53 protein-coding genes (2 of these 53 only partly in view) are annotated in these 57,671 nt (G+C 68.7%); 51 read left to right on the plus strand and 2 right to left on the minus strand.

What is annotated here, in order from left to right:
• On the minus strand, positions 1 to 642 hold the 5' portion of the coding sequence (locus ACLQ2Q_RS19730) for an ATP-binding protein (RefSeq protein ID WP_425823095.1). It extends 1,983 nt beyond the left edge of the window; only the first 642 of its 2,625 coding nucleotides appear in the window; it begins with the start codon at positions 640 to 642; its stop codon lies beyond the left edge, outside the window.
• A gap of 306 nt (positions 643 to 948) precedes the next feature.
• Between ACLQ2Q_RS19730 and rpoB the strand changes: the two genes are divergently transcribed.
• The 3 genes from rpoB to ACLQ2Q_RS19745 all read left to right on the plus strand — a co-directional run bounded on the left by rpoB (position 949) and on the right by ACLQ2Q_RS19745 (position 8,631).
• Entirely contained in the window at positions 949 to 4,437 is a 3,489-nt protein-coding gene (gene rpoB / locus ACLQ2Q_RS19735) for a DNA-directed RNA polymerase subunit beta (protein WP_425823097.1), read from the plus strand.
• Positions 4,438 to 4,475: 38 nt separating this feature from the next.
• Positions 4,476 to 8,351: a DNA-directed RNA polymerase subunit beta' gene (gene rpoC, locus ACLQ2Q_RS19740; protein ID WP_425823099.1), complete on the plus strand. Its 3,876-nt coding sequence runs from the start codon at positions 4,476 to 4,478 to the stop codon at positions 8,349 to 8,351.
• Between the two features lie 121 nt (positions 8,352 to 8,472).
• Complete coding sequence (locus ACLQ2Q_RS19745; RefSeq protein ID WP_425823101.1) at positions 8,473 to 8,631, plus strand: hypothetical protein; 159 nt, start codon at positions 8,473 to 8,475, stop codon at positions 8,629 to 8,631.
• 17 nt (positions 8,632 to 8,648) lie between these two features.
• Here the strand turns inward: ACLQ2Q_RS19745 and ACLQ2Q_RS19750 are convergent, their stop codons facing one another.
• Positions 8,649 to 9,284: a hypothetical protein gene (locus ACLQ2Q_RS19750; RefSeq protein ID WP_425823103.1), complete on the minus strand. Its 636-nt coding sequence runs from the start codon at positions 9,282 to 9,284 to the stop codon at positions 8,649 to 8,651.
• A gap of 138 nt (positions 9,285 to 9,422) precedes the next feature.
• Here ACLQ2Q_RS19750 and ACLQ2Q_RS19755 point away from each other — a divergent pair, with 138 nt between their 5' ends.
• The 48 genes from ACLQ2Q_RS19755 to ACLQ2Q_RS19990 form a co-directional block, all read left to right on the plus strand.
• Positions 9,423 to 10,505: an ABC transporter gene (locus ACLQ2Q_RS19755; RefSeq protein WP_425823105.1), complete on the plus strand. Its 1,083-nt coding sequence runs from the start codon at positions 9,423 to 9,425 to the stop codon at positions 10,503 to 10,505.
• An 85-nt stretch (positions 10,506 to 10,590) separates the two neighbouring features.
• Positions 10,591 to 11,013, plus strand: coding sequence for a hypothetical protein (locus ACLQ2Q_RS19760; RefSeq protein ID WP_425823107.1), 423 nt, complete (start codon positions 10,591 to 10,593; stop codon positions 11,011 to 11,013).
• A 59-nt stretch (positions 11,014 to 11,072) separates the two neighbouring features.
• A complete protein-coding gene (locus ACLQ2Q_RS19765; RefSeq protein ID WP_425823109.1) occupies positions 11,073 to 11,732 on the plus strand; it encodes a spermidine/putrescine ABC transporter substrate-binding protein in 660 nt (219 codons plus the stop codon).
• 133 nt (positions 11,733 to 11,865) lie between these two features.
• Positions 11,866 to 13,008 carry a serine/threonine-protein kinase gene (locus ACLQ2Q_RS19770; RefSeq protein WP_425823111.1) on the plus strand — a complete coding sequence of 381 codons (1,143 nt, stop codon included), beginning with the start codon at positions 11,866 to 11,868 and terminating at the stop codon, positions 13,006 to 13,008.
• 1 nt (position 13,009) lies between these two features.
• Positions 13,010 to 18,976 (plus strand): Ig-like domain-containing protein, encoded by a 5,967-nt coding sequence (locus ACLQ2Q_RS19775; protein WP_425823113.1) that lies wholly within the window; start codon positions 13,010 to 13,012, stop codon positions 18,974 to 18,976.
• Positions 18,977 to 19,029: 53 nt separating this feature from the next.
• A complete protein-coding gene (locus tag ACLQ2Q_RS19780) occupies positions 19,030 to 19,995 on the plus strand; it encodes an AAA family ATPase (protein ID WP_425823115.1) in 966 nt (321 codons plus the stop codon).
• Complete coding sequence (locus ACLQ2Q_RS19785; protein ID WP_425823117.1) at positions 19,992 to 21,350, plus strand: DUF58 domain-containing protein; 1,359 nt, start codon at positions 19,992 to 19,994, stop codon at positions 21,348 to 21,350. Before ACLQ2Q_RS19780 ends, ACLQ2Q_RS19785 begins: the two co-directional genes overlap by 4 nt.
• Complete coding sequence (locus ACLQ2Q_RS19790; protein WP_425823119.1) at positions 21,347 to 23,851, plus strand: transglutaminase domain-containing protein; 2,505 nt, start codon at positions 21,347 to 21,349, stop codon at positions 23,849 to 23,851. Before ACLQ2Q_RS19785 ends, ACLQ2Q_RS19790 begins: the two co-directional genes overlap by 4 nt.
• Positions 23,848 to 25,341, plus strand: coding sequence for a DUF5684 domain-containing protein (locus ACLQ2Q_RS19795; protein ID WP_425823121.1), 1,494 nt, complete (start codon positions 23,848 to 23,850; stop codon positions 25,339 to 25,341). Before ACLQ2Q_RS19790 ends, ACLQ2Q_RS19795 begins: the two co-directional genes overlap by 4 nt.
• Positions 25,338 to 25,856, plus strand: a complete 519-nt coding sequence (locus tag ACLQ2Q_RS19800; RefSeq protein WP_425823123.1) for a hypothetical protein — start codon at positions 25,338 to 25,340, stop codon at positions 25,854 to 25,856. The genes ACLQ2Q_RS19795 and ACLQ2Q_RS19800 overlap by 4 nt, the downstream gene beginning before the upstream one ends.
• Before the next feature lie 299 nt (positions 25,857 to 26,155).
• On the plus strand, positions 26,156 to 26,524 hold the full coding sequence (gene rpsL / locus ACLQ2Q_RS19805; RefSeq protein WP_029145644.1) for a 30S ribosomal protein S12: 369 nt from the start codon (positions 26,156 to 26,158) through the stop codon (positions 26,522 to 26,524).
• Positions 26,525 to 26,529: 5 nt separating this feature from the next.
• Positions 26,530 to 27,000 carry a 30S ribosomal protein S7 gene (rpsG, locus tag ACLQ2Q_RS19810; protein WP_425823125.1) on the plus strand — a complete coding sequence of 157 codons (471 nt, stop codon included), beginning with the start codon at positions 26,530 to 26,532 and terminating at the stop codon, positions 26,998 to 27,000.
• 154 nt (positions 27,001 to 27,154) lie between these two features.
• On the plus strand, positions 27,155 to 29,269 hold the full coding sequence (fusA, locus tag ACLQ2Q_RS19815; RefSeq protein WP_425823127.1) for an elongation factor G: 2,115 nt from the start codon (positions 27,155 to 27,157) through the stop codon (positions 29,267 to 29,269).
• A 155-nt stretch (positions 29,270 to 29,424) separates the two neighbouring features.
• Positions 29,425 to 30,618: an elongation factor Tu gene (gene tuf, locus ACLQ2Q_RS19820; RefSeq protein WP_425823129.1), complete on the plus strand. Its 1,194-nt coding sequence runs from the start codon at positions 29,425 to 29,427 to the stop codon at positions 30,616 to 30,618.
• 207 nt (positions 30,619 to 30,825) lie between these two features.
• Positions 30,826 to 35,496 (plus strand): hypothetical protein, encoded by a 4,671-nt coding sequence (locus ACLQ2Q_RS19825; RefSeq protein ID WP_425823131.1) that lies wholly within the window; start codon positions 30,826 to 30,828, stop codon positions 35,494 to 35,496.
• A gap of 467 nt (positions 35,497 to 35,963) precedes the next feature.
• Positions 35,964 to 36,272 carry a 30S ribosomal protein S10 gene (gene rpsJ / locus ACLQ2Q_RS19830; protein ID WP_030147986.1) on the plus strand — a complete coding sequence of 103 codons (309 nt, stop codon included), beginning with the start codon at positions 35,964 to 35,966 and terminating at the stop codon, positions 36,270 to 36,272.
• Between the two features lie 8 nt (positions 36,273 to 36,280).
• Entirely contained in the window at positions 36,281 to 36,940 is a 660-nt protein-coding gene (rplC, locus tag ACLQ2Q_RS19835) for a 50S ribosomal protein L3 (RefSeq protein ID WP_425823133.1), read from the plus strand.
• A gap of 3 nt (positions 36,941 to 36,943) precedes the next feature.
• Positions 36,944 to 37,606 (plus strand): 50S ribosomal protein L4, encoded by a 663-nt coding sequence (gene rplD, locus ACLQ2Q_RS19840; protein WP_425823135.1) that lies wholly within the window; start codon positions 36,944 to 36,946, stop codon positions 37,604 to 37,606.
• Positions 37,603 to 37,923, plus strand: coding sequence for a 50S ribosomal protein L23 (gene rplW / locus ACLQ2Q_RS19845; protein WP_425823137.1), 321 nt, complete (start codon positions 37,603 to 37,605; stop codon positions 37,921 to 37,923). Before rplD ends, rplW begins: the two co-directional genes overlap by 4 nt.
• Before the next feature lie 23 nt (positions 37,924 to 37,946).
• Entirely contained in the window at positions 37,947 to 38,786 is an 840-nt protein-coding gene (gene rplB, locus ACLQ2Q_RS19850) for a 50S ribosomal protein L2 (protein ID WP_425823139.1), read from the plus strand.
• Positions 38,787 to 38,798: 12 nt separating this feature from the next.
• Positions 38,799 to 39,080 carry a 30S ribosomal protein S19 gene (gene rpsS / locus ACLQ2Q_RS19855; RefSeq protein WP_325484763.1) on the plus strand — a complete coding sequence of 94 codons (282 nt, stop codon included), beginning with the start codon at positions 38,799 to 38,801 and terminating at the stop codon, positions 39,078 to 39,080.
• Between the two features lie 21 nt (positions 39,081 to 39,101).
• On the plus strand, positions 39,102 to 39,524 hold the full coding sequence (rplV, locus tag ACLQ2Q_RS19860) for a 50S ribosomal protein L22 (RefSeq protein ID WP_425823142.1): 423 nt from the start codon (positions 39,102 to 39,104) through the stop codon (positions 39,522 to 39,524).
• Positions 39,524 to 40,294 carry a 30S ribosomal protein S3 gene (gene rpsC / locus ACLQ2Q_RS19865; RefSeq protein WP_425823144.1) on the plus strand — a complete coding sequence of 257 codons (771 nt, stop codon included), beginning with the start codon at positions 39,524 to 39,526 and terminating at the stop codon, positions 40,292 to 40,294. The genes rplV and rpsC overlap by 1 nt, the downstream gene beginning before the upstream one ends.
• Positions 40,294 to 40,713 carry a 50S ribosomal protein L16 gene (gene rplP, locus ACLQ2Q_RS19870; RefSeq protein WP_425823146.1) on the plus strand — a complete coding sequence of 140 codons (420 nt, stop codon included), beginning with the start codon at positions 40,294 to 40,296 and terminating at the stop codon, positions 40,711 to 40,713. The genes rpsC and rplP overlap by 1 nt, the downstream gene beginning before the upstream one ends.
• Positions 40,713 to 41,024 carry a 50S ribosomal protein L29 gene (rpmC, locus tag ACLQ2Q_RS19875; protein ID WP_425823148.1) on the plus strand — a complete coding sequence of 104 codons (312 nt, stop codon included), beginning with the start codon at positions 40,713 to 40,715 and terminating at the stop codon, positions 41,022 to 41,024. The genes rplP and rpmC overlap by 1 nt, the downstream gene beginning before the upstream one ends.
• Complete coding sequence (gene rpsQ, locus ACLQ2Q_RS19880) at positions 41,024 to 41,380, plus strand: 30S ribosomal protein S17 (protein ID WP_425823150.1); 357 nt, start codon at positions 41,024 to 41,026, stop codon at positions 41,378 to 41,380. The genes rpmC and rpsQ overlap by 1 nt, the downstream gene beginning before the upstream one ends.
• Before the next feature lie 31 nt (positions 41,381 to 41,411).
• Complete coding sequence (rplN, locus tag ACLQ2Q_RS19885) at positions 41,412 to 41,780, plus strand: 50S ribosomal protein L14 (RefSeq protein ID WP_325484769.1); 369 nt, start codon at positions 41,412 to 41,414, stop codon at positions 41,778 to 41,780.
• A gap of 2 nt (positions 41,781 to 41,782) precedes the next feature.
• The gene (rplX, locus tag ACLQ2Q_RS19890) at positions 41,783 to 42,142 is read left to right on the plus strand and encodes a 50S ribosomal protein L24 (protein WP_425823152.1); all 360 of its coding nucleotides are present in this window, start codon (positions 41,783 to 41,785) and stop codon (positions 42,140 to 42,142) included.
• The gene (gene rplE / locus ACLQ2Q_RS19895) at positions 42,142 to 42,732 is read left to right on the plus strand and encodes a 50S ribosomal protein L5 (protein WP_425823154.1); all 591 of its coding nucleotides are present in this window, start codon (positions 42,142 to 42,144) and stop codon (positions 42,730 to 42,732) included. Before rplX ends, rplE begins: the two co-directional genes overlap by 1 nt.
• An 85-nt stretch (positions 42,733 to 42,817) precedes the next feature.
• Complete coding sequence (gene rpsH, locus ACLQ2Q_RS19900; protein WP_325484772.1) at positions 42,818 to 43,216, plus strand: 30S ribosomal protein S8; 399 nt, start codon at positions 42,818 to 42,820, stop codon at positions 43,214 to 43,216.
• Positions 43,217 to 43,222: 6 nt separating this feature from the next.
• On the plus strand, positions 43,223 to 43,759 hold the full coding sequence (gene rplF, locus ACLQ2Q_RS19905) for a 50S ribosomal protein L6 (protein WP_425823157.1): 537 nt from the start codon (positions 43,223 to 43,225) through the stop codon (positions 43,757 to 43,759).
• A 2-nt stretch (positions 43,760 to 43,761) separates the two neighbouring features.
• A complete protein-coding gene (gene rplR, locus ACLQ2Q_RS19910; protein WP_425823159.1) occupies positions 43,762 to 44,121 on the plus strand; it encodes a 50S ribosomal protein L18 in 360 nt (119 codons plus the stop codon).
• Between the two features lie 38 nt (positions 44,122 to 44,159).
• A complete protein-coding gene (rpsE, locus tag ACLQ2Q_RS19915) occupies positions 44,160 to 44,828 on the plus strand; it encodes a 30S ribosomal protein S5 (protein WP_425823161.1) in 669 nt (222 codons plus the stop codon).
• On the plus strand, positions 44,828 to 45,013 hold the full coding sequence (gene rpmD, locus ACLQ2Q_RS19920; protein ID WP_325484776.1) for a 50S ribosomal protein L30: 186 nt from the start codon (positions 44,828 to 44,830) through the stop codon (positions 45,011 to 45,013). The genes rpsE and rpmD overlap by 1 nt, the downstream gene beginning before the upstream one ends.
• A complete protein-coding gene (gene rplO / locus ACLQ2Q_RS19925; protein WP_425823163.1) occupies positions 45,013 to 45,651 on the plus strand; it encodes a 50S ribosomal protein L15 in 639 nt (212 codons plus the stop codon). The genes rpmD and rplO overlap by 1 nt, the downstream gene beginning before the upstream one ends.
• Before the next feature lie 96 nt (positions 45,652 to 45,747).
• Positions 45,748 to 47,070 (plus strand): preprotein translocase subunit SecY, encoded by a 1,323-nt coding sequence (gene secY / locus ACLQ2Q_RS19930; protein WP_425823165.1) that lies wholly within the window; start codon positions 45,748 to 45,750, stop codon positions 47,068 to 47,070.
• Entirely contained in the window at positions 47,067 to 47,708 is a 642-nt protein-coding gene (locus ACLQ2Q_RS19935; protein WP_425823167.1) for an adenylate kinase, read from the plus strand. The genes secY and ACLQ2Q_RS19935 overlap by 4 nt, the downstream gene beginning before the upstream one ends.
• A 1-nt stretch (position 47,709) precedes the next feature.
• On the plus strand, positions 47,710 to 48,540 hold the full coding sequence (gene map / locus ACLQ2Q_RS19940) for a type I methionyl aminopeptidase (protein ID WP_425823169.1): 831 nt from the start codon (positions 47,710 to 47,712) through the stop codon (positions 48,538 to 48,540).
• Between the two features lie 61 nt (positions 48,541 to 48,601).
• Positions 48,602 to 49,285, plus strand: coding sequence for a DsbA family protein (locus tag ACLQ2Q_RS19945; RefSeq protein ID WP_425823171.1), 684 nt, complete (start codon positions 48,602 to 48,604; stop codon positions 49,283 to 49,285).
• Positions 49,286 to 49,486: 201 nt separating this feature from the next.
• Entirely contained in the window at positions 49,487 to 49,708 is a 222-nt protein-coding gene (gene infA / locus ACLQ2Q_RS19950) for a translation initiation factor IF-1 (RefSeq protein WP_047544504.1), read from the plus strand.
• A 90-nt stretch (positions 49,709 to 49,798) separates the two neighbouring features.
• On the plus strand, positions 49,799 to 49,915 hold the full coding sequence (rpmJ, locus tag ACLQ2Q_RS19955) for a 50S ribosomal protein L36 (protein WP_005050492.1): 117 nt from the start codon (positions 49,799 to 49,801) through the stop codon (positions 49,913 to 49,915).
• A gap of 232 nt (positions 49,916 to 50,147) precedes the next feature.
• Positions 50,148 to 50,519: a 30S ribosomal protein S13 gene (gene rpsM / locus ACLQ2Q_RS19960; RefSeq protein WP_425823175.1), complete on the plus strand. Its 372-nt coding sequence runs from the start codon at positions 50,148 to 50,150 to the stop codon at positions 50,517 to 50,519.
• Between the two features lie 37 nt (positions 50,520 to 50,556).
• A complete protein-coding gene (rpsK, locus tag ACLQ2Q_RS19965; protein WP_325484782.1) occupies positions 50,557 to 50,955 on the plus strand; it encodes a 30S ribosomal protein S11 in 399 nt (132 codons plus the stop codon).
• A gap of 187 nt (positions 50,956 to 51,142) precedes the next feature.
• Positions 51,143 to 52,132: a DNA-directed RNA polymerase subunit alpha gene (locus ACLQ2Q_RS19970; RefSeq protein WP_425823178.1), complete on the plus strand. Its 990-nt coding sequence runs from the start codon at positions 51,143 to 51,145 to the stop codon at positions 52,130 to 52,132.
• A gap of 37 nt (positions 52,133 to 52,169) precedes the next feature.
• Positions 52,170 to 52,727 carry a 50S ribosomal protein L17 gene (gene rplQ, locus ACLQ2Q_RS19975; protein WP_425823180.1) on the plus strand — a complete coding sequence of 186 codons (558 nt, stop codon included), beginning with the start codon at positions 52,170 to 52,172 and terminating at the stop codon, positions 52,725 to 52,727.
• A gap of 498 nt (positions 52,728 to 53,225) precedes the next feature.
• The gene (locus ACLQ2Q_RS19980; protein WP_425823182.1) at positions 53,226 to 54,302 is read left to right on the plus strand and encodes a GNAT family N-acetyltransferase; all 1,077 of its coding nucleotides are present in this window, start codon (positions 53,226 to 53,228) and stop codon (positions 54,300 to 54,302) included.
• A 269-nt stretch (positions 54,303 to 54,571) separates the two neighbouring features.
• The gene (locus tag ACLQ2Q_RS19985) at positions 54,572 to 56,746 is read left to right on the plus strand and encodes an adenylate/guanylate cyclase domain-containing protein (RefSeq protein WP_425823184.1); all 2,175 of its coding nucleotides are present in this window, start codon (positions 54,572 to 54,574) and stop codon (positions 56,744 to 56,746) included.
• Positions 56,747 to 56,776: 30 nt separating this feature from the next.
• On the plus strand, positions 56,777 to 57,671 hold the 5' portion of the coding sequence (locus ACLQ2Q_RS19990; RefSeq protein ID WP_425823186.1) for a mechanosensitive ion channel domain-containing protein. 551 nt of this gene lie beyond the right edge of the window; 895 of the gene's 1,446 nt are visible here — the first part of the coding sequence; its start codon is at positions 56,777 to 56,779; the stop codon falls past the right edge of the window.

Below are 57,671 nucleotides of genomic sequence, written 5' to 3' on the forward strand. Positions count from 1 at the left end.
GCCGGGGCCGATGAGGCTGATCACGCGGTCCTCGCCGCGGGCGAGCATCTCGCGCACCTGAGCCAGCTCCGCTTCGCGACCGATGGTCGTGGTGTACAGCGAGGGGACGCGGGCGACCAGGGATGCCGCCGACTCGACGCCGTCGGCGCCGGCCGACCGCGAATCGTCGAAGCGCTCGGCGAGCAGGGTCGCGAGGTCGGCGGCGACCTGTCGCTCGAGGTCCTCGGCGTTGCGGAAAGGGAGGTACGCGGCCGTGTCGTCGGAGCGGATCCGGTCGATCAGTTCCGCGAGGCGTGGATCACGCCCGTCGGAGGCCTTGATGTAGATCAGCTTCGGCATCGAGGCGGGCGCGAGGCGGTATTCGTCCTCGAGGCCCGAGATCTCCTCACCGGGAGCGACCCACCCGTAGCTGTCGGCGTAGATCCCTATGAACACGTCGCTCTGCGCCAGGTAGGAGCGGTAGAGCTCTCGAGGCGGGTGCGGGCGTGCGCCCAGCTCGAACATGACGGGAGCGAGTCCCATCCGCTCCACGGCGGCACGAACGGCCAGCCGTTCGTCTGCCAGCTCGCGCAGGGTGGAACTGATGAACACCCGGATCCGCTGATCGGGAGTGCGGATCGCAGGGTATGGGCCCCCGGTCATGACGACATCATTGCGCGCAGGACCGGATCTCTGCCACAGTATCGGCGGATTTCGCCGTTTCGGTCGCGGTTATACAGCAGGATCCAAAACTCGTCAAGAACCGGACTGGACACGGCGCGTCATCCGGCATATAGTTGATGTTTGCGCTCCTAGATTCCCCCTGCCCTCATATGGTGGTCGGCTGTGCCCGCGCGCCCCCGTTCGAAAGAACGGCGTGTGACACGTAGGCAACCGGGGAAGAATCGAGCATCCCACCCCGACGACAAGGAATCACGAGCCCTGCACGGGCTCATGGAGGTTATTCCCTTGGCTGCTGCGCGCAACGCATCCACCACCATCAAGAACGGCCGCGGAGCTTCCCGCCTCTCGTTCGCCAAGATCTCCGACACGCTGACGGTCCCCGACCTGCTGGCGCTTCAGACCGAGTCCTTCGACTGGCTGGTCGGCAACGAGGCCTGGAAGGCCCGCGTCGCCGACGCGAAGGCGATCGGCCGCACCGACGTGCCCGAGATCAGCGGTCTGGAGGAGATCTTCGAGGAGATCTCCCCGATCGAAGACCTCAGCGAGACGATGCAGCTCTCGTTCACCAACCCCTACCTCGAGCCGGAGAAGTACTCGATCGAGGAGTGCAAGGAGCGCGGCAAGACGTACGCCGCCCCCCTGTACGTCGAGGCCGAGTTCATGAACCACCAGACCGGTGAGATCAAGACTCAGACGGTCTTCATGGGCGACTTCCCGCTGCAGACCGGCAAGGGCACGTTCATCATCAACGGCACCGAGCGTGTCGTCGTGTCGCAACTGGTCCGCTCGCCGGGCGTCTACTTCGACAAGACCCCCGACAAGACGTCCGACAAGGACATCGTCTCCGCTCGCATCATCCCGAGCCGTGGCGCATGGCTCGAGTTCGAGATCGACAAGCGCGACCAGGTCGGCGTCCGCATCGACCGCAAGCGCAAGCAGTCGGTCACCGTGTTCCTCAAGGCCCTCGGCCTGACGAGCGAGGAGATCCTTTCCGAGTTCGCCGGCTTCGTCTCCATCGAGGAGACCCTCGCCAAGGACACGATCCTCTCCAAGGAAGACGCGCTCCGCGACATCTACCGCAAGCTCCGTCCGGGCGAGCAGGTCGCCGCCGAGGCCGCCCGTGCGCTGCTGGACAACTTCTACTTCAACTCGAAGCGGTACGACCTGGCCAAGGTGGGTCGCTACAAGATCAACCAGAAGCTCGGCCTCGACGCACCCCTGTCGGCTTCGGTCCTGACGACCGAGGACATCGTCGCGACGATCAAGTACCTCGTGCGCCTGCACCGCGGCGACACGACCTTCGACGGCATCCGCGCCGGCAAGCCGGCCGAGATCCGCCTCGACACCGACGACATCGACAACTTCGGCAACCGCCGCATCCGCGCGGTCGGCGAGCTCATCCAGAACCAGGTGCGCACCGGCCTCAGCCGCATGGAGCGCGTCGTCCGCGAGCGCATGACGACCCAGGACATCGAGGCCATCACGCCGCAGACCCTGATCAACGTGCGCCCCGTCGTCGCCGCGATCAAGGAGTTCTTCGGAACCAGCCAGCTGTCGCAGTTCATGGATCAGAACAACCCGCTCGCGGGCCTGACCCACAAGCGCCGCCTCTCCGCGCTCGGCCCCGGCGGCCTCTCGCGTGAGCGCGCCGGCGTCGAGGTCCGTGACGTCCACCCCTCGCACTACGGCCGCATGTGCCCGATCGAGACCCCGGAAGGCCCGAACATCGGCCTCATCGGATCGCTCGCATCGTTCGCCCGCATCAACGCCTTCGGCTTCATCGAGACCCCGTACCGCCGTGTCGTCGCCGGTCGCGTGACCGAGGACATCGACTACCTGACGGCGTCCGAGGAGGACGACTTCATCGTCGCCCAGGCCAACGCGCCGCTCAAGGCCGACGGTCACTTCCAGGAGGCCCGCGTCCTCGCCCGCAAGAAGGGCGGCGAGGTCGACCTCTTCCACGCCGACGAGATCGGGTACATGGACGTCTCGCCGCGCCAGATGGTGTCGGTCGCGACCTCGCTCATCCCCTTCCTCGAGCACGACGATGCGAACCGCGCCCTCATGGGTGCGAACATGCAGCGCCAGGCCGTCCCGCTGCTGCGCAGCGAGTCGCCGGTCGTCGGCACGGGCATGGAGGGCTACGCCGCCATCGACGCGGGTGACGTCGTCACCGCAGAGAAGGCCGGCGTCGTCGCATCCGTCTCGGCGGATGTCGTCACCATCCAGCTCGACGAGGGTGGCACCCAGGAGTACTTCCTGCGCAAGTTCGACCGCTCCAACCAGGGCACGAGCTACAACCAGCGCGTCATCGTGAGCGAAGGCGAGCGCATCGAGGCGGGCGAGGTCATCGCCGATGGCCCGGCCACCGAGAACGGTGAGCTGGCGCTGGGCAAGAACCTCCTCGTGGCGTTCATGACGTGGGAGGGTCACAACTTCGAAGATGCGATCATCCTGAGCCAGGAGCTCGTGAAGGGCGACACGCTCTCCTCGATCCACATCGAGGAGTACGAGGTCGACGCGCGCGACACCAAGCTGGGCAAGGAGGAGATCACCCGTGACCTCCCCAACGTCAGCCCTGAGCTGCTGAAGGACCTCGACGAGCGAGGCATCGTCCGCATCGGCGCCGAGGTGCGCCCCGGCGACATCCTCGTCGGCAAGGTCACGCCCAAGGGCGAGACCGAGCTGTCGGCCGAGGAGCGCCTGCTGCGCGCGATCTTCAACGAGAAGAGCCGCGAGGTCCGCGACACGTCGCTGAAGGTGCCCCACGGCGAGCAGGGCACGATCATCGCCGTCAAGGAGTTCAACGCCGAGGACGGCGACGACGAGCTCGGCTCGGGCGTCAACCGCCGCGTCGTGGTCTACATCGCCCAGAAGCGCAAGATCACCGAGGGCGACAAGCTCGCCGGCCGCCACGGCAACAAGGGCGTCATCGCGAAGATCCTCCCCGTCGAGGACATGCCGTTCCTCGCGGACGGCACGCCGGTCGATGTCATCCTGAACCCGCTCGGCATCCCGGGTCGAATGAACTTCGGCCAGGTGCTCGAGACCCACCTCGGGTGGATCGCGAAGCAGGGCTGGAAGGTCGATGGCAAGCCGGCGTGGGCCAAGGGCCTGCCGCAGGAGGCCCTCGAGGCCGCCCCCGGCACGAAGGTCGCCACCCCGGTGTTCGACGGCGCGGCCGAGGCCGAGATCGAGGGACTCCTCGACTCGACCAACGTCACCCGCGACGGCGAGCGCCTGATCGGCTCGAGCGGAAAGGCCCTCCTGTTCGACGGCCGCTCCGGTGAGCCCTTCCCGGCTCCCGTCTCGGTCGGCTACATGTACATCCTGAAGCTGCACCACCTCGTCGACGACAAGATCCACGCGCGTTCGACGGGCCCGTACTCGATGATCACGCAGCAGCCGCTGGGTGGTAAGGCGCAGTTCGGTGGCCAGCGCTTCGGCGAGATGGAGGTGTGGGCCCTCGAGGCCTACGGCGCGGCATACGCGCTCCAGGAGCTCCTCACGATCAAGTCCGACGACATCCTCGGCCGCGTCAAGGTGTACGAGGCCATCGTCAAGGGCGAGAACATCCAGGAGCCCGGCATCCCCGAGTCGTTCAAGGTGCTCATGAAGGAGATGCAGTCGCTCTGCCTGAACGTCGAGGTCCTCTCGGCCGACGGCACGGCTGTCAACCTCCGCGACACCGACGACGACGCCTTCCGCGCCGCGGAGGAGCTCGGCATCAACATCTCCACCCGGTTCGAGTCGTCGTCCATCGACGAGATCTAAGCCCGGCCCAGACACAAAGATTCGACACAGGAGAACACGTGCTCGACGTAACAACTTTTGACGAGCTTCGCATTGGTCTGGCCACCGCCGACGACATCCGTCGTTGGTCGTATGGCGAGGTCAAGAAGCCCGAGACAATCAACTACCGCACGCTCAAGCCCGAGAAGGACGGCCTCTTCGGAGAGCAGATCTTCGGGCCGAGCCGTGACTGGGAGTGCGCCTGCGGCAAGTACAAGCGCGTCCGCTTCAAGGGCATCGTCTGCGAGCGCTGCGGCGTGGAGGTCACCAAGTCCTCCGTCCGCCGCGAGCGCATGGGCCACATCGAGCTGGCGGCGCCCGTCACTCATATCTGGTACTTCAAGGGCGTCCCGTCGCGCCTCGGATACCTGCTCGACATGGCGCCGAAGGACCTCGAGAAGGTCATCTACTTCGCCGCGTACATGGTCATCTCGGTCGATGAGGATGCGCGTCACCGCGACCTCGCGACCCAGGAGAACAACATCCGTCTCGAGCTGAAGACGCTCGGCGACCGGCGCGACTCGCGCATCGCCGCCCGCCTGCAGAAGCTCGAGGAGGAGCTCGCCGTCCTCGAGGAGGAAGGCGCCAAGGCCGACCAGAAGAAGAAGGTCAAGGACGCCGCCGAGAAGGACATGTCCCTCATCCGCAAGCAGGCGGACGAGCAGATCGGCAAGCTCGAGCGCGTGTGGGAGGACTTCCGCACCCTCGAGGTCGGCGCCCTCAAGCCCGAGGACGACGTCTTCCACGAGCTGCAGGACCGCTTCGGTCAGTACTTCGAGGCCCACATGGGTGCGGAGTCGATCAAGCGTCGCCTCGAGGCGTTCGACCTGCAGGCCGAGTCCGACTCGCTGCGCCTGCAGATCTCCGAGGGCAAGGGCCAGCGCAAGATCCGCGCGATCAAGCGACTGAAGGTCGTCAACTCGTTCCTCACGACGGGCATGTCGCCCGCCGCGATGGTGCTGGATGTCGTCCCGGTGATCCCGCCGGAGCTCCGCCCGATGGTGCAGCTCGACGGTGGCCGCTTCGCGACCTCCGACCTGAACGACCTGTACCGCCGGGTCATCAACCGCAACAATCGCCTCCGTCGCCTGATCGACCTCGGTGCCCCCGAGATCATCGTCAACAACGAGAAGCGGATGCTGCAGGAGGCCGTCGACGCGCTGTTCGACAACGGCCGCCGCGGTCGTCCCGTCACCGGAACAGGCAACCGTGCCCTCAAGTCCCTGAGCGACATGCTCAAGGGCAAGCAGGGTCGCTTCCGCCAGAACCTGCTCGGCAAGCGCGTCGACTACTCCGGCCGTTCGGTCATCGTGGTCGGCCCGCAGCTGAAGCTGCACCAGTGCGGTCTGCCCAAGCAGATGGCCCTGGAGCTCTTCAAGCCGTTCGTGATCAAGCGTCTGATCGACCTCGGTCACTCGCAGAACATCAAGGCCGCCAAGCGGGCCGTCGAGCGCACCCGTCCCGAGGTCTGGGACGTGCTCGAGGAGATCATCCGCGAGCGCCCCGTGCTGCTCAACCGTGCGCCCACGCTGCACCGCCTCGGCATCCAGGCCTTCGAGCCTCAGCTCGTCGAGGGCAAGGCCATCCAGCTGCACCCGCTCGTCTGCGCCGCGTTCAACGCGGACTTCGACGGTGACCAGATGGCCGTGCACCTGCCCCTGTCGGTCGAGGCCCAGGCGGAGGCCCGCGTGCTGATGCTCGCGTCGAACAACATCCTGAAGCCGTCCGACGGCCGTCCGGTCACCCTGCCGTCGCAGGACATGATCATCGGCCTGCACCACCTGACCACGGTCAAGGACGGTGCGATCGGCGAGGGCCGCGCGTTCGGCTCGGTGTCGGAGGCCATCATGGCCAAGGACGAGGGCACGCTCGACCTGCAGGCCAAGGCGCGGATCCGCGTACCGGGGCTCACGTTCCTCGAGGGCGAAGCGCCCGACGGGTACGAGCGCCACGGCCTTCTCGACGCCTCGCTCGGTCAGGCCCTCTTCAACGACACGCTCCCGAAGGGCTACCCCTTCGTGCGCGAGGTCGCCGACAAGGGCAAGCTGTCGCAGATCGTCAACAAGCTGGCCGAGGAGTACCCCAAGGTCGAGGTCGCGGCGACGCTGGACCGCATCAAGGACGCCGGGTTCCACTGGGCCACGCGCTCCGGTGTCACCGTCGCCCTGAGCGATGTCCTGACCCCGCCGAACAAGGCCGAGATCGTCGCGGGCTACGAGAAGCAGGCCGCGAAGGTCCAGTCGCAGTACGAGAAGGGTCTGACGACCGACTCCGAGCGTCGCCAGGAGCTCATCAAGATCTGGACCGAGGCGACAGACGAGGTCCAGGCCGCGATGCGCGCCAACTTCCCCGAGGACAACACCATCAACCGCATGGTGTCGTCGGGTGCACGTGGTAACTGGCTGCAGATCCGGAACATCGCCGGTATGCGAGGCCTGGTGAACAACCCCAAGGGTGAGATCATCCCGCGTCCGATCATCTCCTCGTACCGCGAGGGTCTGTCGGTGGCGGAGTACTTCATCGCGACGCACGGTGCCCGCAAGGGTCTGGCCGACACGGCACTCCGTACGGCCGACTCGGGTTACCTCACGCGTCGTCTCGTGGACGTCTCTCAGGATGTCATCATCCGCGAGGATGACTGCGGCACGACCAAGGGTCTCGAGCTGCCGATCGCCGCACCCGCGGCCGACGGCTCGCTCCGCAAGGACGACAACGTCGAGAACTCGGTGTTCGCCCGCACGCTCGCGGCGGATGTCGTGGATGCCTCAGGCGCCGTGCTCGCGGTCGCCGGCGACGACGTGGGAGATGTGCTCATCAACCGCCTCGTCGAGGGTGGAATCGAGACGATCAAGGTGCGCTCCGTGCTCACCTGCGACTCGGCCGTCGGCGTCTGCGCGCAGTGCTACGGCCGTTCGCTCGCGACCGGCAAGCTCGTCGACATCGGCGAGGCCGTCGGCATCATCGCGGCGCAGTCGATCGGTGAGCCCGGCACGCAGCTGACGATGCGCACCTTCCACACCGGTGGCTCGGCCTCGGCCGATGACATCACGCAGGGTCTTCCCCGCGTGCAGGAGCTCTTCGAGGCCCGCACCCCCAAGGGCGCGTCGCCGATCGCGGAGTCGGACGGTCGCATCACGATCGATGAGACCGACCGCGCGAAGAAGGTCATCCTGACGCCCGACAACGGCGACGAGCCGCACGTCTATCCGGTGCTGAAGCGCGCGACGCTTCTCGTCGAGGACGGCCAGCACGTCACCGTCGGTCAGCCGCTGCTCGTCGGCACGCTCGACCCCAAGGAGGTCATGCGCGTCATGGGTGCTCGTGAGGTGCAGCGCTACCTCGTGGGCGGCGTCCAGGGCGTCTACCGTTCGCAGGGCGTGCCGATCCACGACAAGCACATCGAGGTCATCGTCCGTCAGATGCTGCGCAAGGTCACCGTCGTCGACCACGCCGACACCGACCTGCTCCCCGGTGAGCTGGTGGACTTCAAGCGCTACCAGGCCATCAACCGCGAGACGGTCGCCGAGGGCAAGCGTCCCGCGTCGGGCCGCCCGGAGCTGATGGGTATCACCAAGGCGTCGCTTGCGACCGAGTCGTGGCTCTCCGCCGCCTCGTTCCAGGAGACGACCCGCGTGCTGACCCAGGCGGCGATGGACGGCAAGAGCGACCCGCTGGTCGGCCTCAAGGAGAACGTCATCATCGGAAAGCTGATCCCCGCCGGCACGGGCCTTGCGAAGTACCGCAACGTCACGGTCGAGGCGACGGAAGAGGCGAAGAGCGAGCGGTACCCCAACCGCATCTTCGCGTCGGACGGCGCCTACAGCGAGGCGGACCTGAGCTACGTCGACTTCGACAGCTTCTCGACCGACGACTTCACGCCGGGCACGTACAACTGATCCGCGGGTCCTCGGCGAGGACCCGTGGAACCGAAGGGCCCTGGGAGCAATCCCGGGGCCCTTCGGCGTTCCGGGAGGGCGCCCGCTCGGACCGGCTCTACCGTGGTGGGAGGAGGCTCCCATGGCCCGCATCGGCGGACGCAACACCGGAATCGCGCTCGTCGCGGGGCTGATGTGCGTGAGCGTGCTCGCGGGGCTGGCCTACCTGGCCGCGCCCCTGGCACCCGCGACCCTGGAGTGGATCAGCGTCAACGTCGACCGCGCCATCTGGCGGGAGTGACGGCACCCGCACTCATCTCACGGCCAGATGTGGTCCACGATGCTGCCCGTATAGCCCGTCGGAGCCAGGTTCGAGTAAGTCGTGTCGATCAGCACGTCGTCCCTGAAGTAGAGCGTGCGCCCGTCGGTGACGGGATACTGCGGATTCGGGAACTCCTTTTCGCACCGGGTGCCGTCATCGGGCGTGTAGCAGATGAACCCCTCGTCATCGGCGAGGGCGTTCAGCATCTCGAGTGCCGGACCGCTGTTCATCCGCGTGATCTCCGTCTTCAGTCCCGCGGTGCCGGCCGCGGGGTCGGCCCAGATGCAGATCATCTCGCCGTCGGCCTGCGGCCCGGAGTTCCCGGCCGCGGGATCGTTGAGCGGCGTGGCGCCGAGCTGCGCCAGCACCTCCGCCGCCAGCATCGCCCGGCAGTCGGTGGGGATGACCACCAGCGGCTTCGGCGTGGTCGATGGCGCCGGCGTCGGCATCGGCGTCGCTGTAGGCGAACCAGCGGCACCCGGCGCCTGCGAGTCGACCGGCGACGGCGATCCGCTCCGACTGCCTCCACCATCCGAGGCGCATGCCGTGGCGGCGGTGAGGACGAGGGTGAGGCCCGCGAGGGCGAGCACGAAGCGGACGGGACGTCGTCGTCCGGAGGGGGTGCCGATCATGGGCTCACAGTAGCGCCGGGGGATGGCGGCATCCGGAAGAACCGCGGCGACACACGGCGGCACGCCTCCCGGAACGGCGCCGGAGCGCGGGGTACCCTCGCAGGGCGGGGACGTTCCCCGCGTGAGGAGTGCGCCCCGATGAGTGATCCCCAGGCTTCGAAGCAAGAGGCCCCGGTCGGCGAGCCCGTCGCAGAGCCGACGCACACAGACGACGTGGTCGACCGCGCGAACGGCAGCCTCGCAGAGGCCGAGGCCGCACGCGACGGCGTCCCCGGAGACGCCTCACGCGATGACACCCCCGTGAGCGCTGTACCGGCCGAGCCCCTGCACGAGAGCTCCGAAGAGCCGGTGACCGAGGCCTCCTACGGGCCCGCTGACGGGGCAGACGAGCGCGATTCCGTTCCTGGGCACGACGCCGACACGGCCGTCGTCGCGCCCGCATCCACCAGCTCGACGAGTGGCGATCAGGACGACGTCCCCTGGTACGACCGGCCCGAGCACCTGCAGCCGGCCGGCGCCACGGCTCCGATCGCCGACGACACACCGACGACCGTCGCTCCGATGGCGGGCGCCGCGGCGGCCGGCGCCGCAGCGGGCGGCGCGACCGCCGGCGAGCCCGTGTACGGGGAGTCCCCGTACGCCACGCCCGCCCCGCAGCCGATCTTCGTGCAGGCGCCCGAGGCTCCGCTGCCGCGGGGCAACCGCGCCGCTGCCGGCGCGATCGGTCTGCTCGCCGCTCTGTCGTTCGCGGTGCTGCTGCTGCTCGCCTGGATCGGCTTCGGCCTCATCAACGGCGATGTCTCCACCGAGGGGCTGGTCGACGCCACCCTCGCCGCCCTCACCACGTGGGCCTTCTGGGTTCCGGTCGTCGTCTTCTTCATCGCCTTCTGGCTGCTGGGCGCCATCATCAATCGCGGTCGATGGGGCCATTGGGTGGTCTGGGGCCTCCTCGTCGGCGTCGCCTCGTACGTGGGATACATCCTCGGTCAGCTCTTCCAGGCGCCGTTCTGGATGCTGAGCGCTCGAGAGGGCGCCGAGCTCGTCGAGGACCGGCTGCTCGCCCCCTTGGCGATCGCGGCCTTCGTGATCGGGCGCGAGCTGACCATCTGGTTCGGGGCTTGGGTCGCGGCGCGGGGCAAGCGCGTGACGGAACTCAACATCGAGGCTCAGCGCGAGTACGAGCGCACGCTCGAGGCCGGCCCGAAGCTCGTTCGCCAGTAGTTCGCGGGAAGGCACGCACACGTCCGAGCAGCCTCCTCAGCCGAGCGGCGGGCTCGGATGGCCGGCGCTGCTGGCCCTCTCCGCCGTGGGGTACGTCGCGCTGGTCATCTTCGGCCTGGGGATGACGAGCCTTGCCACGAACACCGACGTCATCGACACCCCCGGCCTGAGCGCGGTGCCGGGCGTCGCCGGCATCGTCGTATCGGCCGCCGGCTTCTCCGCCGTGCTCGGCGCGGGACTGAGGGTGCCGCATCCGTCGTTCTACACTGCGCTCTGGGCCGCCCTTGCCGCCGCCGTCGCCTACCTCGCCGGTGTCTGGATCGCCGCCGTGACGTCCGGAGTCGATACCGCCATGGCCGCGTCGGTGGTCGGCCGCCTGGCGGTGGGCTGGGCGGCGCCCGTCGTGGCCGTCGCCGCCTTCGTCACCGCCTGGGCGGCGATCGCGGTTCTGCGCACGCGAGCCCGCCCGCCTCGGTGGCCGTGGGAGCGCAACGACACCGAGGGCTGAGCACCGTCAATACGTCCGGATGCCGCGGAATTCCGCGTCGGCGGCACTACGGTAGGGGGATGGAGCGGTCGCTCGAGACCCAAGTCAGCCAGGCCGTGGACGCCTGGCTGAAGTGGCTCCCCCGCTGGGAGCCGGCGACTCACCGCGGACGCATCGCCCCCTGCCGTCGCTGCTTCGGGTCGCCCGTTCTCTCGGCGGCCGGTCTCGGCGCCGACGTTCCGCACGGGGTGCAGCACGGGCTCTCGACGCGCATCAAGACGATCGTCGATCATTCCGTCGCCGACTACACGGCCCGCAATCTGCCGATGCTGCAGGCCGAGCTCGATCAGCAGGCGGCCCGCAACCGCGCCCGCAGCTACCGTCCCACCGAGGGGCTCGAGCCGGAGTTCGAGGGGCTTCCGCTCGACCCGGATCCGGTGCCGGGTGCCCCGTTTCTCTTCACGATCTCCGGCCTCGCCGACGCGGCGGACGCCGACGTGCCCGACCTGCCGCCGCTCAGCGACGACGCCAAGGCCGCTCTGCGCCAGGAGGTCGGCCTCGCGGACGACTACGCGAACATGGTGGGCCGCGAGGTCTGCGCCGTGCTGCTGCACCACCGCCTGCGCATCCAGGCCGCCATCGCGCAGTATGTGGAGCCCCAGATCGAGGCCATGCTGCAGGAGCTCGCCCAGACGCTCGATGCGCCGTTCGATCAGAACGACCCACCGCCCGTTCTCTGACGTATCCACAGGCGGGCACCGGCGCTGGGGCGACGCTCAGGACTGCTTGTTAGCATGGGCGGAGCCCTGCAGCTCCCGTCGATGGTGCCCGGACCGGGGCCCGATCGTGTCGACGCCGAGGCAAGGAGTGGGAGTGGCAAAGCGCCTTCCGTCAGCCCCTCCCCTCGTGCCCGGTCTCAGCTATGTGCGGCCGCTCGGCTCGGGCGGATTCGCCGATGTGTTCCTCTACGAACAGGACATGCCGCGCCGCGCCGTGGCCGTGAAGGTGCTGCCGGGCGACCTGCGCGACCCCGACCTGGTGCGCATGTTCAACGCCGAGGCCGACGTGCTCGCGCACCTCTCCGCGCATCCGTCGATCGTGACGGTGTACCAAGCGGGCATCTCGGCCGACGGCCGCCCGTACATCGTCATGGAGTACTGCCCCGGATCGCTGGCCCAGCGCTACCGGATCGAGCGCCTGACCGTGCCTGAGGTGCTCACGATCGGCGTCAAGATGGCGAGTGCGCTCGAGTCCGCGCACCGCGCCGGGCTCATCCACCGGGACGTGAAGCCCAGCAACATCCTGGTCACGAGCTTCGGCGTGCCGGTCCTCGCCGACTTCGGCATCGCATCCTCGCTGGCGCGGGCCTCCAGCGACGAGGTGTTCGCGATGTCGGTGCCGTGGAGCGCCCCGGAGGTGGTGTCCGAGCAGACCTCGGGCACGATCGCGAGCGAGGTGTGGGGGCTCGGTGCGACCGTGTACTCGCTGCTCGCCGGCCACAGTCCCTTCGAGCGGATGGATCGTGGTCAGAACACGCGCGACCATCTCCGCCGGCGCATTCTGCGCGCGGCATACACCCGCATCCCGCGTCCCGACGTGCCCGATGCCCTGCAGGAGGTGCTCGCGGTCGCGCTCAGCCGCGCACCCGCTGACCGTCACCCGAGCGCCCTCGCCTTCGCCGAGAGGCTGCGCGAGGTGCAGACCCTGCTCGGGCTGCCCCCGACCCCGCTCGAGGTCGCGGTCTCGGAATGGGCTCCGCGGGATGCGGGCATCGACTTCGCCGACGCGGGGATGCGCGGGCCCGCGCGCACGAGCGTGCCGCACGACACCATCCGCAAGTCCGCGCCCTTGCCGACATCCGCAGGCGGCCGCCGCGACGCCGAGCCCGACTGGCCGGCCGCGGTGGCGACCACCCCGAGGCGCGCGCGGCAGTGGGCGCTGATCGGCGGCCTGGTGGCGGCGCTGATCCTCAGCATCGCGACGGCATGGGTCGTGCTCACCGGCGGGGTGCTCTGATATGGCTCGCCGTCGCGCCGTCGTCGCGGTGCTCGCAGGTGTGACCGCCGTCGCAGCGGTGATCGGCGTGAGCGCGGTATGGCCCGGTCTCGATGCCCGGCGCACCGCGCCCGTCGACACATCCGTGTGGGCGCTGCAGACCTCGGAGGGCCGCCGGTACGCCCGCGTCAACACGGCCATCGACGAGCTCGACACCGTCCGCAGCGTCAGCAACCCGACATCCATAGCCCAGTCGGGGGACGGTGCCTACCTCTTCTCCGAGAGCTTCGGGCGCCTTACCCGCATCGACGAATCCCTGCCCATCGACCTGGACGAAGAGGCGCTCCGCAGCTCGCCGACGACGCCGGCGGGCACCGTCTCGGTCGCCGTGGCGGGGGACTACGCGGCCTACCTCACCGACTCGGGCGCCGTCTTCGCCGGCGCGCTCGCCGACGACGACCCCGTCCAGGTCGACCCCTATTCGGCCGAGGACGATGCCGATGCGCCCGAGTACACCGCCGATGCCATCGAGGTCACCCCCGACGGCGAGCTGTTCAGCTATTCGTCGGACGACGGCGCCGTGATCCGGTACCGCATCGCCGATGCGCGCGTGCAGGAGCGCGACGAAGTGCCCGACGGCCCGAGCGGTGCCGGCGCGGCGCTGGGGGCAGCCGGCGACGGATGGGTGCTCGTCGATGCCGATGCGGGCCTGCTGTGGCGGGCCGACGGGAACGGGCCAGCAGATCTGGATTCCGCCTCGCCCCTCGCGCTGTCGCAGCCGGTCGCGGTGGGTGAGGCCGTTTACATCGCGGACGACGTCGGCATGCTCCGCGTTCCCCTGGACGGCGGCGACGTCGAGCGGGTGGCCGGAGGCGAGGTCCGGACGTTCGGCCAGCCGGCCCGGCCCCTGATCCTCGAGGGAGAGGTGTACGGTGCGTGGCTCGGCCAGGACGCGGGCGTGCTGTGGCGGTCGGGCGGCGGCGAGTCGACGCTGGACTACGGCGGGCAGCAGCTGCAGGACCCTCGGCGACCCGTGTTCACCGTCTCGGGGTCGACCGCGATCCTCAACGAGACGCGCTCCGGCTGGGTGTGGAGCGTGCCGGAGGGCGAGCTGATCCCGTCCAGCCAGAACTGGGGGCTCGAGGACTCGGCCGACACGGAGGCGGAGCCCAGCGACGTGCAGGCGGAGGTGCTGCTCGATCCCAAGCCCCCGGTCGCCGAGGTGGACGCCTTCGGTGTGCGGGCGGGGAGCCTGGCGACCCTGCCCGTGCTGCTGAACGACCACGATCCGAACGAGGACGTGCTGAGCATCGATCCCGCGTCCGTTCTGGGGCTGGATCCGGACTTCGGCACGGTGACCATCACCGACGGCGGAGGGAGGCTGGCCGTGCAGCTCGCGCCGGATGCCTCCGGCTCGGCCACGCTCTCGTACCGGGTGACCGATGGGACGAGCGCGGACGGGCTGACCTCCGCGCCCGCCGCCATCACGCTGAGCGTCGTCCCCGATGCCCGCAACTCCGCGCCGGCGTGGTGCGGCACACCGGGGTGCCTCGCCGAGTGGCCGACCCCGGAGGTGCAGCCGGGCGGAACGGTGTCCGTCCCGGTGCTCACCGGATGGGTGGACCCCGAGGGTGATCCCCTCATGCTCCTCTCCGTCGGGAACGACTCCGGTGTGGGGGCCGTCGCATCCACACCGGCCGGTGAGATCGTCTACCAGCACTCGGTGGCCTCCGATCCCGGCCCGGAGCTCGTCGAGCTGACCGCCACGGTCGCCGACACGCAGGGCGCCGTGACGACCCGCCCCCTCGTCGTACGGGTGACGGAGGATCCGGAGGTGTCGGCCGAGTCCTTCACGGTCGTGGACACGCTCGGCGGCGCGCTCAGCGTGGACGTCGCGCCCCACGTCACGGCCACGGCGGGCACCCTGCGCCTCTCGTCGGTCCGGGTGCTCGACGACGCGTCGGTGGAGGCGGTCGCCGCGGCCGGCGGAACCGCGTTCGACGTGTCGGCGAAGACACCGGGCACCTACCGCATCAGCTACACGGTGACCGACGACGTCAGCCAGAAGACCGCGACCGCGACCGCGCGGGTGACCCTGCTGCCCCAGGAGGCTCCGGCACAGCTCGCGACGGCCCCCGTGATCGCGTTCGTCCACCCGAGGGAGGACGCGACGATCGACGTGTTCGCCGCGGTGGCGAACCCCACGCGCCGGGTGCTGCTCCTGAGCGGGGTGGAGGCGGATGCCGCGGAGGGCGCGAGCCTGCAGGTGGACACCGTCGGGCAGAACTATCTGCGCGTGACCGGATCGACGGCGACCGGTGCCCCCGGCATCCTGGGCACCGTGCACTACGTCGTCAGCGACGGCACCGACGATGCCGGGTCGAGCGTCCGGGGCGAGGCGACCGTCTACCTGCTGCCGCCGGCCCCCGAACTCGCGCCGATCGCGGTGGATGACACGGTCGTGGTGCGCGCGGGCGCCCAGGTCGATATCCCCGTGCTCGAGAACGACGTCGCGCCCTCCGGCACGGCGATCACGCTCGATCCCGCATCGGTGGGAGCCGACCGGAGCGACTCGCTGGCCTTCGCGTCGGGCGGGATGATGCGCTACCTCGCGCCGACCGAGCCCGGCGTGTACCCGATCGAGTACTCCATCTACTCTTCGGGTTCACCGGCGCTCGCCGACACGGCGACCGCCCGCGTCACGGTCGTCTCGGACGAGTCGAACCGGGCGCCGCGGCCGGAGACCCTCGAGGGTCGCGTGCTCAGCGGACAGGCGACGAGGATCCCCTTCGACGGTTTCGAGGCCGACCCGGACGGGGATGCGGTCGAACTCGATCTGATCACCACGCAGCCCGAGAGCGGGTCGGCCGCGATCTCCGCGGACGGCGAGGGAATCCTCTACACGAGCGCGCCGGGCGAGCGCGGCCAGGTGTCGTTCCGCTACCGCGTGACCGACGGCGCCGGTGCCACCGGCGAGGGCACCGTGCGCGTCGGTGTGCTCGGCGGCGAGGCCAATCCTTCGCCGGTGACGTTCACGGACTATGTGTACGTCCAGGCGGGCGCCGGCAACTCCGTGCGCGTGAGTCCGCTGGCGAACGACATCGACCCCACCGGCGGAGTCCTCGAGCTGGGCGACGTGCGCCCCGACGCGCCCCAGCTGCTGGATGACGGCTCTCCGAACCGGCAGTACCTGCAGCTGCAGCGTCGCGTGGGCGACGCGGTCGGAGCGACGATCGAGATCGAGGCCGGAGAGACTCCCGGCACGATGTCCTTCCTCTACGACGTGGTGAGCGAGTCCGGCAACACGGGGCGTGGACTCATCGTCGTCAAGGTTGTCCGCGAGGCGGTGCCGGACTACCCCATCGTCGCCGACACGGTGCTGACCTCCGAGACGCGCGAGCGGTTCGCGCGGGGGGTGGATGTCGTCAGCGGCAAGGTCTCGTGGACCGGTGGCGACATCGATGACCTGACACTCCGGGCGTGGGGGTCGCCGTCGGGCGTGCGCGTGCAGGGTCGCGAGCTCGAGGGCACCCTCACGGGCAGCGCACGGATCATCCCGTTCGAAGTCGCCGGCACCGGCAGCGACGGCGAGCCGGTGAGCAGCTACGCGTTCCTCCGCATCCCGGCGGCCGGCGACGTGGCGCTCGCACTGCGCGGCGGGATCCCGCCCCAGGAGGTCGGTGAGGGCGAATCGATCGCCTTCGACCTCGACGACCTGGTCGCCGTGCCGGCGGGGGAGAGCCTCGAGGTCGGACCCGAGGTCGCGGCATCCGGTGCGAGGAGCGAGGCCGTCTGCGCGGCCGACGGGGGCACCGCCGTGCGTTACGACGCCGGTCTCGGCGCCCCCTACACCGATGCCTGCACGGTGCCTGTTCGCATCGCGGGGCAGGATGACTGGACCTACCTGTCCGTACCGGTCCGCGTTCGTGCGCTCGACCCCCAGCCGCAGCTGCAGCCGGCCTCTCTCTCGGTGAGCCCGGGTGAGAGCGCCACGTTCCCGCTCGCCGACATGACCACCTGGGAGCGCGAGGTCGCCGATGAGAGCATCGCCTACAGCGTCGACTTCGCGGGCTCGGTCTTCTCGACGGTGGTCGAGAATGGCGTGGTCACGGTTTCGGCGGGCGACCGCGCCGTTCCGGGCACCGAAGAAGCAGCGCTGGTCGGTGTCGTGAGCCACGACGGCGTCGCGCCTGCGAGGCTGACCCTCCGCGTCGGGCCCGCTCCCAGCGTGCTGCCCCAGGGCGGCACCATCGCGCAGCAGTGCTCGCAGGCGGCAGGCTCATCCTGCGAGGTCCGCGTGATCGGCGCACCCGGCGAGGTCAACCCGCTCCCCGGCACCCCGCTCGAGCTGACCGCCGTGCGCCCGACGGGCGCGTGCACCGGCGTCTCGTTCGAGGTGGTGTCGGCCTCCACCGTCCTCGCGTCCTGGGCGCCCGACGCCCCCGGTGCGACGTGCACCGCGGCCTTCTCCGTGCGCGATGCGCAGGGACGGGGCACGAACGCCGAGCGCGACGGCTCGCTGCTGCTTGATCTGCAGGGCTATCCCCGCGGCCCGGCATCGCTTCGTCAGACCGACTACGGCGACGGCGTCATCACGCTCCGCGTCGATCCTGGCGAGGCCCGGCTGGCGTATCCGGCGCTCAGCGGTTTCGTTCTCCGGTACGAGGGAGCCGTCGTCGCCGACTGCACTCCCGCGGGCGTCTGCCCGCAGATCGCGGCGCCGAACGGCGAGGAGCGCACCTACTCCGCCGTCGCGGTCAACGCCCTCGGCGAATCCACCGCGGCGGTGACGACCACCGCCTGGGCGTACGACGTGCCCGCCGCCCCCGCCGCCGTGCTCGCGGTGCCGGTCGTCACCGGCGGCGAGGGCGGCCTCATCGCCGTGCGGGTGACGGGCGTGGATGCCGCGGCCACCGGCTTCCTCGAGCTCGCGAGCCCGATGGGCGACCTGGTCCGGGTGCCCGTCGACCCGGGTCGCGACACCGTCGACATCGGCCGTTACCGCATCGGCTCGAACACGTCGAGTCCGCTCACCGTCACCCCCGTCTCGAGGTACCAGGTGCCGCCAGGGTTCACCGGCGCGGTCTCCGGTGCGGCCGTGACCATCTCGGCGAACGGCATCGGCCAGCCGACCTCCCCCACGCTCACGCTCACCTCGGTCTCCAACGGCGACGGCACATCGACCGTGACGGCATCGGCGGCCGCGGGGTCCGGTGGGGACGGGTCGGAGACGCTGTTCGGCATCGTGCGCGCCGACCAGAGGTGCGATGCGCGAGCGGCGGGCGGGACCGCCGTCTTCGGCGCACTTCCCGATGGCGAGGTCTACACCTTCGTCGCGTGCGCCGAGTCGTGGTGGAAGGGTGAGCGATACGGGCGCAGTACTGCGACCGCGGAGGTCCGAGCCACGCAGAGCGCCGCGCCCCCGGCCGGCTGGACGTTCGTCGTCGACGAGAGCCCTACGGTGTCGGGCGCCGAGGCACGCTGGATGATCCGCGACACGCCCACATCGCCCGAAGCCACCCCGCGGTACAACACGGTCGAGTTCGCTGGTGGACCGACATCCAGCGTGTACGACAGGGACCCCGAGATGCGGGTGCGCTACGTGCACCAGTCGTGGGGCCCCACGACCGACTGGGCCCGGGTCGTGCCGGCAGCAGGCTCCGCGCCCTATCAGGTGCGGGCATCCTGGGCGGTCGCGTCGTGCACCGCCGGTTCGCCACTCGTGGCCACCGGGCGCTCCACGCCCGACACCGGCGGCCGCCAGGCGACCTTCATGTTCGGCACCGACGGCGCGCGCTACTACGATGCCGCCGGGCAGCGACTCGAAGTCGACTCCGACACCGGCCTGGTGCCGGCGGGTGCCGTGCGTGTCGACGGCATAGGGGTGACGGTGGACTGGAGCGATCAGAGCTGGGGCCTCTCCCCGGCGAGCACGTCCTTCGGCGGCCAATGCGATCCCGGCCCGCCCGTCGAGGCGGTCACGCCGTGACGGCCGTACGACCCGCGGCCACCCCACCGCAGAACCGCCCAGGAGGGCCACCGATGACCATCTCGCAGGACCAGGCGACCAGGTTCGCGACGACGTTCGCCCAATTGGCCGACAACGTCGAGCGGGCCGTGCTCGGCAAGCGACACGTGATCGAGCTCGTGCTCACCGCGATGCTGAGCGACGGTCACGTGCTCCTGGAAGATGTGCCGGGTACCGGCAAGACGTCTCTGGCCCGTGCCCTGGCGCAGTCCGTCGAGGGTACGAACACGCGCATCCAGTTCACCCCCGACCTCCTGCCCGGCGACATCACGGGCATCACGGTGTACGACCAGAAGACCGGCACGTTCGAGTTCCACGCCGGCCCGGTGTTCGCGAACATCGTGCTCGCCGACGAGATCAACCGGGCGAGCCCCAAGACCCAGTCCGCGCTCCTCGAGGTGATGGAGGAGGGGAAGGTCACGATCGACGGGATCTCCCGCGCCGTCGGCGTTCCGTTCCTCGTGATCGCGACGCAGAACCCCATCGAGCAGGCGGGCACCTACCGGCTGCCGGAGGCGCAGCTGGACCGCTTCCTGATGAAGACGTCGCTCGGATATCCGGATCACGCCGCCACCCTCCGCATCCTCGACGGGGCGGCGGTCCCCACGGCCGACCTGGCTGCGGTCGTCAGTCCGCAGTCGATGGTCGGGATGGCGGATGCGGCACACGATGTCTACGTCAACGCGCTCGTGCTGGACTACATCGCCCGGCTCGTGGATGCCACGCGGTCGGCCGACGAGGTGCGCCTCGGCGTCAGCATCCGCGGTGCGCTCGCTCTCACCCGCTCGGCGAAGACCCGCGCGATCTCCCGTGGTCGCACCTACGCGACCCCCGATGACGTGAAGGCCCTCGCGGTGCCCGTGCTCTCGCACCGGCTCATCCTGCACCCGGAGGCCGAGTTCGACGGCGTCACGCCGGAGGCCGTCATCGGCCAGGTCCTGCTCGATGTTCCGCCGCCGTCCCAGCGCGAGGCCGTATGACGACCGACGCCGAACCGCGCCTGACCCGCCTCGACGCCGCGTCGGCGGCGACGGCCCACACCCGCGTGACGACGGCGTCGCGCGGGCCGCTGGTGCGCGGTCTGGTGGCGCTGATCTCGGCCGCCCGTCGCACGCGCGACGGAGTGGATGCGGCCGTCGACTGGGTCGGCCAGGTCGTCACGCCGGCCGGCTGGCTGGTGCTCGCCTCGGCGACCATCGGGGTGTCGGTCGGGTGGATCTTCGGCTGGGTGGAGTGGCTCGTCGCCGGATTCGCCGCCGTGATGCTGCTCGCGATGAGCATCCCCTTCCTCTTCGGCGCTCGCGCCTACGACGTGGCGGTGCGCCTCGATCACGAGCGGGTGGTGGCGGGGGGCGAGGTGGCCGGCGAGGTCGAGATCCGCAACCGCGGCGCGCGCGCGACTCTGCCCGGACGGATCGATCTGCCCGTGGGCAGCGGCCTGGTGGAGCTCGGCGTCCCCCTCCTGCGGGCACGGCATGTCGTGTCGCAGCCCGTGACGATCCCGACACCTCGACGCGGGGTGCACACCGTCGGCCCACCGACATCGGTGCGCACCGACCCGATCGGCCTGCTGCGACGCGAGCACGCGTGGCCCGACGTGCACGAGCTGTTCGTGCATCCGCGAACCGCCGCGGTCCCTTCCACGAGCGCCGGCCTGGTGCGCGACCTCGAGGGCAACCCGACCCGGCGCCTGGTGGATGCGGACATGTCGTTCCACGCTATCCGGCCGTACACACCAGGCGATTCCCGGCGCCAGATCCACTGGAAGTCGACGGCCAAGACCGGCCAGCTGATGGTCCGCCAGTTCGAGGAGTCCCGCCGCTCCCGCATGGCGGTCGTGCTCAGCCTTGCCCTCGATGACTACGCCGACGACGACGAGTTCGAACTCGGTGTGAGCGCCGCGGCGTCGCTCGGCGCCCAGGCCATCCGCGACGGACGCGATCTCGACATCGTCACCGGTGCGAGCATCCCGCGCGTGGTGAAGGGCAGGCTCCGCGCCATCCAGAACCTCGAGGCATCGTCGCCGCGCGCCCTGCTCGACGGCTTCTCGGCCCTGGAGGGCCTCGAGCACACGATGCCCGTCGAAGAAGTGTGCCGGCTCGCCGTGGAGGCATCCGACGCGCTCTCCATCGCCTTCGTCGTCTGCGGGTCGAAGGTGGGGCTGACCCGCATCCGGCAGGCAGCGCTCGCGTTCCCGGCCGACACCGCGGTGCTCGCCGTCCTCTGCGACGAACGGGCACACCCCCGCGTGCAGCCGGTCGGCTCGCTGACCCTGCTCACCATCGGTCTCATCGATGACCTTCCGGCGCTGCTGCTGCGCGGGGTGCAGTCGTGAACGCCCGCAAGCGGCTCCCCGCCCGCATCGTCGGCGGTGCGCTCTACGTCGGCGCGATGGTTGTCGTCGCGGCGATCGCCGCCTGGCCGATCTACCGCTCGGGCTGGTACCTGCTCGTCGTGGCGTCGGCCGCGCTCACGGGAGCGGCGCTGGCGCTCGCATCCCGCCGCTGGGCGTGGTCGGGCATCGTCACGGGCGTCGCAGCGGCCGGCGCGACGATCGTGCTCGGAGTGCTCGTGGCGGTGCCGGCGAGGTGGTCCGACCCCGCACGGCTCCCCGCCGCCCTCGGCGATGTCCTTGTGGGCGCGGTGACCGGATGGAAGGACCTGATAACGGTCGAACTGCCGGTCGGGTCGTACCGCAACCTGCTGGTGCCCGCACTCGTGGTCTTCCTGGTCGGCACCCTGCTGGCCCTGCGCCTCGCCTGGGCGCGAGGCCGCGTCGCGGTGGCCGCCACCCTGGTCTGCATCGCGATGGTCTTCTTCGGACTCGCGTTCGGGCGCCCGGTGACGAGCGAGGCGCTCCGCATCGGAGCGTGGCTCGTTCCCGCCCCGCTCGAAACCGCCGTCGGGGCATCCGCGCTGCTCTGCACGCTCGGCTGGATGGCGTGGCGCTCGCAGGACGAGCGCCGGCAGGCGCTGCTCCGAGCCGCCGCCGCCACCGGGGTCCGCGTCTCGCGGCGACGGTCATCGTCGGACCGGCGACGGGCGATCCTGGCCGCCGGCATGCTGGCGGTCGCCGTCGTCGTCGCCGCCGTCGCCGGCCCCCTGGCCGCCGCCGGCCAGTCCCGCGAGGTGCTCCGCTCCGGCACCGGTCCGGAGCTCGTGCTCACCCAGGCGACCAGTCCCCTCTCCGGATACCGCGCGCATTTCTCCGACGACGCGCTCGACGAGGTGCTGTTCCGTGTCGACCCCGTCGGCACGCCGCCCCCGCGCATCCGCGTCGCGACGCTCACCTCGTACGACGGCGAGCTGTTCCGCGCTCTGGACGTCGCCTCGAGCACCGCCGACGCGCGCTTCACCCGGGTTCCCTCGCGCCTGGCCCCCGTGCCGGGCGAACCGGTCGGCGTGCGCGTCACGATCGATCGGCTCCGCGGGATCTGGATGCCCACGGCCGGGCAGCTGACGCAGGTCGCGTTCGAAGGAGCGGCTGCCGGCGCTCTCGCCGACGGCTTCTACTACAACCGCAGCACCGCGGCCGCCGTGGAGATCTCGGGGGGCGGCCTCGCGGAGGGCGACACGTACACGCTCGAGGCGGTGGCGCCCGACGTCCCGGCTCTCGCCGACATCACGGCTCCCGGGGTTCCGACCAGCGACGTCGAGCCTCCGGCCAGCCTGCTCACCTGGCTCGAGGAGCAGGATGTTCCGGCAGACGGGAGAGGCCTGGAACGCGCGATCACGCTCCTCCGCGAGCGGGGATACCTGAGCCATTCGCTCACAGCACCCGGCGGCGACGCCCCACCCGAGTGGGCGAGCGAACTGGGCGACTACTCATTCCAGCCCAGCGCGGCCGGCCACTCCCTGGCTCGCATCGACGAACTCTTCCGGCAGCTGCTCGATCGGCAGACGGATGCCGCGGCCGACGGCCCGGACTCGTCGCTGGTCGCGGCGGTGGGGGACGACGAGCAGTTCGCGGTCGCCGCCTCCCTTCTCGCCGGCCAGCTGGGCTTCCCCTCTCGCGTGGTGGTCGGCGTGCGCGTGGAGCCGGAGCCGGAGGCACCCGGCGCCTGCCCGGACGGCCGGTGCCGCGGGCGCGACCTCTCCGCCTGGATCGAGGTGCAGTCCGCGGAGGGCGACTGGGTGCCCGTCGACGTGACGCCGCAGCACACCGTCCCCATCGACAGCGATGCGCGCCGCCAGCGCGACCCGGAGAACGTCACCGAGGTGCGTCCGGAGACGGCCGAAGAGGTCGTCGCGCCGGACCCGATTCAGCGCGACACCGTGACGGATGACCCCCAGGACGAGGCGCCGCCCGACCTCTCGGTGCTGTGGACGGCACTGCGGGTGGTCGGGGTCACGGCGCTCGTGCTCGCCGTGGGCCTTGGCCCCTTCCTCCTCGTCATCGCGGCCAAGGCGATGCGCCGTCGATCGCGTCGCGGTACGGCAGACGTCACCGATCGCGTGGTCGGGGGATGGGACGAGTACGTGGATGCGGCCATCGACCATGGGCTCCCCGCACCGGTCGCCGAGACCCGCACCGAGCTCGCCACGAGGTATGCCACCCCCGCGGGCATCGCACTGGCCGAGAGGGCGGACCGCACCGTGTTCTCCGGCGAACGCCCCACCGACGACGACGCCGCCCGGTTCTGGGCGCTCGTCGACGAGGAGCGCCGGCGATTCAACAGGCACGCTTCGATGTGGCGCCGGCTGGGCGCAGCCGTATCGTTGAAGTCGTTCGTGCGCTTCGTCGCGCCGAGCCCGGCGCGTGGACGCATCCCATCCGCCGCGCGCAGTGAGAGGAGGATGCGGCGTCGCCCCGAGAACGCCGCGCGCACACCATGAACGATCCCGTCGCCTGGATAGTCGCATCCATCCCCGTCGCTCTCGCCCTCTACCTGTGGATCGCAGCCAGCCTGTCGGCCGTCTTCCGCAAAGCGGGGGAGGAGCCGTGGCAGGCGTGGGTGCCGATCCTCAACGCCATCGTCCTTTTGAGGCTGGGTGGGATGTCGGGCTGGTTCCTCCTGCTCGCGCTGGTCCCGATCCTCGGGACCCTCGCGCTGCTCGGCGTCTTCATCATCGTGTACGTGCGTCTGAACCGCTCGTTCGGGGTCGGGCCGGGCATGACCGTCGTCGCCGTCCTGCTGTTCCCGGTCTGGACGAGCATCCTGGGCTGGGGCCCGGCGCGCTGGCTCGGGGATCGCCGGGACTCGGCGGGCGGGCCGATGCGGCGCGGCGAGGCCGACTTCCTCGATGCTCGCGTCACGGGGCGGTCCGGCGGGGCCCAGCCTTCGTACTCCCCCGTGTACAGCCCCGCCCCGATCGACGGGACCGCCCCCGTGAGCCGTTCGCAGTCGCCGAACTCGGCCGAGCCGTTCGTGCCTCCGCGGCCCCCTGCGCCCGCGGCCGCCGGCGGACCCCTCGGCGGCCGAACGGCCTACGCGGCTTCCGCCCGGCCCGGTGACGCACCGGCCGAGCAGTGGTCCTTCGCGCCACCGCCCGCGGTCCAGTACGGCAGCGGTCCGCCGGGCACACCCACCTTCCGCTCCACCGCGGTGGGGGTGAATCCCGCCTTCGAGGACATGGATGACGACGGCACGGGTGGCGCGCTGTTCGCACCGACGCCTCCTGTCTCCTCGGTTCCGCGTGTCGAGGGCGACGGCATTGCCGGCGGCGACGGTGCGGAGGGCGACGGTGCCGCCGGTGCCGACCGGTGGGCTCCGCCGGCCGCCGCAGCGCCCGTGGAAGCGCCCGTGCCGATGCGGCGGGCGTCGTGGGCCCCGAGCCCGGGGGAGCGCGTCAGCGAGCCGGGGGTGTGGGGCGGAGCCCCGCGAGAGCAACGCTTCGACACGTCGGCGGAAGTGTCGGCCGTGCACGGAGCGCCGACGCTCGGCGAACCCCTCGCGGCGCGCGGGTCGGTGTCGGCCCAGCACGACGTTCCAGAGCTCCCCGACGCGGAGTCGGCGTTCGATGAGACGATCATCGCCGTCAGGCGACGTCCGACATGGATGCTGACACCGCCCCTCGGCGCGCCCATCGCCGTCACCAGCGACGCCCTCATCATCGGCCGCCGGCCGTCGGCCGACCCCGACTTCCCGGACGCTCAGCTCGTGCCGATCTCGGACGAGACGCGCACGATGTCCAAGACGCACGCCCGCCTCGAGCTGCTCGACGACGAATGGGTGATCGTCGACCTCGATTCCACCAACGGGGTGGTGCTGTTCCGCGACGACGGCACCGAGACCGAGGCCACCCCGGGTGTTCCGCAGCCCGTCGGCGAGCGGTTCCTCCTCGGCGACGCAGAGCTGCGAATCGCGAGGGCGGACACTCGGTGACAGGCGAAGTCGCCGAACCCCCGCCCGAGTGGGACGGCGAGGCGACGGTGCCCGCTGCGCGCGATGCGACGGTGCCTTCTGCTCGCGAAGCGACGGTGCCTTCTGCTCGCGAGGCGACGGTGCCTTCTGCTCGCGAGGCGACGGTGCCTTCGGCCAGAGTCGCGTCGACCGCGGAGCCGACGGATGACGACACCGTCGTCCTGCGGCGGGGAGCGGCATCCGCCCAGCCCACCACCCCGGTTGACGAGGACGCGCGCGACCCGTCGGCGCGTGCGGCCTCCAGCCCGGACGCCGACCGGCTGCGGGCGCCGTACGCTCCCCGCACCGCGCCGGTGCTCGCATCCCGCTCACCGCGGCCTTCCCCGCCCACGGGGCAGGCCGTCGACCGCGAAGCGGTCGCGCGCGGCATCCGTCGCAAGGCACGCCGTCAGGCGGCCGCCTTCGCGACCGCGGGAGCGGCGATCCTGATCACCGCCGGCACGCTGCTCGTGGTGATGGTGTCGAGCGGCGGCTGAGGCGCAGCGGACGGCATCCGCTCGTTTGACCGAGTTGCCCGCTCGGAGTATCATTGATCGGGTGTGCGCCCACGCGCGCCTTGCGCTGTGCCTCGGCACGCAACGGGACGTCAGCGCCGCATCTCGGGGACATGCCTGCGAACAGGACACCCCCACGGCATATCCACCACACAACCCGCGTCACTCATTGTGCCCGCGCCGGTGGATCAACGTGAACCCGAACGCAACGAATCGAAAGATCCGAACCGTCGGGGAGAGACCACGAACGCTGTCACCGTGCAGCACAACAAGGAGAGAACGTGCCAACCATTCAGCAGTTGGTTCGCAAGGGACGTACGCCGAAGGTCAGCAAGACCAAGGCGCCCGCCCTGAAGTCGAACCCCCAGCAGGCGGGCGTCTGCACCCGCGTGTACACGACCACGCCCAAGAAGCCGAACTCGGCGATGCGCAAGGTCGCCCGTGTCAAGCTCCGCAACGGCACCGAGGTCACCGCGTACATCCCCGGCGAGGGCCACAACCTCCAGGAGCACTCGCTCGTGCTCGTGCGCGGCGGTCGTGTGAAGGACCTCCCCGGCGTGCGCTACAAGATCGTCCGCGGCGCCCTGGACACCCAGGCCGTCAAGAACCGTAAGCAGGCTCGCAGCCGCTACGGCGCGAAGAAGGGTTAAGGAACATGCCTCGTAAGGGACCCGCCCCGAAGCGCCCGGTCGTAAACGACCCGGTATACGGCGCGCCGATCGTCAGCCAGCTCGTCAACAAGATCCTCGTCGACGGCAAGAAGTCGCTCGCCGAATCGATCGTCTACACCGCCCTCAAGGGCGTCGAGACGAAGAACGGCCAGGACGCCGTCGCGACCCTCAAGAAGGCGCTCGACAACGTGCGCCCCACCCTCGAGGTGCGCAGCCGTCGCGTCGGTGGCTCGACCTACCAGGTGCCGGTCGAGGTCAAGCCTCACCGCGCCAACACGCTCGCCCTGCGCTGGCTCGTCAGCTACGCCAAGGGCCGTCGTGAGAAGACGATGACCGAGCGCCTCCAGAACGAGATCCTGGATGCCTCCAACGGCCTGGGTGCCGCGGTGAAGCGCCGTGAGGACACCCACAAGATGGCCGAGTCGAACCGCGCCTTCGCGCACTACCGCTGGTAATCCCAGCCGCGCTTCGACGGGCTCAGCGACCGGGAGACCGGTCGTGCGACCGAATCGGTCGCGGCGACCGAATCGGTCGTGGCGACCGAACAGGTCCCTGAGCCCGTCGAAGGGCCCCGCGACATCCGCACAACACAAGTAAGGAAACACGCCCGTGGCACAAGACGTGCTCACCGACCTCACGAAGGTCCGCAACATCGGCATCATGGCGCACATCGATGCCGGCAAGACGACGACGACCGAGCGCATCCTGTTCTACACCGGCACCAACCACAAGATCGGTGAGACCCACGACGGTGCGTCGACGACCGACTGGATGGAGCAGGAGCAGGAGCGCGGCATCACGATCACGTCTGCCGCCGTCACGTGCTTCTGGGACAAGAACCAGATCAACATCATCGACACCCCCGGCCACGTGGACTTCACGGTCGAGGTCGAGCGTTCGCTCCGTGTGCTCGATGGTGCCGTCGCCGTCTTCGACGGCAAGGAGGGCGTCGAGCCCCAGTCCGAGACCGTCTGGCGCCAGGCCGACAAGTACGACGTCCCGCGCATCTGCTTCGTCAACAAGATGGACAAGCTCGGCGCCGACTTCTACTTCACGGTCGACACGATCATCAACAAGCTCAAGGCCAAGCCGCTGGTCATCCAGCTGCCGATCGGTGCCGAGAACGACTTCGTCGGCGTCGTCGACCTCGTCGAGATGCGCGCGCTGGTCTGGGCGGGCGACGCCAAGGGTGATGTCACCATGGGCGCCAAGTACGACATCCAGGAGATCCCGGCCGACATGGCCGACGTGGTCGCCAAGTACCGCGAGCTGCTGCTCGAGACGGTCGCCGAGTCCGACGAGGTGCTCCTCGAGAAGCACTTCGGCGGCGAGGGACTCACCGTCGCCGAGATCAAGGCCGCCATCCGCAAGATGACGGTGAACAGCGAGCTCTACCCGGTGCTCTGCGGCTCGGCGTTCAAGAACCGCGGCGTGCAGCCGATGCTCGACGCCGTGATCGACTACCTGCCTTCGCCACTGGACGTGCCCGCTATCGAGGCGCACGACCCGAAGAACGAAGAGATCGTCATCCCGCGTCACGCCGACCGCGAAGAGCCGTTCACGGCCCTCGCGTTCAAGATCGTCACGCACCCCTTCTTCGGTCGACTGACCTACATCCGCGTCTACTCGGGTCACCTCGACTCGGGCGCGCAGGTCGTCAACTCGACCAAGAGCAAGAAGGAGCGCATCGGGAAGATCTTCCAGATGTACGCGAACAAGGAGAACCCGGTCGACTCGGTCACCGCCGGTCACATCTACGCGGTCATCGGCCTCAAGGACACCACCACGGGCGACACCCTCTCCGACTCCCAGCACCAGGTCGTGCTCGAGTCGATGACGTTCCCCGAGCCCGTCATCGAGGTCGCGATCGAGCCCAAGACGAAGGCCGACCAGGAGAAGCTGGGTCTCGCGATTCAGAAGCTCGCCGAGGAGGACCCGACGTTCCGCGTCGAGCAGAACTCGGACACCGGTCAGACGGTCATCAAGGGCATGGGCGAGCTGCACCTCGACATCCTCGTGGACCGCATGAAGCGCGAGTTCCGCGTCGAGGCGAACGTCGGCAAGCCGCAGGTGGCGTACCGCGAGACGATCCGCAGGATCGTCGACCGTCACGACTACACGCACAAGAAGCAGACCGGTGGCTCCGGCCAGTTCGCGAAGATCCAGTTCGCCCTCGAGCCCATGGACCTCGGCGCCGAGACGACGTACGAGTTCGACAACAAGGTTACGGGTGGGCGCATCCCGCGCGAGTACATCCCCTCGATCAACCAGGGCTTCCAGGACGCCATGAACGTGGGCGTGCTCGCCGGCTACCCGATGGTCGGCGTCAAGGCGATCCTGCTCGACGGTGCGGCGCACGATGTCGACTCCTCCGAGATGGCGTTCAAGATCGCCGGCTCCATGGGCTTCAAGGAGGCGGCTCGCAAGGCCAGCCCCGTGATCCTCGAGCCGATCATGGCCGTCGAGGTCCGCACGCCCGAGGAATACATGGGCGACGTCATCGGCGACCTGAACAGCCGTCGCGGTCAGATCCAGTCCATGGAGGATGCCGCGGGCGTCAAGGTCGTGCGCGCCAATGTGCCGCTCTCCGAGATGTTCGGCTACATCGGCGACCTGCGCTCCAAGACCTCCGGCCGTGCCGTCTACTCGATGGAGTTCGACAGCTACGCCGAGGTTCCCAAGAACGTCGCCGAAGAGATCGTCCAGAAGAACAAGGGCGAATAGCCTTCCCGCCGGTGCCCACCGCGCTGTGGGCACCGGCATCCACAACTTCACAGATTCGCATCACCTCTCTCTACTAAAGTAGAAACCAATCCCCGTAGAGAACCGGTCGCAATCCAGCGCCCGGAGCATCTACACGAATGTCCTAGGAGGACCCAGTGGCTAAGGCCAAGTTCGAGCGGACCAAGCCGCACGTAAACATCGGAACCATCGGTCACGTCGACCACGGCAAGACCACGCTCACCGCTGCCATCTCGAAGGTGCTCGCCGACAAGTACCCGTCGGCCACCAACGTGCAGCGTGACTTCGCGTCGATCGACTCGGCTCCGGAAGAGCGTCAGCGCGGCATCACGATCAACATCTCGCACGTCGAGTACGAGACGCCGAAGCGCCACTACGCGCACGTCGACGCCCCGGGTCACGCCGACTACATCAAGAACATGATCACCGGCGCGGCTCAGATGGACGGCGCGATCCTCGTGGTCGCCGCCACCGACGGCCCGATGGCCCAGACCCGTGAGCACGTTCTGCTCGCCAAGCAGGTCGGCGTGCCGTACCTGCTCGTCGCGCTGAACAAGAGCGACATGGTCGACGACGAGGAGATCCTGGAGCTCGTCGAGCTCGAGGTTCGCGAGCTGCTCTCGAGCCAGGACTTCGACGGCGACAACGCCCCCGTCGTCCGCGTCTCGGGCCTGAAGGCGCTCGAGGGCGACGCCGAGTGGACCGAGAAGATCGTCGAGCTGATGGAAGCCGTCGACGAGTCGATCCCCGACCCGGTGCGTGACAAGGACAAGCCGTTCCTCATGCCCGTCGAGGACGTCTTCACCATCACCGGCCGCGGCACCGTCGTGACGGGCCGCGCCGAGCGCGGCACGCTCGCGATCAACTCCGAGGTCGAGATCGTCGGCCTGCGCCCGACGCAGAAGACGATCGTCACCGGTATCGAGATGTTCCACAAGCAGCTCGACGAGGCATGGGCCGGCGAGAACTGTGGTCTGCTCCTTCGCGGCACCAAGCGTGACGACGTCGAGCGCGGCCAGGTCGTCGTCAAGCCCGGTTCGGTCACGCCCCACACCAACTTCGAGGGCACGGCGTACATCCTGTCCAAGGAGGAGGGTGGCCGTCACAACCCCTTCTACACGAACTACCGCCCGCAGTTCTACTTCCGCACCACGGACGTCACCGGCGTCATCTCGCTGCCCGAGGGCACCGAGATGGTCATGCCCGGCGACACCACCGACATGACGGTCGAGCTGATCCAGCCGATCGCCATGGAAGAGGGCCTCGGCTTCGCGATCCGTGAGGGCGGCCGCACCGTCGGCGCCGGAACGGTGACGAAGATCATCAAATAGTTCCCGCAGTTCAGAGGGGGTCGGACCGAATGGTCCGGCCCCTTTTGGCGTATCCAGTGAGAAAACTCTCATCTTGACCCAACCTTGACGGCGCGATAGATTCGCAAGACGCGTCACCTCTCAGGTTTCTCACAGGTGCATGCACGTATTACGAGGCCGCCACGATCCCGGCGACCGCGCATCTTCGACGGCGAGAGTGGCGTTTTCATGGCCAGTAGCAACGGCGTTCAGGGTTCCTCCGATTCGACGCGCAAGGGGTTGCGGCAGCGCCGCACCAGGGACCGTGAGCTGGTGGTCCGTCATCGGTGGTTTGCGGGTGGGATCGCCACGATGGTCACGGCCGCGCTCCTGTTCGGCGGCGTGACCGCGCCCGCGGTGGCCGACGAGGTTCCGTCGCCGGCTCCCACCGACTCGTCCGCGCCCACGCCTGCGCCGGAGGAGTCGAGCCCCCCGGCCGACGAGGCGGCACCGCCGGCCGAGAGCCCCGCCCCTGTCGAGGAGACGGCTCCGCCCGTCGAGGACGCCACGACGCCCGCCGACGACGCGACCGCGCCGGCCGGTGACCCCGCCGCCACACCCGCCCCGATCCAGTCCGACGCATCGGATGCGACGACTCTGGACGCCGCTGACGAGCCCGACGTCGGAATCCTGACTGTTCCGGACCCCGGTCCGACGACAGCCGTCATCACCGTGAAGGTCGGATCCGACCGCACGGGTATCACCGGAGTCACCCCGCTCGCAGGGGTCGTGCTGCTGCTGAACACCGGCACCGCTTCTCCGAGCGGGACTCGGCCGGACGGCGTGGCCGGCGTGGCTGACGGGTGGGCCAAGTGCACCTCGGACGCGCAGGGCGACTGCTCGTTCAGCGTTCCGAACACGCAGGCCGCCGGGGGTGGCAACCCCGCAGGCGTCAATCGCGACGCTCGCTACTGGGTCGTCCAATCGGGCGTACCAGCCGGCTATTTCGCCAACCCGGTCCTTCGCACGGGCGACGCTTCGGGCGCCGGAACCGCGACGCCGTACCAGTTCCGCACCGGCCAGCAGCTTCGTGCGAACAACGTCTATTCCTCCCAGGACGCGAACGACTTCATGCTGTCCTCGGGTGCCACTCCGACCGCATCCGGTGGCATCTGGCAGCAGTCCCGCGTCAACCCCACCATCGCGCAGTCGTGCGGTATCAACGTCGCGCTGATCCTCGACCTGTCGGGATCCGTCGCACCAACACTCCCGCAGCTGAAGCAGGCGGCTGACACCTTCGTGGACGCGCTGCAGGGCACACCCTCGCGGATGGCCCTGTTCTCGTTCTCGACGGCGACTCCCGCGATCGGCGCCACCCAGAACTACCCCGCCCTCACCTCGGTGTCGACGGCGGATCAGGCGACGAACTTCAAGAACCGCTACGCAGCATGGACCGCGAGCGGCTACACCAACTGGGACCGGGGGCTTGGAGCAGCAGACGCGGCGAACAGCCCCGTGAACGACTTCGACCTCGCCGTGGTCATCACCGACGGCAACCCCACCGCCTACAACCAGCCCGCGCAGGGTCTCGGTGGCAACCGCTTCCGCGAGATCGAGAACGGCATCTTCTCCGCAAACGGGTTGAAGCAGGGCCCCGACGCAGCGCCCGCGCCGACGCGGGTGCTCGCCTTCGGCGTGGGCGCTGGGGCCACGGGGACGTCGACCGCGCTGAACCTGCGGGCGATCTCCGGCCCGACCGCCTACAACGGGACGAACGTCAACGACGCTGACTACTTCCAGACCACGGACTACCCGGCCGCCGGCGAGGCGCTGCGCGATCTGGCCCTCGGCAACTGCGAGGGCACCCTGACCGTCACGAAGCAGATCGTTCCGAGCACGGCCCCCGCAGGGAGCATCGACGGTGCGGTCGCGGCAGGCGCAGGATGGGAGTTCACGACCGCCAGCAACACCGCGGGCGTCACGACGCCGGCGCCGGTGCAGACGACGACGGCGGACGGCACCGGGGCGGTGAACTTCCCGCTCACCTTCGCGGGCGGTGTCACCAGCGGCTCGCTCACAGTGGCGGAAGCGCAGCAGACGGGCTTCACCCTCCAGCCAGTCGGCGGGTTCAACGCCACGTGTCTCAACATCACGGCCGACCCGAACACCCCCGTACCCGTGACCAATACCGGAGCTCTCGGGTTCACGGTGAACGTGCCGAGCTCCGTAGCGGTGAGCTGCACGGTTTACAACCGTGCACCTGTTCCACCCGCGGACCTCACCGTCGACAAGAACTGGATCATCAACGGAGTCCCCTACGCCAACGGCGCTCAGCCCAGCGACTTCTCCGCGCAGCTCCAGCTGACGGGACCGGGTGCCGCCGGCGCGACCGACCAGGGGTGGGGCGTCACCCGCACCGGGTACGAGCAGGGTGACACCGCCACGATCTCCGAGCTGCAGCCCGTGGGCCTTGTTGACCCGACCATGTGCACGAACAGCGCGACGGTGACCAATGTCAATGGAGCTGCTACCAACAGTCCGCTGGGTGCCGGGTATCAGTTGATCCTGTCCGCCGGGCAGAACACTGCAACCATCACGAACACGGTCGTGTGCCGCAGCACTCTCACGCTCGTGAAGCAGGTTCAGGGCGGCGCAGCAACTCCAGATAGCTGGACGCTGAATGCGCAGTTCCTGGCCGATGCGCCCGTTCCGGCCCCGGCCCTGCCCGGATTCGACGGACCTACGGGTACGACCGATGATGTCACGCCGAACGCGCGCTACCAGCTTTTCGAGGACGGCGGCGACCCGCGCTACGTGCAGACGGACAACCGGACATCCCTCCAGTCGAACCCGCTCTCGACTGGCTCGGCGACGTGCATCCGCGTCAACGCGGACGGCACGCCGTTCCCGAACAGCGGCTACTCCGACGGCATCAACGGCGGCGTGAACGTGCCGCTCGGCTACCGCGTGGCCTGCACGTTCGTGAACCAGACCGCCTCGCTGACGCTCCTCAAGAACGTCGTGAACGACGACGGCGGGACGGAGTCCGCGAGCGCATGGGATCTGACGGGCACGCCCGCGCCGCTGACGGGTCTCACCGCGTCGACGGTCGTCGGGTCGGAGACGCCGGTTGCGGCCAGCACGTTCCAGGTCCGACCGAACCACGTGTACACGCTCACCGAGTCGGACGTCACGGGGTACGAGTTCGCGGAGCTGCAGCAGTTCGTGGGCGGAGTGTGGGTCGACGTGGTGGCCAACGCGGACCCGGCGCTGTATCCCCAGCAGGACGCCGACGGCGACTGGCAGGTCACCGTCGGCCCGCTGAACCAAGCGGTGTACCGATTCGTCAACGATGACTTCTTCGACGACGTCGGCATCGTGAAGACGGCGACCGGCCTGCCGGCGGGCGGCTCGGTGGAGCCCGGAGACTCGTTCGACTATGTCCTGACCGTCACGAACAACGGATCCCGCGCCGCAACCAACGTGCGGGTCACGGACGACGACCTCAACGATCGCCTCGAGATCACCGGTCTGACGGTGACTCCGGCCCTCACCTGGGGTCCCCTTCCCGGCTATGCGGGCAACGTCGTCGATCTGACGATCGACTCGCTCGCTCCCGGGGCTTCGGCGACCATCACCGTCTCCGTGACCTTCCTGGCCGCTGACGCCCCCCCGGTGGTTCCGTCGGGAACCGATCCTGACGCGATCCCCGAGCCGCTCGACCCGCTGGAAAGCCTCACGAACACGGCGTGCGTGGAGGCCGACTTCGACGGCGATCCGACGAACGACTGTGCCGACCTGGAGATCCCGGTCCGCGATATCGCGGTCGTGCTCTACACGCGCTGCGTGGGCGATGCGCCGCTGCTCGGCTGGGTCGCATCCAAGTCGGCCGCCCTGTCGGACGAGGCGTTCACCTTCCTTTGGACGCCGGGTACGCCGGGCAATCCCGCGCCGGCGGACACGGATCCCGCGCAGGTGCTGATCGAGCAGCCCGACACCGCAAACACGTGGAGCGACGAGATCGAATGGGTCGGAACGGCGTTCACCCCGTCGGGGGTGAGCCTCGACTACCCGGGCTGGCGACCCATCGAAATCTCCGACGTGATTCCCGGGTCCAGCCCGCTGAACTTCTACATGCCGGGGACCGGGCTGCCGATGACGCCGCAGGAGAGAGCGGACAACGTCTTCAACGGCCTCATCCTCGACCCGTCGGAGCTCAACTACGCCTGGCGCAACCCGACCACGGCGACCATCTCGGTCAACCCCGAGATGACGTTCGAGGTCGAATACCCCGATGCGACGCCGGAGTGCTTCGTCGCGCGGCACACCGAGGTGCAGGTCGAGAAGACAGCCAGCGTGAAGAGCACCGACCCCGGCAAGTCGTTCACCTACACCCTGGCGGCCCAGAACGTCAGCGATGACTCGGCAGCCGAAGGCGTCGTCATCACGGACGCCATTCCAGCGGATGTGAAGATCACCGACGTCTCATGGCCGGGAGAGGGCAGTGCGACTGCGTTCCCGAACTGGTCGACGTGCGGGGTGACGGGGCAGAGCGCCTTCGGCTACGGCGGAACGCTCAGGTGCGAGCTGTTCGGGGTGCTGCAGCCCGCTGGTGCCGGCTTGGGCACGTCGGCGGCGCCGACGATCACGCTGGCGGCCACCGTGAACCCGGGTTCGGCGGCGATGGTCGTCACGAATGTCGGCGTCGTGGACTACTACACATTCGGGGATCCCGGAGACCCGGGACGGGACACGGACGATGCCGTGGTCACGCTCGGCGGCCTGCCGGCGACGGGTGGTGGGGTGTCGATTCCGCTGGTGACGTTCGGCATCCTCGCGCTCCTGGCAGGACTGAGCGCACTGGTCGTGTCGCGCACAAGGCGAGGACGACCGGACACGGGTTCGCTGCTCGGTGAGTGAGTGACGTCGAAGGGGCGGTCGCCGCACGGCGACCGCCCTTTCGCGCACCGGCTGTGCGATCCTGTGAGCTTGCCCCGCAACACGCCGTCGCGACACGCCCGGGTTTGCATGGTGGTTCTGCGCATGGCAAACTAGACAGGTTCCACATTCCGGTGGCCGCTGTGCTGTGCAAGCGCGGCGTGTACCGGATCACTGCCAGGGCAGTGCATAGGCGGCGCGAGAGCGCGAGGTCCTAGGCCGCGGGCAGCAAGAACAAAGCCACAACTGACACCCTCCTTCCGGGAGAGACTTCCGCGTGCGGGGGAGCCGGTTGCCGAGAGCCCCGCGGCGCTCGGATTGACAGCAGAACAGTGGTGCAGCAAACGAGTGCACTGGCGCGCGAGCGCCACCATGCGTCCGATGCCCCCGAAGTCCCGAGCTTGTCGGAGGACCGGGCCGGTATGACGCGAGAAGAGAGAGAGCAGACAATGGCGGGACAGAAGATCCGCATTCGCCTGAAGTCGTATGACCACGAGGTCATCGATTCGTCGGCGCGCAAAATCGTCGACACCGTGACCCGTGCGGGCGCGACCGTCGTCGGTCCCGTGCCGCTTCCGACCGAGAAGAACGTCGTGTGCGTCATCCGGTCGCCCCACAAGTACAAGGACAGCCGCGAGCACTTCGAGATGCGCACCCACAAGCGTCTGATCGACATCGTCGACCCGACGCCCAAGGCTGTCGACTCGCTGATGCGCCTCGACCTCCCGGCCGATGTCAACATCGAGATCAAGCTCTGAGGTTCGGCATGGTTGACATCAACTCCAAGATCTCCAAGGGACTGCTGGGCACCAAACTCGGCATGACCCAGGTGTGGAACGAGAACGGCAAGCTCGTTCCCGTCACCGTCATCGAACTCGCACCGAACGTGGTCACGCAGATCCGTACGCCCGAGAAGGACGGCTACAACGCGGTGCAGATCGCGTACGGCCAGATCGACCCGCGCAAGGTGAACAAGCCGCAGACCGCCCACTTCGAGGCAGCCGGCGTGACCCCCCGTCGTCACCTCACCGAGATCCGCACCGCGGATGCCGCTGAGTACACGCTCGGCCAGGAGCTCACGGTCGACGCCACGTTCGAGGCCGGCCAGCTCGTCGACGTCGTCGGCACGAGCAAGGGCAAGGGCACCGCCGGTGTCATGAAGCGCCACAACTTCAAGGGCGTCTCGGCGTCGCACGGTTCGCACCGCAACCACCGCAAGCCCGGTTCCATCGGTGCCTCGTCGACGCCGAGCCGCGTCTTCAAGGGCATGCGCATGGCCGGCCGCATGGGTGGCGAGCGCGTCACCGTCCTCAACCTCACGGTGCACGCCGTCGACGCCGAGAAGGGTCTGCTGCTCGTCAAGGGCGCCGTCCCCGGTGCGCGTGGCCGCATCGTCTACGTCCGCAACGCAGTGAAGGGGGCCTAGTCCATGGCTGACCAGACTCTTGCGCTTGACGTCCGCGGCACCGACGGCAAGAAGGCGGGCTCGGTAGAGCTCCCCGCCGCGGTGTTCGACGCCAAGACGAACATCCCGCTGATCCACCAGGTCGTCGTCGCGCAGCGCGCGGCGGCTCGCCAGGGCACGCACTCGACCAAGCGTCGCGGCGAGGTCTCCGGTGCCGGCCGCAAGCCCTTCAAGCAGAAGGGCACGGGTAACGCCCGTCAGGGCTCCATCCGCGCGCCGCACATGACCGGCGGTGGCATCGTCCACGGTCCCAAGCCGCGCGACTACTCGCAGCGCACCCCCAAGAAGATGATCGCGGCCGCCCTGCGCGGCGCGCTCAGCGACCGGGCCCGCGGCGAGCGTCTGCACATCGTCGATTCGTTCGGCATCGAGAACGCTCCCTCTACCAAGGCGGCGGCCACGTTCCTCGCCGGCGTCGGCGCCACCAAGCGCGTTCTCGTGGTCATCGACCGGGGCGACGAGATCACCGTCAAGAGCGTTCGCAACCTCTCGTACGTGCACGTGCTGCCCTTCGACCAGCTCAACGCCTACGACGTGCTCGTCTCGGACGACATCGTCTTCACCAAGGCCGCTTTCGACGCGTTCGTCGCATCGAAGGCCGTCACCAGCCAGGAGGTCTCCGAATGAGCACCGACTCCGTCCTGCACACGGCTCTCAACAAGGACCCGCGCGACGTCATCCTGAAGCCGGTCGTGTCCGAGAAGAGCTACGGGCTCATCGACGAGGGCAAGTACACGTTCCTCGTGGACCCCCGCGCCACCAAGACCGAGATCAAGCTCGCCATCGAGAAGATCTTCGGGGTCAAGGTCGCGTCGGTCAACACGATCAACCGCGTCGGCAAGGCCCGCCGCACCCGCTTCGGCACGGGAAAGCGCAAGGACACCAAGCGCGCGATCGTGACACTCCGCTCGGGAACCATCGACATCTTCACGGCAGTCGGCTGACGGTCGGGACGAAGGACTAAACAATGGCTATTCGCAAGTACAAGCCCACGACCCCGGGTCGCCGCGGTTCGTCGGTGGCTGACTTCGCCGAGATCACACGATCGACGCCTGAGAAGTCGCTGCTGCGCCCGCTGCCGAAGACCGGTGGCCGCAACAACCAGGGCCGCATCACCACGCGCCACATCGGCGGTGGCCACAAGCGCCAGTACCGTGTCATCGACTTCCGTCGCAACGACAAGGACGGCATCGACGCCAAGGTCGCTCACATCGAGTACGACCCCAACCGCACCGCGCGCATCGCGCTCCTGCACTACGCCGACGGCGAGAAGCGCTACATCCTCGCGCCGAACAAGCTGTCGCAGGGCGATGTCGTCGAGTCGGGTTCCGGCGCCGACATCAAGCCGGGCAACAACTTGCCGCTGCGCAACATCCCCACGGGTACCGTGATCCACGCGATCGAGCTCCGCCCCGGCGGCGGCGCCAAGATGGCCCGCTCGGCCGGTGCGTCGGTTCGCCTCGTGGCGAAGGACGGCCCGTACGCGCAGCTGCGCCTCCCCTCGGGCGAGATCCGCAACGTGGATGCCCGCTGCCGCGCGACGATCGGCGAGGTCGGCAACGCCGAGCAGTCGAACATCAACTGGGGCAAGGCCGGCCGCAACCGCTGGAAGGGCATCCGCCCGACCGTCCGCGGTGTCGCCATGAACCCGGTCGACCACCCGCACGGTGGCGGTGAGGGCAAGACGTCCGGGGGACGTCACCCCGTCACCCCCTGGGGCCAGAAGGAAGGCCGCACCCGTCACGCCAACAAGGAAAGCGACCAGTACATCGTGCGTCGCCGTACCGCCGGCAAGAAGCGCAAGTAGGAGTAGAGGAAGATGCCACGCAGTCTCAAGAAGGGCCCCTTCGTCGATGACCACCTGCTTCGCAAGGTAGTCACGCAGAACGAGGCGGGATCCAAGAACGTCATCAAGACCTGGTCACGTCGCTCGATGATCATCCCGGCCATGCTGGGTCACACGATCGCCGTGCACGACGGGCGCAAGCACATCCCCGTGTTCGTGACCGAGACCATGGTCGGCCACAAACTGGGCGAGTTCGCGCCCACCCGCACCTTCCGCGGCCACGAGAAGGACGACAAGAAGGGCCGTCGCCGCTAGGCGACCGAGGAGGAGAGAGAAATGGTGGAGTCCATCGCACGAGTGCGACACATCCGCGTGACCCCTCAGAAGGCTCGTCGTGTCATCGCGCTCATCAAGGGCAAGCAGGCCCAGGAAGCACTGGCGATCCTGAAGTTCGCGCCGCAGTCCGCGAGCGAGCCGATCTACAAGCTCGTCGAGTCCGCGATCGCGAACGCACGGGTGAAGGCCGATAAGGACAGCGAGTACCTGGACGAGCGCGATCTCTTCATCGCGAACGTCTACGTCGACGAGGGCACGACGCTCAAGCGTTTCCGCCCCCGCGCACAGGGTCGCGCGTTCCAGATCAAGAAGCGCACGAGCCACATCACGGTCGTGCTGGCAACACCTTCGGTCCCTGAGCTTGTCGAAGGGTCGACAAGCTCAGCAGCCGCAGGCACCAAGACCAAGAAGGCGAGCAAGTAATGGGACAGAAGGTAAACCCGTACGGCTTCCGCCTCGGCATCACCACTGACCACGTGTCGCGGTGGTTCTCGGACTCGACGAAGCCCGGACAGCGCTACGCCGACTACGTCGCCGAGGACATCAAGATCCGCAAGCTGCTGCAGACGACGCTTGACCGCGCCGGCGTCAGCAACATCGAGATCGAGCGCACCCGCGACCGCGTCCGCGTCGACATCCACACCGCCCGCCCGGGCATCGTGATCGGTCGTCGTGGAGCCGAGGCCGAGCGTATCCGCGCCGACCTCGAGAAGCTCAGCGGCAAGCAGATCCAGCTGAACATCCTCGAGGTCAAGAATCCCGAGGCCGACGCCCAGCTCGTAGCCCAGGGCATCGCCGAGCAGCTCAGCGCCCGCGTGGCGTTCCGCCGCGCGATGCGCAAGGGCCTGCAGGGTGCTCAGCGCGCAGGCGCCAAGGGCGTCCGCATCCAGGTCTCCGGCCGCCTCGGCGGCGCCGAGATGAGCCGCTCCGAGTTCTACCGCGAGGGTCGTGTGCCTCTGCACACGCTGCGCGCGAACATCGACTACGGCTTCTACGAGGCGAAGACCACCTTCGGCCGCATCGGCGTGAAGGTCTGGATCTACAAGGGCGACCTCACCAACAAGGAGCTCGCGCGCGAGCAGGCCAACGCGCCGAAGTCCCGCGGTCGTGACGACCGTGGCGACCGCGGCGACCGTCGTCCCCCGCGCGGCCCCCGCAACGAGGCCCCCGTGGCAGAAGGAGCGCCGGCGTAATGCTGATCCCCCGCAAGGTCAAGTACCGCAAGCAGCACCACCCCGGCCGTTCAGGTCAGGCGACCGGTGGCACCGAGGTCAGCTTCGGTGAGTTCGGCATCCAGGCCCTCACGCCCGCTTACGTGACGAACCGTCAGATCGAGTCCGCTCGTATCGCGATGACGCGTCACATCAAGCGCGGTGGAAAGGTGTGGATCAACATCTACCCCGACCGTCCGCTCACCAAGAAGCCGGCCGAGACCCGCATGGGTTCCGGTAAGGGTTCGCCGGAGTGGTGGGTCGCAAACGTCAAGCCGGGTCGCGTCCTCTTCGAGGTCGCTGGCGTCAACGAGGAACTCGCTCGTGAGGCCCTCACCCGTGCCATTCACAAGCTGCCCCTGAAGGCACGCATCATCAAGCGCGAGGAGGGCGACGCGTAATGGCGATCGGCACCAAGCAGCTCGCCCCGAGCGAGCTCGACACGTTCGAAGACCAGCGCCTCGTCGAGGAGCTGCGCAAGGCCAAGGAAGAGCTGTTCAACCTGCGCTTCCAGTCGGCCACCGGCCAGCTCGAGAGCCACGGCCGCATCCGCGCCGTCAAGCGCGACATCGCGCGGCTCTACACCGTCATCCGTGAGCGCGAGCTCGGCATCCGTGCCACGCCCGCCCCCGTGGAGACGGCGACGAAGGCGAAGAAGACGAAGGCCAAGAAGGCGGATGCCGACGAGGCCGTGAAGGAAGAGGCCGAGTGATGGCTGAGACCACTGAGAAGAAGGCTGCGGCCGCCGAGAGCGTCGAGGCGCCCGTCGTCGAGTCCGGTCATGAGTCGGCCGCCCACGACGTGCGCGACGTGAGCGCCCGCGGGTACCGCAAGGCCCGCCGCGGCTACGTCGTGAGCGACAAGATGGACAAGACGATCGTCGTCGAGGTCGAGGACCGCGTGAAGCACCCTCTCTACGGCAAGGTCATCCGTCGCACGTCGAAGGTCAAGGCGCACGACGAGCAGAACACCGCCGGCATCGGCGACCTCGTGCTCATCAACGAGACGCGTCCGCTGAGCGCCACCAAGCGCTGGCGCCTCGTCGAGGTCCTGGAGAAGGCCAAGTAGGCCCCGGCCCGCTTGCCCTTAAGGAGTAGAAGTGATTCAGCAGGAATCCCGCATCAAGGTCGCCGACAACACCGGCGCGAAGGAGCTGCTCACCATCCGCGTGCTCGGTGGTTCACACCGCCGCTACGCCGGTCTCGGTGACACCATCGTCGCAACGGTCAAGGACGCGATCCCCGGCGGCAACGTCAAGAAGGGCGATGTGGTCAAGGCCGTCATCGTCCGCACCGTCAAGGAGACACGTCGTCCCGACGGCTCGTACATCAAGTTCGACGAGAACGCCGCCGTGATCCTGAAGAACGACGGGGAGCCCCGCGGCACCCGCATCTTCGGACCGGTCGGCCGCGAGCTTCGTGACAAGAAGTTCATGAAGATCGTCTCGCTGGCACCGGAGGTCATCTAGTCATGGCGAAAATCAAGAAGGGTGACCTCGTTCAGGTCATCTCGGGCGCGAAGCCCGAGCGCGGCGGCGACCGCGGCAAGCAGGGCAAGGTCCTCGAGGTCCTGACCGAGCAGAACCGCGTTCTCGTCGAGGGCGTCAACTACGTCACCAAGCACACCCGCGTCGGCCAGACCCAGCGCGGCACCAAGACCGGCGGCATCGAGACCTTCGAAGCCCCGATCCACATCTCCAACGTCCAGCTCGTGGACCCCTCGACCAAGAAGCCGACCCGCGTCGGCCACCGCGTCGAGGAGAAGACGAAGGACGGCGTGAAGCGCACCGTTCGCGTTCGCTACGCCAAGAAGTCAGGTAAGGACCTGTAATGAGCACCACGACTGCCGCGCCGGCTGGCAAGATCCAGCCGCGCCTGAAGCAGAAGTACCGGGCCGAGATCCAGCAGAAGCTGCAGGACGAGTTCGGGTACGTCAACGTCAACCAGATCCCCGGCATCGTCAAGGTCGTCGTCAACACCGGTGTCGGTGAGGCTGCCCGCGATGGCAAGGTGATCGATGGCGCCGTCGACGACCTGACCAAGATCACGGGCCAGAAGCCCGTCGTGACCAAGGCCCGCAAGTCGATCGCCCAGTTCAAGCTCCGCGAGGGTCAGCCCATCGGCGCGCACGTCACGCTTCGCGGCGACCGCGCGTGGGAGTTCCTGGACCGTCTGACCTCGCTGGCGCTGCCGCGCATCCGCGACTTCCGTGGCCTGTCGCCGAAGCAGTTCGACGGCAATGGCAACTACACGTTCGGTCTGCAGGAGCAGGCGGTCTTCCACGAGATCGACCAGGACAAGATCGACCGGGTCCGTGGTTTCGACATCACGATCGTCACGACCGCGAAGACGGATGACGAGGGCCGCGCGCTTCTTCGTCACATCGGCTTCCCGTTCCGCAGCGACGACGCCCAGGCGTAGTCGCACACCCGCCGCAAGGCACCCACCACCACAGGTCGCCGGCCTCGGAAAGGCCGTCGAAACCTGGTGAACGAAGGATAGAACCATGACAATGACAGACCCGGTCGCAGACATGCTGACCCGTCTGCGCAACGCGAACTCGGCGCATCACGACTCCGTGAACATGCCGTCGAGCAAGCTCAAGTCGCACATCGCCGAGATCCTCAAGCGTGAGGGCTACATCGCCGATTGGGCCGTCGAAGACGCCCGTGTCGGCCAGAGCCTCACCCTGACGCTCAAGTACGGCCCGAACCGCGAGCGGTCGATCGCCGGCATCAAGCGCGTCTCGAAGCCCGGCCTGCGCGTGTACGCACGTTCGACCGAGATCCCCCGTGTTCTCGGAGGCCTCGGCGTCGCCATCCTGTCCACCTCCTCCGGTCTTCTCACCGACCGTCAGGCCGAGCAGAAGGGCGTAGGTGGGGAAGTCCTCGCCTACGTGTGGTAGTCAGCCATGTCTCGTATCGGACGTCTTCCCATCGACATCCCCGCCGGCGTCACCGTGTCGGTCGAGGGTCAGGATGTGGCGGTCAAGGGCCCCAAGGGTGAGCTCGCGCTCACCGTTGCCAGCCCCATCGAGGTGAAGGTCGAAGAGGGCCAGGTGCTCGTCACCCGTCCCGACGACGAGCGCGAGTCGCGTTCGCTGCACGGCCTCACCCGCACGCTCATCAACAACAACATCATCGGCGTCACCCAGGGCTACACCAAGGGCCTCGAGGTCGTCGGCACCGGTTACCGTGTGGCCCAGAGGGGCAGCTCGGTCGAGTTCGCCCTCGGCTTCTCGCACCCCGTGCTCGTCGACCCGCCCGCGGGCATCAGCTTCACGGTCGAGGGCAACAACCGCCTGACCGTGAGTGGCATCGACAAGCAGGCCGTCGGCGAGGCGGCCGCGAACATCCGCAAGATCCGCAAGCCCGAGCCCTACAAGGGCAAGGGTGTGCGGTACGCCGGCGAGGTCGTTCGTCGCAAGGCCGGAAAGAGTGGTAAGTAACCATGGCTGTCAAGTCGAAGTCCGACGCTCGTTCGCGTCGCCACGCACGCCTTCGCAAGAAGGTCGTCGGCACCGATGCGCGTCCGCGTCTCGTCGTGACCCGCTCCGCGCGTCACGTGTTCGTCCAGCTGGTCGACGACGCCAAGGGGTTCACCCTGGCATCGGCGTCCACCCTCGAAGCGGACCTGCGTTCGTTCGACGGTGACAAGACCGCAAAGGCCCGCAAGGTCGGCGAGCTCGTCGCCGAGCGTGCGAAGGCCGCCGGCATCTCGGATGTCGTGTTCGACCGCGGTGGCAACCGCTACGCGGGACGTGTCGCGGCGATCGCCGACGGCGCCCGCGAAGGGGGGCTGAACCTGTGAGTGGAGCAGTGGATAACGTGAGCAACGGAGAGACAGAAGTGGCAGGCACTGCCGAGCAGACTGCGCCCGAGGCGCAGGCCGCAGCCGAGACCCAGCCGGAGCGCGAGCCCCGCCGCGGTGGTCGCGAGCGCAACCCGAACCGCGACCGCGGTTCGCGAGACGCCGACAAGAGCCAGTTCCTGGAGCGCGTCGTCACCATCAACCGCGTCTCGAAGGTCGTCAAGGGCGGTCGTCGCTTCAGCTTCACCGCACTCGTCGTCGTCGGCGACGGAAACGGCGTCGTCGGGGTGGGCTACGGAAAGGCTCGCGAGGTTCCCCTCGCGATCTCGAAGGGTGTCGAAGAGGCCAAGCGCAACTTCTTCCGCGTGCCCCGCGTCGGCGTGACCATCCCGCACCCCGTGCAGGGTGAGGCCGCCGCCGGTGTGGTGCTGCTGCGCCCCGCCGCCGCCGGTACCGGTGTCATCGCCGGTGGTCCGGTCCGCGCCGTGCTCGAGTGCGCCGGCATCCACGACGTGCTCTCGAAGTCGCTCGGTTCGTCGAACACGATCAACATCGTGCACGCGACGGTCGACGCCCTGAAGCAGCTCGAGGAGCCCCGTGCGGTCGCCGCTCGTCGCGGTCTCGAGTTCGACCAGGTCGCACCGCCGCGTCTCGTTCGCGCGGAGGCCGACGCTGTCGCCGCTGCCGCCCAGAAGGTAGGTGCCTGATGGCTGACCGTCTGAAGGTCACGCAGATCAAGTCCAAGGTGAGTGAGAAGCAGAACCAGCGCGACACGCTGCGCAGCCTCGGTCTCAAGCGGATCGGCGACTCGGTCGTCCGTCCCGACGACGCGCAGACGCGCGGTTACGTCAAGACCGTCGCCCACCTCGTGAAGGTTGAGGAGATCGACTAATGGCCGACAAGGCTGAGAAGAAGACCGCCGTCCCGGCGGAGGAGAAGGCCCCCAAGGCGACCGCCAAGAAGGCTTCGGAGAAGGCCGCCGACAAGGCGCCAGCCAAGGAGCCGGCCGCCAAGGCCGACAGCGCGGACAAGGCCGAGAAGGCCCCCGCCAAGAAGGACGCGGCGAAGAAGGGCGACGCCCCCGTGGCGCGCCCCGGCGTGCTGAAGGTCCACCACCTGCGTCCCGTCCCCGGTGCCAACACCGCCAAGACCCGCGTGGGTCGCGGTGAGGGCTCCAAGGGCAAGACCGCCGGCCGTGGCACCAAGGGCACGAAGGCCCGCAACACGGTGCGGGTCGGCTTCGAGGGTGGGCAGATGCCGCTGCACATGCGCACCCCGAAGCTGCGCGGGTTCAAGAACCCGTTCCGCGTCGAGTACCAGGTCGTCAACCTCGAGAAGCTGGCCGAGCTCTACCCGCAGGGCGGCGACGTGACCGTCGGCGACCTGGTGGCCAAGGGCGCCGTTCGCAAGAACGAGAAGGTCAAGGTTCTCGGTACCGGAGACATCGCAGTTAAGCTGAATGTCGCAGTTGACAAGGTCTCCGGCTCTGCCGAGCAGAAGATCGTGGCAGCTGGGGGCTCAGTAGGCTGAGCTTTCGGGTGAATCCCGTGAAGCTTCCTGAGCGGCCGGAGTGCGAAACTCCGGCCGCTCAGAGAGCCACCCGCTCGTCCGTCAGGAGGCACGTTTTTGTTTAGCGCTATCGCGCGGATCTTCCGCACCCCGGACCTCCGTCGGAAGATCGGTTTCACTCTGGCGATCATCGCCCTGTACCGACTGGGCGCGCACGTCCCGGCTCCGTTCGTGGACTTCCCGAACGTGCAGGAGTGCATCGGCGCCAGCTCGACCACCGATGGTCTGCTCTCACTCGTCAACCTGTTCTCGGGTGGCGCGCTTCTCCAACTCTCGATCTTCGCTCTGGGCGTCATGCCCTACATCACGGCGACGATCATCACGCAGCTGCTGCGCGTGGTCATCCCGCACTTCGAGACCCTCTATCGGGAGGGTCAGGCGGGCCAGTCGCGTCTGACGCAGTACACCCGTTACCTCACGATCGCGCTGGCGCTCCTGCAGTCGACGACGCTCGTCACCGTCGCCCGCAGCGGCCAGCTGTTCGGCAACACCGGCATCCCCGCGTGCGATCAGCTGCTCACCAACGACGTGTGGTGGGCGCAGCTGCTCATGATCATCACGCTGACCGCCGGCACGGGCCTGATCATGTGGTTCGCCGAGCTCGTCACCGAGCGCGGCATCGGCAACGGCATGTCGCTCCTCATCTTCACGTCGATCGCCGCCACCTTCCCCGGTGCCATGGGCGCCATCTGGGCCGCCCGCGGCTTCGAGGTCTTCCTCCTCGTGCTCGCCGTCGGCATCGTCGTCGTTGCGCTCGTGGTCTACGTCGAGCAGTCGCAGCGCCGCATCCCGGTGCAGTACGCCAAGCGCATGGTCGGCCGCCGCACCTACGGCGGCACCAACACGTACATCCCGATCAAGGTGAACATGGCCGGCGTCGTGCCCGTCATCTTCGCCTCGTCCCTGCTGTACATCCCGGCCCTGCTGGCGCAGTTCAACCAGCCGCAGCCAGGTGAGCAGCCGGCCGGATGGGTCACGTGGGTGTCGCAGTACCTCACCACGGGCGACTCGCCCGTGTACATGGCGGTGTACTTCCTGCTCATCATCGGCTTCACCTACTTCTACGTCGCGATCACGTTCAACCCGGTCGAGGTCGCCGACAACATGAAGAAGTACGGCGGGTTCATCCCCGGCATCCGTGCTGGTCGTCCCACGGCCGAGTACCTCGACTACGTGCTCACCCGCATCACGCTGCCCGGCTCGATCTACCTCGGCCTCATCGCCCTGCTCCCGCTCATCGCGCTGGCAGCGGTGGGCGCGAACCAGAACTTCCCGTTCGGCGGGGCGTCCATCCTGATCATCGTCGGCGTCGGCCTCGAGACCGTGAAGCAGATCGACGCCCAGCTTCAGCAACGGCACTACGAAGGCCTCCTGCGATGACGGTTCGGCAGGCTCAGCAACCCGGGCAGGTCAAGGCCCCGACGGCCGCCAGGCTCCTGATCGTCGGGCCGCAGGGCTCCGGCAAGGGAACCCAGGGTGTCCGCATCGCGGAGGAGTTCGGCATCCCGGTGGTCTCCACCGGCGATGTCTTCCGCTCGAACATCGCGGAAGGAACCCCCCTGGGCAAGCAGGTCAAGGAGATCGTGGACGGGGGAGACCTCGTCCCCGACGAGCTGACCAGCGAGATCGTGCGCGATCGCCTGTCGCGGGACGACGCGGCGCACGGCTTCCTCCTCGACGGCTACCCTCGCAACACCACGCAGGTCGGTCACCTCGAGGACTTCCTCGCCGGGCGGGGCGACGCACTGGATGCCGTGATCGAACTGGCCGTGCCTCGCGAGGAGAGCATCGAGCGCCTCAAGCTCCGCGCCGCGGAGCAGGGCCGCACCGATGACTCCGAGGCCGCGATCGCGCGCCGGCTCGATATCTACGAGCGGGAGACCGCCCCCATCCTCGCGGTCTACCGCGAGCAGGGGATCGTCGATACCGTCGACGGCGTCGGCTCGCTCGATGACATCACGACGCGGATCATCGCGGCGCTCGAGGCCCGCGGGCTCGTCCGCCGGGCCGCCGCCTGACGTGCTCCGTCGCTCGATCTACAAGTCGCCCGCCCAGTTGCGGTCGATGGTCGAACCCGGCCTGATCACCGCCGCCGCGCTGGACGCGGTGCGCGCGCTGGTCGCCCCCGGCGTGACGACGATCGAACTGGATGCCGCGGCATCCGCCGTCATCACCGGCCGGGGCGCTCGGTCGAACTTCCAGCTCGTGCGCGGCTACCGCCACACCATCTGCGCCTCGATCAACGAGCAGGTGGTGCACGGGATCCCGGGCGACCGCGCTCTTGAGGCGGGCGACATCGTCTCGATCGACTGCGGGGCGGAGTTCGCCGGCTGGAACGGCGACTCGGCGGTGACCTTCGTGCTCGATGACCCGACGCGGCCCGAACTGGTCGCGGAGCGGCGCGAGCTCTCCCGCGTGACCGAGGGGTCGCTCTGGGCGGGCATCGCCTCGCTGGCATCGGCGGCGAACGTGGCGGATGTCGGTGCCGCCGTGCAGGGCTACATCGAGGATCAGCCGGGCACCTACGGCATCCTGCGCGAGTATGTCGGCCACGGCATCGGCCGCAAGATGCACGAATCCCCGTCCGTGTTCAACTACCGGGTCTCCGATCCGGGGCCGGAGGTGCGGCCGGGCCTCGTGCTCGCGATCGAGCCCATGGTCGTCGCCGGAAGCGACGCGACGTTCGTGGAGGACGACGACTGGACGGTCTCGACCGTCGATGGATCCGTCGGCTCCCACTGGGAGCACAGCGTGGCCGTGCACGATGGCGGGATATGGGTGCTGACGGCGCCCGACGGCGGGGCAGCGGGGCTGGCGCAGTTCGGTGTCGTTCCGGCTCCCATCCAGTGATGGCCGAGACGACGGCGGCGAGAATGAACGCCTTGAACAGCAGAGCGAAGGTCGGATAGCGATGGCAGCCAACGGACGCAAGACGAACTGGTTCGCGATCTGGGTGAGCGTGGCCGTGGTGGTGGTGCTGGTCGTCGTCGGCATCGTCGTGGCCGTGGTGAACAACCAGGCGACGGCGCCCGGCGAAGCGCCGTCGGCGTCGAACATCGACTCCGAGACCGGGGCGATCCACGTGGGCGACGGGCCGGACACTCTCGCCACCTACATCGACTTCATGTGCCCGATCTGCAACAGCTTCGAGCAGACCTACGGACCCGCCATCGACGGGCTCATCGAGGACGGCACCATCACCCTCGACATCCACCCCATATCGATCCTCGACCGCGCGTCGCAGGGCACCCAGTTCTCGACGCGCGCCGCCAACGCCATGTACTGCGTGGCGGTGGCCGACGCGGATGCGTCGCTGCCCTTCATGAAGGCGATGTACGAGAACCAGCCGCCCGAGACGACGCCCGGACTGAGCAACGAGGAGATCCTGGCGATCGCCGACGGCGTCGGGGTCACCGACATCGACGCGTGCGTGAACGACGGCACGTACTCGAAATACGTCACCGACATGACGCCGCTGACACCCGTGGCGCCCGGCGCCCAGAGCATCGGCACTCCGACGGTCGTGCTGAACGACGAGGTGCTCACCCTCACCGGCGACCCGCAGGCGGATCTCGTCGCCCGCCTTCAGGGCTGACGCCGGGCGAGACATCCACGCCGGCGAACTCGGCGACACGTGGCCGCACCGCCGAGTTGCCGAGGCATCCACTATCACGTACTATTGATCTTTGGTGCCTTGCGCCTCTTTCGGCGTGTCCGCGGATTCGATCCGCGGAAGTCGGCACCACAAACCCAACCCACCGCAGACCGACCGGTCTGCACAAGCGTTAGCGAGTGTATGGCGAAGAAAGACGGTGTCATCGAGATCGAAGGCACTATTTCAGAGGCGCTGCCCAACGCGATGTTCCGCGTCGAGCTCTCCAATGGACACAAGGTGCTCGCCACGATCTCAGGCAAGATGCGGCAGAACTACATCCGCATCATCCCGGAAGACCGCGTCGTCGTGGAGCTCAGCCCCTACGACCTCACGCGCGGACGAATCGTCTACCGCTACCGCTAGACCGGTCGAGAAGTAACGGCCCGTGATCCGGATGCCGCGGCCCACCGCCGCGCATGCGCACGGGCACGAAGACAGCGATAAGGAAACATCATGAAGGTAAACCCCAGCGTCAAGCCGATCTGCGATCACTGCAAGGTGATCCGCCGCCACGGCCGCGTCATGGTCATCTGCAAGTCCAACCCGCGCCACAAGCAGCGCCAGGGCTAGAGCGCCCTTCGACAGGCTCAGGGACCGGGCTGTTGCTCAGGGACCGGGCGGTTGCTCAGGGACCGGGCTGTTGCTCAGGGACCGGGCGGTTGGTGAGCCTGTCGAACCACACAACTCAACACATACACGGCAGTTTCAGAACCCGCTCTCCACGTGAGCGGGGGACACCCCGGGCTGGAGGCCCGGGCACCGATTCTGCTCCACACCTCCACACCACTCCCAGGAGAACCGCATGGCACGTCTTGCCGGCGTCGACATCCCGCGCGACAAGCGCGTGGTCATCGCCCTCACCTACATCTACGGCGTCGGGCGCACCCGCTCCGTCGAGATCCTCAAGGCCACCGACATCAGCCCCGATGTCCGCGTCAAGGATCTGACCGACGACCAGCTCATCGCACTTCGCGACAACATCGAGACCTACAAGGTGGAGGGTGACCTCCGCCGCGAGGTCGCCGCCGACATCCGCCGCAAGGTCGAGATCGGCTCCTACGAGGGCATCCGCCACCGTCGCGGCCTCCCCGTGCGCGGTCAGCGTACGAAGACCAACGCCCGCACGCGCAAGGGTCCCAAGCGCACCGTCGCCGGCAAGAAGAAGGCGCGCTAGGCCTCCGCCTGCGCTACAGGATTCAGGAGAACCGCACATGGCTGCACCCAAGACCGCCGCGCGCAAGCCGCGTCGCAAGGAAAAGAAGAACATCGCGCTGGGCCAGGCCCACATCAAGTCGACGTTCAACAACACGATCGTCTCGATCACCGACCCGTCCGGCGCTGTGATCAGCTGGGCGTCCTCCGGTGGCGTCGGCTTCAAGGGCTCGCGCAAGTCGACGCCCTACGCCGCCGGCATGGCCGCGGAGTCGGCCGCCCGCCAGGCGCAGGAGCACGGCGTCAAGAAGGTCGACGTCTTCGTCAAGGGCCCGGGTTCGGGCCGCGAGACGGCGATCCGCTCGCTGCAGGCCGCCGGCCTCGAGGTGGGCTCGATCAACGATGTGACGCCGCAGGCGCACAACGGCTGCCGTCCCCCCAAGCGCCGCCGCGTTTGATCCCCGGTGCGAGGGCGTCCGCCGCAGGACGCCCTCGCCCGCAGGCCCGCGCGCTCGCGCGAGCCGGGTCGCGCAGCGACCACTACGACATCCGGATGACTCGGCACGAGACATCCGCCGACGAAAACTCAACACCTCACATCACGCAAGTGTCATATAGCGGGCACTTGATCGAAAGGAACACATAGTGCTGATCGCACAGCGTCCCACACTCACCGAGGAAAAGATCGCGGAGTTCCGCAGCCGGTTCGTCATCGAACCGCTGGAGCCCGGCTTCGGCTACACGATCGGGAACGCGCTTCGCCGCAGCCTCCTCTCCTCCATCCCCGGCGCCGCCGTGACGAGCATCCGTCTCGACGGCGTGCTGCACGAGTTCAGCACCATCCCGGGCGTGAAGGAGGATGTCACCGAGATCATCCTCAACATCAAGCAGCTCGTCGTCTCGAGCGAGCGCGACGAGCCCATCACCGCCTACCTGCGCAAGACGGGCGCCGGCGAGGTCACGGCTGCCGACATCTCCGCCCCCGCCGGTGTCGAGGTGCACAACCCCGACCTGGTCATCGCGACGCTGAACGACTCGGCGAAGTTCGAGCTCGAGCTGACGATCGAGCGCGGCCGCGGCTACGTCTCCGCCACGCAGAACCGCAACGAGTACGCCGAGGCCGGTCAGATCCCGATCGACTCGATCTACTCGCCGGTGCTCAAGGTCAGCTACCGCGTCGACGCCACGCGCGCCGGTGAGCGCACCGACTTCGACAAGCTCGTGCTGGACGTCGAGAGCAAGGCGTCGATCTCCCCGCGCGACGCCGTCGCCTCGGCCGGCCGCACGCTCACCGAGCTGTTCGGTCTCGCCCGCGAGCTGAACGTCGAGGCCGAGGGCATCGAGATCGGCCCCGCGCCGGTCGAGACCGTCCTCACCAACGAGCTGTCGATGCCGATCGAGGACCTCGATCTCTCGGTCCGCTCGTACAACTGCCTCAAGCGCGAGGGCATCAACACGGTCAGCGAGCTCGTCGCCCTCTCAGAGACGCAGCTCATGAACATCCGCAACTTCGGCCAGAAGTCGGTGGATGAGGTCCGCGACAAGCTCATCTCGCTCGGTCTTTCGCTCAAGGATTCGGTGCCCGGTTTCGACGGCGCCCACTTCTACGGCGGATACGACGACGAGACCGTCTGAGCCCCTCTTCCCACTTTGATCCTGGAGACACCCGAAAATGCCTAAGCCCACGAAGGGTCCCCGCCTCGGAGGCGGCCCCGCACACGAGCGCCTGCTGCTTGCGAACCTCGCCGCCGCCCTCTTCACGCACCGCTCGATCACGACGACCGAGACCAAGGCCAAGCGCCTGCGTCCCCTCGCCGAGCGCCTGATCACGTTCGGCAAGCGCGGCGACCTGCACGCCCGCCGCCGGGTGCTCGCCGTGATCGGCGACAAGGAGGTCGTGCACGTTCTCTTCACCGAGATCGCGCCGCTCGTCGCCGACCGCGAGGGTGGCTACACCCGCATCACGAAGATCGGCAACCGCAAGGGCGACAACGCCCCCATGGCGGTCATCGAGCTCGTGCTCGAGCCGGTCCAGCCCAAGGCGAAGTCGGCCAAGAAGACGGCTGCGGCCGCTGCCGCCGCGGCTCCGGCCGCTGTTCCGGCCGCTGACGCTGCTTCGGATGACGCCGCTTCGGAGGAGGTCGTCTCGGACGACGTTGCTACCGACGAGGCTGCTGCCGAGGCTCCCCAGGCCGAAGCGGCCGACGCCGCCGAGCCCAAGTCGGAGTAGTCCTCCTCGCATCTGCGCACCGCGAACCCGCGGCCACGCCTTCGGGCGGGCCGCGGGTTCCGTCGTTTCCGGGTGTCGGCGGGCGGTGGTGCCGGGCTCGGCGGTGCGTCGGCGGGCACCACCGAGCGTCGTCGTGCACAACGGCGGGGATCCTCGGCGACACGCCGGGTGATGGACGCCGCGGCCGGCGTGTCGCGGCCGAAATCCGCCGTTGTGCACGGGCGAGCGCGTGGGATCGCCGCTCCGTTCCACCCGCGGCCACGCCTGTGGACCGGACTCGGTGGGGTGTCGGCGGGCACCACCGAGCGTCGGCATGCACAACGGCGGGGATCCTCGGCGACACGCCGGATGATGGATGCCCCGGCCGGCGTGTCGCGGCCGAAATCCGCCGTTGTGCACGGGACCCGACCGGCTCGACGGATCCGAAGGCGCCCAGGGCCCGTCGAACCGCCGGAGGCGGGGGCCCTGCGAGAAGGGCGCCGCGGATAGGCTCGTCGCGTGACCGAGAGCGAGCTTCTGCCCCTGGATCAGCGCATCTCCGCCCCCGAGCGCCCGACCGAGCCCCGGCATCCGGATGTCGCCGAATGGCGCCCCGCGACGGAGGACGACATCGACGCGCTCATGGTGCTGATGCGCGCGCTCGACACCGCGGATCACCCGACGTGGACGACCGCCCGGGAAGAGGTGGCCGACCAGTTCGACACGCCTTTCATCGATCCCGCCGTCGACTCGCTCATCGGGCTCGACGGGGACGGGCGCATCGTCGCGCTCGCCTGGGCGGAGCTGGCCCCCGGACGCGAGACCCGCGTACAGGCCTACGCGTTCGGCGGCGTGCACCCCGAACTGCGCGGGCGCGGAATCGGCCGACAGGTCATGGAATGGTCGGCGCAGCGCTGCCTGCAGCGCATGGCTGAGACCAGGAGCACCCTGCCCGCCTGGCTGATGACCTATGCCGAAGAGACCAACGTGGCCGCGATCCGGCTGGCGGAGCGCCGGGGAATGCGGGTGGAGCGGTACTTCACCTCGATGGAGCGCGTCCTCGCCGACCCGATCCCCGACATCCCGATTCCCGACGACGTGCGCGTGATCGGGTACACCCCGGCCCTCGGCGAGGCTGCCCGCTCCGCCCGCAACGACGCCTTCCGTGACCACTGGGGGAGCCAGCCCAGTGCTCCGGAGCGCTGGCAGCAGTTCGTGGGCGGTGAGCTGTTCCGCGACGACCTCTCGTTCGTGATCATCGAGAGGGCGGATGCCGGCGGCACCGGTGTCACGGACGTGCTCGGCGTCCCGGTGCGGATCGTCGCCTTCGCTCTCGGCTCGGTGAACGAAGAGGACTGGGAGGTGCAGGGCTTCTCCAGCGTCTACATCGACCTGATCGGCGTCGCTCGCCATCGTCGCCGCCAGCGACTCGCGCCGGCCGCGATCGCCGCTCTCCTGCGCGCGGCGCGCGACGCGGGGCTGGATCGGGCGATCCTGGATGTCGACACGGCGAGCCCGACCGGTGCGCACACGCTGTACGAGGGGATGGGATTCCGACCGACGGAGCGCACGGTCGCCCTCGTCGAGGAGTTCTGACCGCGAACCTGCGCCATCCATGCCTCTGCGGGTATGAAGCCGGCGTCGCTCGCCCCTGAACACCTCTCGACGGGCGATCCCGTGCGCATCCCGGTCTCAGACGACCGCCTCGACCACCTCAAACACCGGCGCTCCTCGTATGTCACGAAGCGCACGCGCCTCTATGCGCACGGAATCCCGGACCGCTATCCTGAGCGCATTCCGGCATGAGCCGGCGGCGAATGACCTCGGCTGCGGGGCCGGTCATCGAAGCGTGGGATCGGGAGCGCATGTCCGGAACGGACACGGCGGCGGCACCCGCCGAATGGGTGGGCGTTCCGCGCGCGCGGCGGCGTCCCGGACTCTCGATCTACTCCATCCTGCTCATGATGCTGCTCTTCGTGAGCGTGCTCTCCAGCATCGTCGTGGGCGTCATCGGCTACATCAACGGCACCGAGGCGCTGCGCGCCATCGCCTACGAGCGCCTCGTCGAGATCCGCGAGAACCGCGCGCGGGAGGTGGATGAGCTGTTCACGTCGATCGAGAACTCCGTCCGTCTCGGTTCGCTGAATGCGACCAGCATCCAGGCCGCTCGTGCGTTCTCGGACGGCTTCCGCGAGCTGCAGAGCGCCGAGCCGGATGCCGCGGCATCCGCAGAGCTGACCGAGTACTACCGCGACGTGTTCGCTCCGCAGCTCGCCGAGGTCAGCGGCGAGGAGGTGGACGGCGACGCGTTCGTTCCCCAGTCGCCGGCTCAGGCGTACCTGCAGGAGCGGTACGTCATCCCCTACGACACGTGGGAGGAGGCGATCCAGGTCGATGATGCCGGCGACGGCAGCGCGTGGTCGGCGGCTCACGCGCAGTATCACGAGTACTACCGCGCCATGACCGAGCTGCAGCGCTTCGAGGACGTTCTGATGCTCGACACCGAGGGCAACGTCATCTACACCGCCTTCAAGGGCGTCGACCTCGGCACCAACCTCTTCGACGGCCCTTACCGGCTCACGAACCTCGCCGATGCGTATCGCGAGGTGATGAGCGCGAACCTGGTCGGCAACGTCGTCTTCGAGGACTTCGATCCGTACAATCCCAGCCTCGGGGCGCCATCCGGCTGGGCCGTCACGCCCATCGCCGAGAACGGCACGATCATCGGGGCGCTGGCCATCGAGCTGCCGATCGACCGCATCAACGAGGTGATGACGGTGGGTGAGGAGTGGCAGGACAACGGGCTCGGAACCACCGGCGAGACCTATCTCGTCGGCGAGGACACCCTGATGCGCAGCGTGTCGCGGTCGCTCCTCGAAGACCCGGAGGCGTACGAGCGGGCGGCCGTCGCCGCGGGGCTCTCCCCGGATGCCGCCGCCCTGGGCGTCGCCGACGGCAACACCCTGCTGCGCCAGACCGTCTCGACGGAGGCCGTGACGAAGGCGCTCGCCGGCGAGCGGGGCACGACGGTGACCCCCGACTACCTGGGGCGCGACAGCCTGACCGCATACGCGCCGCTCGCCATCGACGGCTTGCCCTGGGCCATCGTCGCCCAGCAGGCCACAGCCGAGGCGCTCGTGCCGGTGGAGGACTTCACGCGCAACCTCATCCTCTCCACCGCCGGGATGATCGTGTTCGTCTGCCTGCTCTCGCTCGTGCTGGCGCAGGTCTTCGTTCGACCCCTTCGCCGCCTGAAGCTCGCCGCCCACATGATCGCGGGCGGGCAGGAGGGCGTGCAGGTGGATGCCGGATCCAGCGACGAGCTCGCCGATGTGGCGACGGCGTTCAACGACATGAGCCGCAGCCTGCAGGTCAAATCGAGCCTCATCGAGCAGCAGGAGAAGGCGAACGAGCGACTGATCCTGTCGTTCATGCCGGAGGGGATGGCGAGCAGGTACAAGGGAGGCGACGACGCGATCACCCAGGACAGCGACGACGTCACGGTGATCTTCGCCGACATCATGGGATTCGAAGAGCTCGCACTCTCCATGACGAGCGAGGAGTCCATCGCCCGGCTGAACGACCTCATCCGCACCTTCGACGAGGCGGCGGAGCGGCACGGCGTCGAGCGGGTGCGCACGACGCGGCAGAGCTACCTGGCAAGCTGCGGCCTCGGCACTCCGCGCGTCGACCACGCCCGCCGCGCCGTGGAGTTCGCGCTCGAGCTCAGCGAGATCCTCGAGCGCTATTCCAACCAGCAGGGAGTCGAGCTGGGACTTCGGGCCGGGCTCGATTCGGGGAAGGTGACGAGCGGGCTGATCGGGCGGGCGCGCGTGGTCTACGACATGTGGGGGGATGCCGTGAACCTGGCATTCCGGGTGCAGGGGGAGTCGGCTGAGCCCGGCATCTACGTCACGCAGCGGGTGGCCGACCGTATCCCCGACAGCCTCGTGCTGCAGCCGGCCGGCGACGTGGAGACCCAGACCGGCACCCAGCGCGTCTGGCGGGTCGAGTCCCCCGCGGTGATGGTCGAAGGCTGAGGATGGCCGCGCGGGAAAGGTCATCGAAGAATGGCTGACATCGTGTCGCAGGCGTGGTTCTGGCCGGCCGTCTTCGTGTCGGTGGGGTTGCCGCTCCTGCTGATCGGGCTCACCGAGATGTACAACGCGCTCGTGCGCGGCGGCAGCCGGGCCGCGCCGATCGTGCTGATGGTGCGCAACTACCTCGTTCCGGTCGCGGCGATCATGGTGCTGATCAGCCAGCCGGGGGCGTGGGACGAGGAGCAGTCCTGGTTCAAGGTCTTCGCGACGATCTTCGGGCTGCTCGTCATCCTCGTCGTGATCAACGCGGTCGATCACCTCGTCTTCCACCGGGCGGAGAAGGGCTCTTGGCGCGACCGCTTCCCGACGATCTTCAGCGACCTGATCCGGTTCGTCTTCATCATCGTCGGGATCGCGCTGCTGTTCTGGTGGGTGTGGGGCGCCGATGTGGCCGGCGTCTTCGCCGCGCTCGGAGTGACGTCCATCATCGTCGGCCTCGCGCTGCAGAACGCGGTGGGCTCCATCATCTCCGGCCTGCTGCTGATCTTCGAGTCGCCGTTCGAGATGGGCGACTGGATCGAGACGAACGAGGACACCGGTTACGCGTACGGCCAGATCGTCGAGGTGAACTGGCGCGCGGTGCACCTCGACACCGGCAACGGCATCCTCGTCATTCCGACGGCCCTGCTTGCCGATGGCTCCTTCACGAACCTGTCGCGCAGCCCCGAGCCGTATCTGGCCAAGCGAGAGGTGGAGTTCGGCACGGATGACCCCCCAGGGAGGGTCCGGGAGCTGCTGGTGCGGGTGGCCCGTGACATCCCGGTCTCCTCGCCCGATCGGGAGCCGACGGCCGCGACGCTCGAAGGCTCGAAGTACTCGGTCGGCATCCCGCTGCAGAACCCCGGCGACCGTTCCGGTGCGCTGG

This window comes from Microbacterium sp. DT81.1, from assembly GCF_049844955.1.
GTDB lineage: Bacteria > Actinomycetota > Actinomycetes > Actinomycetales > Microbacteriaceae > Microbacterium.

Excerpts from the sequence above, each read along its gene's own strand:
- rpmD (WP_325484776.1), top strand. The coding sequence starts at position 44,828 with ATGGCTGACCGTCTGAAGGTCACGCAGATCAAGTCCAAGGTGAGTGAG.
- rplX (WP_425823152.1), top strand. The coding sequence starts at position 41,783 with ATGGCGAAAATCAAGAAGGGTGACCTCGTTCAGGTCATCTCGGGCGCG.
- ACLQ2Q_RS19745 (WP_425823101.1), top strand. The coding sequence starts at position 8,473 with ATGGCCCGCATCGGCGGACGCAACACCGGAATCGCGCTCGTCGCGGGG.
- ACLQ2Q_RS19785 (WP_425823117.1), top strand. The coding sequence starts at position 19,992 with ATGACGACCGACGCCGAACCGCGCCTGACCCGCCTCGACGCCGCGTCG.
- rplO (WP_425823163.1), top strand. The coding sequence starts at position 45,013 with ATGGCCGACAAGGCTGAGAAGAAGACCGCCGTCCCGGCGGAGGAGAAG.
- rpsH (WP_325484772.1), top strand. The coding sequence starts at position 42,818 with ATGACAATGACAGACCCGGTCGCAGACATGCTGACCCGTCTGCGCAAC.
- rplV (WP_425823142.1), top strand. The coding sequence starts at position 39,102 with ATGGTGGAGTCCATCGCACGAGTGCGACACATCCGCGTGACCCCTCAG.
- rpsK (WP_325484782.1), top strand. The coding sequence starts at position 50,557 with ATGGCTGCACCCAAGACCGCCGCGCGCAAGCCGCGTCGCAAGGAAAAG.
- ACLQ2Q_RS19795 (WP_425823121.1), top strand. The coding sequence starts at position 23,848 with ATGAACGATCCCGTCGCCTGGATAGTCGCATCCATCCCCGTCGCTCTC.
- ACLQ2Q_RS19825 (WP_425823131.1), top strand. The coding sequence starts at position 30,826 with ATGGCCAGTAGCAACGGCGTTCAGGGTTCCTCCGATTCGACGCGCAAG.
- rplP (WP_425823146.1), top strand. The coding sequence starts at position 40,294 with ATGCTGATCCCCCGCAAGGTCAAGTACCGCAAGCAGCACCACCCCGGC.
- ACLQ2Q_RS19780 (WP_425823115.1), top strand. The coding sequence starts at position 19,030 with ATGACCATCTCGCAGGACCAGGCGACCAGGTTCGCGACGACGTTCGCC.
- ACLQ2Q_RS19775 (WP_425823113.1), top strand. The coding sequence starts at position 13,010 with ATGGCTCGCCGTCGCGCCGTCGTCGCGGTGCTCGCAGGTGTGACCGCC.
- rpsJ (WP_030147986.1), top strand. The coding sequence starts at position 35,964 with ATGGCGGGACAGAAGATCCGCATTCGCCTGAAGTCGTATGACCACGAG.
- rpsQ (WP_425823150.1), top strand. The coding sequence starts at position 41,024 with ATGGCTGAGACCACTGAGAAGAAGGCTGCGGCCGCCGAGAGCGTCGAG.
- rplE (WP_425823154.1), top strand. The coding sequence starts at position 42,142 with ATGAGCACCACGACTGCCGCGCCGGCTGGCAAGATCCAGCCGCGCCTG.
- rplQ (WP_425823180.1), top strand. The coding sequence starts at position 52,170 with ATGCCTAAGCCCACGAAGGGTCCCCGCCTCGGAGGCGGCCCCGCACAC.
- rpsM (WP_425823175.1), top strand. The coding sequence starts at position 50,148 with ATGGCACGTCTTGCCGGCGTCGACATCCCGCGCGACAAGCGCGTGGTC.
- rpsS (WP_325484763.1), top strand. The coding sequence starts at position 38,799 with ATGCCACGCAGTCTCAAGAAGGGCCCCTTCGTCGATGACCACCTGCTT.
- infA (WP_047544504.1), top strand. The coding sequence starts at position 49,487 with ATGGCGAAGAAAGACGGTGTCATCGAGATCGAAGGCACTATTTCAGAG.
- rplD (WP_425823135.1), top strand. The coding sequence starts at position 36,944 with ATGGCTGACCAGACTCTTGCGCTTGACGTCCGCGGCACCGACGGCAAG.
- rplR (WP_425823159.1), top strand. The coding sequence starts at position 43,762 with ATGGCTGTCAAGTCGAAGTCCGACGCTCGTTCGCGTCGCCACGCACGC.
- rplC (WP_425823133.1), top strand. The coding sequence starts at position 36,281 with ATGGTTGACATCAACTCCAAGATCTCCAAGGGACTGCTGGGCACCAAA.
- ACLQ2Q_RS19985 (WP_425823184.1), top strand. The coding sequence starts at position 54,572 with ATGTCCGGAACGGACACGGCGGCGGCACCCGCCGAATGGGTGGGCGTT.
- ACLQ2Q_RS19765 (WP_425823109.1), top strand. The coding sequence starts at position 11,073 with ATGGAGCGGTCGCTCGAGACCCAAGTCAGCCAGGCCGTGGACGCCTGG.
- rpsG (WP_425823125.1), top strand. The coding sequence starts at position 26,530 with ATGCCTCGTAAGGGACCCGCCCCGAAGCGCCCGGTCGTAAACGACCCG.
- ACLQ2Q_RS19945 (WP_425823171.1), top strand. The coding sequence starts at position 48,602 with ATGGCAGCCAACGGACGCAAGACGAACTGGTTCGCGATCTGGGTGAGC.
- rpmJ (WP_005050492.1), top strand. The coding sequence starts at position 49,799 with ATGAAGGTAAACCCCAGCGTCAAGCCGATCTGCGATCACTGCAAGGTG.
- ACLQ2Q_RS19935 (WP_425823167.1), top strand. The coding sequence starts at position 47,067 with ATGACGGTTCGGCAGGCTCAGCAACCCGGGCAGGTCAAGGCCCCGACG.
- rplB (WP_425823139.1), top strand. The coding sequence starts at position 37,947 with ATGGCTATTCGCAAGTACAAGCCCACGACCCCGGGTCGCCGCGGTTCG.
- ACLQ2Q_RS19755 (WP_425823105.1), top strand. The coding sequence starts at position 9,423 with ATGAGTGATCCCCAGGCTTCGAAGCAAGAGGCCCCGGTCGGCGAGCCC.
- ACLQ2Q_RS19750 (WP_425823103.1), bottom strand. The coding sequence starts at position 9,284 with ATGATCGGCACCCCCTCCGGACGACGACGTCCCGTCCGCTTCGTGCTC.
- rpmC (WP_425823148.1), top strand. The coding sequence starts at position 40,713 with ATGGCGATCGGCACCAAGCAGCTCGCCCCGAGCGAGCTCGACACGTTC.
- rpsC (WP_425823144.1), top strand. The coding sequence starts at position 39,524 with ATGGGACAGAAGGTAAACCCGTACGGCTTCCGCCTCGGCATCACCACT.
- rplF (WP_425823157.1), top strand. The coding sequence starts at position 43,223 with ATGTCTCGTATCGGACGTCTTCCCATCGACATCCCCGCCGGCGTCACC.
- rplW (WP_425823137.1), top strand. The coding sequence starts at position 37,603 with ATGAGCACCGACTCCGTCCTGCACACGGCTCTCAACAAGGACCCGCGC.